At 56.0% G+C, this 55,579-nt stretch carries 57 protein-coding genes, 1 tRNA gene and 2 pseudogenes (1 of these 60 cut by a window edge); 30 read left to right on the top strand and 30 right to left on the bottom strand.

Going from position 1 to position 55,579, the window contains the following annotated elements:
* The 7 genes from hscB to trmJ all read right to left on the bottom strand — a co-directional run.
* Window positions 1-146, bottom strand: the 5' portion of a protein-coding gene (gene hscB / locus V8J63_RS22760) for a co-chaperone HscB (RefSeq protein WP_336464654.1). Its footprint begins 376 nt before the window's first position; the window shows 146 of its 522 coding nt (coding positions 1-146); its start codon is at window positions 144-146; the stop codon falls past the left edge of the window.
* An 8-nt stretch (window positions 147-154) separates the two neighbouring features.
* Entirely contained in the window at window positions 155-478 is a 324-nt protein-coding gene (gene iscA, locus V8J63_RS22755; RefSeq protein ID WP_003227904.1) for an iron-sulfur cluster assembly protein IscA, read from the bottom strand.
* Window positions 479-512: 34 nt separating this feature from the next.
* Window positions 513-899: a Fe-S cluster assembly scaffold IscU gene (iscU, locus tag V8J63_RS22750; protein ID WP_336464652.1), complete on the bottom strand. Its 387-nt coding sequence runs from the start codon at window positions 897-899 to the stop codon at window positions 513-515.
* Between the two features lie 100 nt (window positions 900-999).
* Window positions 1,000-2,214 carry an IscS subfamily cysteine desulfurase gene (locus tag V8J63_RS22745; RefSeq protein WP_016773324.1) on the bottom strand — a complete coding sequence of 405 codons (1,215 nt, stop codon included), beginning with the start codon at window positions 2,212-2,214 and terminating at the stop codon, window positions 1,000-1,002.
* A 50-nt stretch (window positions 2,215-2,264) separates the two neighbouring features.
* Window positions 2,265-2,756: a Fe-S cluster assembly transcriptional regulator IscR gene (gene iscR, locus V8J63_RS22740; RefSeq protein WP_016773323.1), complete on the bottom strand. Its 492-nt coding sequence runs from the start codon at window positions 2,754-2,756 to the stop codon at window positions 2,265-2,267.
* Between the two features lie 239 nt (window positions 2,757-2,995).
* Window positions 2,996-3,772: a serine O-acetyltransferase gene (gene cysE / locus V8J63_RS22735; RefSeq protein ID WP_024014221.1), complete on the bottom strand. Its 777-nt coding sequence runs from the start codon at window positions 3,770-3,772 to the stop codon at window positions 2,996-2,998.
* Window positions 3,773-3,775: 3 nt separating this feature from the next.
* Window positions 3,776-4,546: a tRNA (cytosine(32)/uridine(32)-2'-O)-methyltransferase TrmJ gene (gene trmJ, locus V8J63_RS22730; RefSeq protein ID WP_073473313.1), complete on the bottom strand. Its 771-nt coding sequence runs from the start codon at window positions 4,544-4,546 to the stop codon at window positions 3,776-3,778.
* A gap of 145 nt (window positions 4,547-4,691) precedes the next feature.
* Between trmJ and suhB the strand changes: the two genes are divergently transcribed.
* The gene (gene suhB / locus V8J63_RS22725; protein WP_016773320.1) at window positions 4,692-5,510 is read left to right on the top strand and encodes a type III secretion system regulator SuhB; all 819 of its coding nucleotides are present in this window, start codon (window positions 4,692-4,694) and stop codon (window positions 5,508-5,510) included.
* Window positions 5,511-5,753: 243 nt separating this feature from the next.
* Here the strand turns inward: suhB and V8J63_RS22720 are convergent, their stop codons facing one another.
* The 6 genes from V8J63_RS22720 to queA all read right to left on the bottom strand — a co-directional run bounded on the left by V8J63_RS22720 (window position 5,754) and on the right by queA (window position 11,858).
* Window positions 5,754-6,302 (bottom strand): glycine zipper 2TM domain-containing protein, encoded by a 549-nt coding sequence (locus tag V8J63_RS22720; RefSeq protein WP_007916907.1) that lies wholly within the window; start codon window positions 6,300-6,302, stop codon window positions 5,754-5,756.
* A gap of 121 nt (window positions 6,303-6,423) precedes the next feature.
* Entirely contained in the window at window positions 6,424-7,338 is a 915-nt protein-coding gene (gene secF, locus V8J63_RS22715; RefSeq protein WP_016773319.1) for a protein translocase subunit SecF, read from the bottom strand.
* A gap of 9 nt (window positions 7,339-7,347) precedes the next feature.
* Window positions 7,348-9,216: a protein translocase subunit SecD gene (gene secD, locus V8J63_RS22710; protein WP_016773318.1), complete on the bottom strand. Its 1,869-nt coding sequence runs from the start codon at window positions 9,214-9,216 to the stop codon at window positions 7,348-7,350.
* Window positions 9,217-9,281: 65 nt separating this feature from the next.
* Window positions 9,282-9,620 carry a preprotein translocase subunit YajC gene (yajC, locus tag V8J63_RS22705; RefSeq protein WP_016773317.1) on the bottom strand — a complete coding sequence of 113 codons (339 nt, stop codon included), beginning with the start codon at window positions 9,618-9,620 and terminating at the stop codon, window positions 9,282-9,284.
* 43 nt (window positions 9,621-9,663) lie between these two features.
* Window positions 9,664-10,779 carry a tRNA guanosine(34) transglycosylase Tgt gene (gene tgt, locus V8J63_RS22700; RefSeq protein WP_160768392.1) on the bottom strand — a complete coding sequence of 372 codons (1,116 nt, stop codon included), beginning with the start codon at window positions 10,777-10,779 and terminating at the stop codon, window positions 9,664-9,666.
* Between the two features lie 14 nt (window positions 10,780-10,793).
* Window positions 10,794-11,858: a tRNA preQ1(34) S-adenosylmethionine ribosyltransferase-isomerase QueA gene (gene queA, locus V8J63_RS22695; protein ID WP_336464650.1), complete on the bottom strand. Its 1,065-nt coding sequence runs from the start codon at window positions 11,856-11,858 to the stop codon at window positions 10,794-10,796.
* Between the two features lie 108 nt (window positions 11,859-11,966).
* Between queA and V8J63_RS22690 the strand changes: the two genes are divergently transcribed.
* The 13 genes from V8J63_RS22690 to V8J63_RS22630 all read left to right on the top strand — a co-directional run bounded on the left by V8J63_RS22690 (window position 11,967) and on the right by V8J63_RS22630 (window position 22,369).
* Window positions 11,967-12,051, top strand: a tRNA-Leu gene (locus tag V8J63_RS22690).
* 164 nt (window positions 12,052-12,215) lie between these two features.
* Window positions 12,216-13,457, top strand: coding sequence for a tyrosine-type recombinase/integrase (locus V8J63_RS22685; protein WP_236191908.1), 1,242 nt, complete (start codon window positions 12,216-12,218; stop codon window positions 13,455-13,457).
* A 268-nt stretch (window positions 13,458-13,725) separates the two neighbouring features.
* On the top strand, window positions 13,726-14,586 hold the full coding sequence (locus tag V8J63_RS22680) for a hypothetical protein (protein WP_336464649.1): 861 nt from the start codon (window positions 13,726-13,728) through the stop codon (window positions 14,584-14,586).
* An 87-nt stretch (window positions 14,587-14,673) separates the two neighbouring features.
* Window positions 14,674-15,747, top strand: coding sequence for a PIN domain-containing protein (locus tag V8J63_RS22675; RefSeq protein ID WP_236191906.1), 1,074 nt, complete (start codon window positions 14,674-14,676; stop codon window positions 15,745-15,747).
* Between the two features lie 284 nt (window positions 15,748-16,031).
* Window positions 16,032-16,280 (top strand): helix-turn-helix domain-containing protein, encoded by a 249-nt coding sequence (locus V8J63_RS22670; RefSeq protein ID WP_336464648.1) that lies wholly within the window; start codon window positions 16,032-16,034, stop codon window positions 16,278-16,280.
* A complete protein-coding gene (locus V8J63_RS22665) occupies window positions 16,277-16,546 on the top strand; it encodes a helix-turn-helix transcriptional regulator (RefSeq protein ID WP_236191904.1) in 270 nt (89 codons plus the stop codon). Before V8J63_RS22670 ends, V8J63_RS22665 begins: the two co-directional genes overlap by 4 nt.
* Entirely contained in the window at window positions 16,543-17,151 is a 609-nt protein-coding gene (locus tag V8J63_RS22660) for a hypothetical protein (RefSeq protein WP_236191903.1), read from the top strand. Before V8J63_RS22665 ends, V8J63_RS22660 begins: the two co-directional genes overlap by 4 nt.
* Window positions 17,148-17,453, top strand: coding sequence for a hypothetical protein (locus V8J63_RS22655; RefSeq protein ID WP_236191902.1), 306 nt, complete (start codon window positions 17,148-17,150; stop codon window positions 17,451-17,453). Before V8J63_RS22660 ends, V8J63_RS22655 begins: the two co-directional genes overlap by 4 nt.
* A gap of 376 nt (window positions 17,454-17,829) precedes the next feature.
* Window positions 17,830-17,988, top strand: a complete 159-nt coding sequence (locus V8J63_RS22650) for a hypothetical protein (protein WP_258699206.1) — start codon at window positions 17,830-17,832, stop codon at window positions 17,986-17,988.
* Window positions 17,985-18,266 (top strand): hypothetical protein, encoded by a 282-nt coding sequence (locus V8J63_RS22645; RefSeq protein WP_097086151.1) that lies wholly within the window; start codon window positions 17,985-17,987, stop codon window positions 18,264-18,266. The genes V8J63_RS22650 and V8J63_RS22645 overlap by 4 nt, the downstream gene beginning before the upstream one ends.
* Window positions 18,263-18,535 carry a DUF3077 domain-containing protein gene (locus V8J63_RS22640; protein ID WP_236191901.1) on the top strand — a complete coding sequence of 91 codons (273 nt, stop codon included), beginning with the start codon at window positions 18,263-18,265 and terminating at the stop codon, window positions 18,533-18,535. The genes V8J63_RS22645 and V8J63_RS22640 overlap by 4 nt, the downstream gene beginning before the upstream one ends.
* The gene (locus V8J63_RS22635; RefSeq protein ID WP_336464647.1) at window positions 18,532-21,417 is read left to right on the top strand and encodes a DUF927 domain-containing protein; all 2,886 of its coding nucleotides are present in this window, start codon (window positions 18,532-18,534) and stop codon (window positions 21,415-21,417) included. The genes V8J63_RS22640 and V8J63_RS22635 overlap by 4 nt, the downstream gene beginning before the upstream one ends.
* Window positions 21,418-21,514: 97 nt before the next feature.
* Window positions 21,515-22,369 (top strand): hypothetical protein, encoded by an 855-nt coding sequence (locus V8J63_RS22630; protein WP_236191899.1) that lies wholly within the window; start codon window positions 21,515-21,517, stop codon window positions 22,367-22,369.
* Between the two features lie 460 nt (window positions 22,370-22,829).
* On the opposite strand, the gene V8J63_RS22625 is transcribed toward V8J63_RS22630, so the two are convergent.
* The 5 genes and pseudogenes from V8J63_RS22625 to V8J63_RS22605 all read right to left on the bottom strand — a co-directional run bounded on the left by V8J63_RS22625 (window position 22,830) and on the right by V8J63_RS22605 (window position 31,276).
* Window positions 22,830-24,743 (bottom strand): hypothetical protein, encoded by a 1,914-nt coding sequence (locus V8J63_RS22625; protein ID WP_336464646.1) that lies wholly within the window; start codon window positions 24,741-24,743, stop codon window positions 22,830-22,832.
* A complete protein-coding gene (locus V8J63_RS22620) occupies window positions 24,733-28,737 on the bottom strand; it encodes an HTH domain-containing protein (protein ID WP_236191897.1) in 4,005 nt (1,334 codons plus the stop codon). The genes V8J63_RS22625 and V8J63_RS22620 overlap by 11 nt, the downstream gene beginning before the upstream one ends.
* Window positions 28,738-30,313: 1,576 nt before the next feature.
* Window positions 30,314-30,670 carry a DUF7079 family protein gene (locus V8J63_RS22615; protein ID WP_130902238.1) on the bottom strand — a complete coding sequence of 119 codons (357 nt, stop codon included), beginning with the start codon at window positions 30,668-30,670 and terminating at the stop codon, window positions 30,314-30,316.
* A 67-nt stretch (window positions 30,671-30,737) separates the two neighbouring features.
* A pseudogene (locus V8J63_RS22610) lies at window positions 30,738-30,857 on the bottom strand (PAAR domain-containing protein); the annotation flags it as partial.
* A gap of 200 nt (window positions 30,858-31,057) precedes the next feature.
* Window positions 31,058-31,276, bottom strand: coding sequence for a DUF6429 family protein (locus V8J63_RS22605; RefSeq protein ID WP_232245565.1), 219 nt, complete (start codon window positions 31,274-31,276; stop codon window positions 31,058-31,060).
* Window positions 31,277-31,497: 221 nt separating this feature from the next.
* Between V8J63_RS22605 and V8J63_RS22600 the strand changes: the two genes are divergently transcribed.
* A complete protein-coding gene (locus V8J63_RS22600; RefSeq protein WP_016773313.1) occupies window positions 31,498-31,827 on the top strand; it encodes a hypothetical protein in 330 nt (109 codons plus the stop codon).
* 35 nt (window positions 31,828-31,862) lie between these two features.
* Here the strand turns inward: V8J63_RS22600 and V8J63_RS22595 are convergent, their stop codons facing one another.
* A complete protein-coding gene (locus tag V8J63_RS22595) occupies window positions 31,863-32,612 on the bottom strand; it encodes a hypothetical protein (protein WP_056790170.1) in 750 nt (249 codons plus the stop codon).
* A gap of 115 nt (window positions 32,613-32,727) precedes the next feature.
* Between V8J63_RS22595 and V8J63_RS22590 the strand changes: the two genes are divergently transcribed.
* From V8J63_RS22590 to V8J63_RS22570, 5 genes are all read left to right on the top strand, one after another.
* Entirely contained in the window at window positions 32,728-33,093 is a 366-nt protein-coding gene (locus tag V8J63_RS22590) for a hypothetical protein (protein ID WP_016773311.1), read from the top strand.
* 100 nt (window positions 33,094-33,193) lie between these two features.
* Window positions 33,194-33,928, top strand: coding sequence for a hypothetical protein (locus V8J63_RS22585; protein ID WP_130902237.1), 735 nt, complete (start codon window positions 33,194-33,196; stop codon window positions 33,926-33,928).
* 71 nt (window positions 33,929-33,999) lie between these two features.
* On the top strand, window positions 34,000-35,919 hold the full coding sequence (locus tag V8J63_RS22580) for an alkaline phosphatase D family protein (protein ID WP_336464645.1): 1,920 nt from the start codon (window positions 34,000-34,002) through the stop codon (window positions 35,917-35,919).
* A 231-nt stretch (window positions 35,920-36,150) separates the two neighbouring features.
* Window positions 36,151-36,405: a type II toxin-antitoxin system prevent-host-death family antitoxin gene (locus V8J63_RS22575; protein WP_042608352.1), complete on the top strand. Its 255-nt coding sequence runs from the start codon at window positions 36,151-36,153 to the stop codon at window positions 36,403-36,405.
* A complete protein-coding gene (locus V8J63_RS22570; RefSeq protein ID WP_073473381.1) occupies window positions 36,402-36,656 on the top strand; it encodes a Txe/YoeB family addiction module toxin in 255 nt (84 codons plus the stop codon). Before V8J63_RS22575 ends, V8J63_RS22570 begins: the two co-directional genes overlap by 4 nt.
* Here the strand turns inward: V8J63_RS22570 and V8J63_RS22565 are convergent.
* Entirely contained in the window at window positions 36,650-37,837 is a 1,188-nt protein-coding gene (locus V8J63_RS22565) for an aspartate aminotransferase family protein (RefSeq protein WP_042608354.1), read from the bottom strand. The two genes, V8J63_RS22570 and V8J63_RS22565, sit on opposite strands and share 7 nt — an antisense overlap.
* A 102-nt stretch (window positions 37,838-37,939) precedes the next feature.
* On the opposite strand from V8J63_RS22565, the gene V8J63_RS22560 reads away from it, so the two are divergent.
* From V8J63_RS22560 to V8J63_RS22550, 3 genes are all read left to right on the top strand, one after another.
* Window positions 37,940-38,860 (top strand): LysR family transcriptional regulator, encoded by a 921-nt coding sequence (locus V8J63_RS22560; protein WP_122611838.1) that lies wholly within the window; start codon window positions 37,940-37,942, stop codon window positions 38,858-38,860.
* Window positions 38,861-38,898: 38 nt separating this feature from the next.
* The gene (locus V8J63_RS22555; RefSeq protein WP_336464644.1) at window positions 38,899-39,303 is read left to right on the top strand and encodes a GNAT family N-acetyltransferase; all 405 of its coding nucleotides are present in this window, start codon (window positions 38,899-38,901) and stop codon (window positions 39,301-39,303) included.
* Between the two features lie 133 nt (window positions 39,304-39,436).
* Entirely contained in the window at window positions 39,437-40,138 is a 702-nt protein-coding gene (locus tag V8J63_RS22550; protein ID WP_197892116.1) for a hypothetical protein, read from the top strand.
* A 70-nt stretch (window positions 40,139-40,208) separates the two neighbouring features.
* Here V8J63_RS22550 and V8J63_RS22545 read toward each other — a convergent pair whose 3' ends face one another.
* The gene (locus V8J63_RS22545) at window positions 40,209-40,700 is read right to left on the bottom strand and encodes a RidA family protein (protein ID WP_016773306.1); all 492 of its coding nucleotides are present in this window, start codon (window positions 40,698-40,700) and stop codon (window positions 40,209-40,211) included.
* 404 nt (window positions 40,701-41,104) lie between these two features.
* Between V8J63_RS22545 and V8J63_RS22540 the strand changes: the two are divergent.
* Window positions 41,105-42,226 (top strand): annotated as a pseudogene (locus V8J63_RS22540) (AAA family ATPase); the annotation flags it as partial.
* A gap of 145 nt (window positions 42,227-42,371) precedes the next feature.
* Here the strand turns inward: V8J63_RS22540 and cyoE are convergent.
* From cyoE to cyoA, 5 genes are read right to left on the bottom strand one after another with little or no spacing between them, the layout of a single operon-like run.
* On the bottom strand, window positions 42,372-43,259 hold the full coding sequence (gene cyoE / locus V8J63_RS22535; protein ID WP_016773305.1) for a heme o synthase: 888 nt from the start codon (window positions 43,257-43,259) through the stop codon (window positions 42,372-42,374).
* Window positions 43,260-43,269: 10 nt separating this feature from the next.
* Window positions 43,270-43,605 carry a cytochrome o ubiquinol oxidase subunit IV gene (cyoD, locus tag V8J63_RS22530; RefSeq protein ID WP_011335842.1) on the bottom strand — a complete coding sequence of 112 codons (336 nt, stop codon included), beginning with the start codon at window positions 43,603-43,605 and terminating at the stop codon, window positions 43,270-43,272.
* Window positions 43,605-44,228: a cytochrome o ubiquinol oxidase subunit III gene (gene cyoC / locus V8J63_RS22525; protein WP_024014230.1), complete on the bottom strand. Its 624-nt coding sequence runs from the start codon at window positions 44,226-44,228 to the stop codon at window positions 43,605-43,607. Before cyoC ends, cyoD begins: the two co-directional genes overlap by 1 nt.
* Before the next feature lie 3 nt (window positions 44,229-44,231).
* Window positions 44,232-46,262, bottom strand: coding sequence for a cytochrome o ubiquinol oxidase subunit I (cyoB, locus tag V8J63_RS22520; protein WP_016773302.1), 2,031 nt, complete (start codon window positions 46,260-46,262; stop codon window positions 44,232-44,234).
* Window positions 46,263-46,265: 3 nt separating this feature from the next.
* The gene (cyoA, locus tag V8J63_RS22515) at window positions 46,266-47,207 is read right to left on the bottom strand and encodes a ubiquinol oxidase subunit II (RefSeq protein WP_024014231.1); all 942 of its coding nucleotides are present in this window, start codon (window positions 47,205-47,207) and stop codon (window positions 46,266-46,268) included.
* A 350-nt stretch (window positions 47,208-47,557) separates the two neighbouring features.
* Here cyoA and V8J63_RS22510 point away from each other — a divergent pair, with 350 nt between their 5' ends.
* Complete coding sequence (locus tag V8J63_RS22510; RefSeq protein ID WP_197892114.1) at window positions 47,558-47,893, top strand: hypothetical protein; 336 nt, start codon at window positions 47,558-47,560, stop codon at window positions 47,891-47,893.
* A gap of 141 nt (window positions 47,894-48,034) precedes the next feature.
* Here V8J63_RS22510 and V8J63_RS22505 read toward each other — a convergent pair whose 3' ends face one another.
* Window positions 48,035-48,544 carry a disulfide bond formation protein B gene (locus V8J63_RS22505; protein WP_122507825.1) on the bottom strand — a complete coding sequence of 170 codons (510 nt, stop codon included), beginning with the start codon at window positions 48,542-48,544 and terminating at the stop codon, window positions 48,035-48,037.
* Between the two features lie 223 nt (window positions 48,545-48,767).
* Window positions 48,768-49,949: an NO-inducible flavohemoprotein gene (gene hmpA / locus V8J63_RS22500; RefSeq protein ID WP_130902233.1), complete on the bottom strand. Its 1,182-nt coding sequence runs from the start codon at window positions 49,947-49,949 to the stop codon at window positions 48,768-48,770.
* Window positions 49,950-50,112: 163 nt separating this feature from the next.
* Between hmpA and norR the strand changes: the two genes are divergently transcribed.
* From norR to V8J63_RS22475, 5 genes are all read left to right on the top strand, one after another.
* Entirely contained in the window at window positions 50,113-51,675 is a 1,563-nt protein-coding gene (gene norR, locus V8J63_RS22495) for a nitric oxide reductase transcriptional regulator NorR (RefSeq protein WP_197892110.1), read from the top strand.
* A 316-nt stretch (window positions 51,676-51,991) separates the two neighbouring features.
* Entirely contained in the window at window positions 51,992-52,894 is a 903-nt protein-coding gene (locus V8J63_RS22490; protein WP_016773296.1) for a chemotaxis protein CheV, read from the top strand.
* A gap of 3 nt (window positions 52,895-52,897) precedes the next feature.
* A complete protein-coding gene (locus V8J63_RS22485; protein WP_024014234.1) occupies window positions 52,898-53,380 on the top strand; it encodes a GNAT family N-acetyltransferase in 483 nt (160 codons plus the stop codon).
* 144 nt (window positions 53,381-53,524) lie between these two features.
* Window positions 53,525-53,851, top strand: coding sequence for a hypothetical protein (locus tag V8J63_RS22480; protein ID WP_016773294.1), 327 nt, complete (start codon window positions 53,525-53,527; stop codon window positions 53,849-53,851).
* Between the two features lie 83 nt (window positions 53,852-53,934).
* The gene (locus V8J63_RS22475; protein ID WP_336353716.1) at window positions 53,935-54,684 is read left to right on the top strand and encodes a YkgJ family cysteine cluster protein; all 750 of its coding nucleotides are present in this window, start codon (window positions 53,935-53,937) and stop codon (window positions 54,682-54,684) included.
* 134 nt (window positions 54,685-54,818) lie between these two features.
* On the opposite strand, the gene V8J63_RS22470 is transcribed toward V8J63_RS22475, so the two are convergent.
* Entirely contained in the window at window positions 54,819-55,058 is a 240-nt protein-coding gene (locus tag V8J63_RS22470) for a hypothetical protein (protein WP_016773292.1), read from the bottom strand.
* A gap of 139 nt (window positions 55,059-55,197) precedes the next feature.
* Window positions 55,198-55,579, bottom strand: a 382-nt coding sequence (locus V8J63_RS22465; protein WP_442963536.1) for a hypothetical protein, incomplete at its 5' end; no start/stop codon positions are given.

Genomic DNA, 55,579 nt, shown 5'->3' with positions numbered 1-55,579 from the left:
GAGCGCTGCTCGCGCTCGGATGCGTCGGCAAAACGGTCAGGATGGACGCCGCGCGCCAACTCACGGTAGCGCGTGGCCAACTGCTCGAGATCCAGGCGGAAGCTCGGTTGCAGCTCGAATAAAGCGAAATGACAAGGAATACCCACGACCAGCCTCAGATGTTGAAGCTTTCGCCGCAGCCACATTCACCGCGCACGTTGGGGTTGTTGAACTTGAAGCCTTCGTTCAACCCTTCCTTGACGAAGTCGAGCTCGGTGCCGTCCAGGTAGGCCAGGCTTTTCGGGTCGATGATCACTTTTTCGCCGTGACTCTCGAACACCTGATCTTCCGCCACTACCTCGTCGACAAACTCCAGCACGTAGGCAAGGCCGGAACAGCCTGTGGTGCGAACACCCAGACGAATCCCTTCACCTTTGCCGCGCCCGTCGAGGGAGCGCCGCACGTGTCGAGCAGCCGCTTCTGTCATGCTGATAGCCATCGTTGACTCCTTACTCGTCGCCGAATCTTGAAATTCAGATCAAGCCTTTCTTCTGCTTGTAGTCGCGAACTGCCGCTTTGATAGCGTCTTCTGCGAGCACGGAGCAGTGGATTTTCACTGGCGGCAGGGCCAGTTCTTCGGCCAGCTGAGTGTTCTTGATGGTTTCGGCTTCGTCCAGGGTCTTGCCCTTCATCCACTCGGTGGCGAGGGAGCTGGAGGCGATTGCCGAACCGCAACCGTAGGTCTTGAACTTGGCGTCTTCGATAACGCCCTGATCGTTGACCTTGATCTGCAGACGCATCACGTCGCCGCACGCCGGAGCGCCGACCATGCCGGTGCCGACATCAGGATCTTCCGCGTTCAACTTGCCGACGTTGCGCGGGTTTTCGTAGTGGTCGATGACCTTTTCGCTGTAAGCCATGATTCTCAATCCTCACTCATCAGGGCCGCTCTTGAGACCCTGCAACTGCGCTGCGTTAACGCCGCGTCGCTACAGGATCTGTATCCGGCGGCTTCTATAGTTAGTGTGCCGCCCACTCGATTTTCGAGATATCGACGCCGTCTTTGTACATGTCCCACAGCGGCGACAGAGCGCGCAGCTTGGTAACGGCCTCGCAGACTTTCTGCGCGGCGTAGTCGATTTCTTCTTCGGTGGTGAAACGGCCGAAGGTAAAGCGGATCGAGCTGTGTGCCAGTTCGTCGTTGCGGCCCAGGGCGCGCAGTACGTAGGAAGGCTCCAGCGACGCCGAGGTGCAGGCCGAACCAGACGATACTGCCAGATCCTTGAGCGCCATGATCAGCGACTCGCCTTCAACGTAGTTGAAGCTCAGGTTCAGGTTGTGCGGAACGCGGGCGGTCAGGCTGCCGTTGACGTACAGCTCTTCCAGATGCTCGACCTGCTTGTAGAAGCGATCGCTCAAGGCTTTGATGCGCACGTTTTCAGCGGCCATGTCTTCCTTGGCTACGCGGAACGCTTCGCCCATGCCGACGATCTGGTGAGTCGCCAGGGTGCCGGAACGCATGCCACGCTCGTGACCGCCGCCGTGCATGGTCGCTTCGATGCGCACACGCGGCTTGCGGCTGACGTACAGCGCGCCGATGCCTTTAGGGCCATAAGTCTTGTGGGCGGAGAACGACATCATGTCGACTTTCAGCTTCTGCAGATCGATTTCGACCTTGCCGGTGGACTGAGCCGCGTCGACATGGAACAGCACGCCTTTGGCGCGCAGCATCTCGCCGATGGCAGCGATGTCGTTGATGGTGCCGATTTCGTTGTTGACGTGCATCACCGACACCAGAATGGTGTCTTCGCGCAGTGCAGCATCGATCATTGCCGGGGTGATCAGACCGTCTTCGGTCGGCTCGAGGTAGGTCACTTCGAAGCCTTCACGCTCCAGCTGGCGCATGGTGTCGAGGACAGCCTTGTGCTCGATCTTGCTGGTGATCAGGTGCTTGCCCTTGGAGGCGTAGAAATGTGCCGCGCCCTTGATCGCCAGGTTGTCGGATTCGGTGGCACCGGAGGTCCAGACGATTTCGCGCGGGTCGGCATTGACCAGATCGGCCACCTGACGACGAGCGTTTTCGACGGACTCTTCAGCCTTCCAGCCGAACACGTGGGAGCGGGACGCCGGGTTACCGAAGTTTCCGTCGACCAGCAGGCATTCACTCATTTTCTGCGCAACGCGCGGATCAACCGGGGTGGTTGCAGAGTAATCAAGGTAAATCGGCAATTTCATGGACTATCTCCTAAATCAGGGCTGGCGTGCCGCGGGTAGCTCTTCGGCTGTCATTCGACGGCGGACGCTTCAATCTTGTCCAGGCGTGGCGCCTTGCTGCTGCAACGGCGCTGGTCCTGACGCTGGGCCACTTCTTGTACCTCACGGCGAGTCACAAGATCGGCCAAGCTGATACCGCTCAGAAATTCGTGAATCTGCAGGCTCAAGTCGCACCACAGATGGTGGGTCAGACAGGTATCGCCGGAATGGCAATCGCCCTGGCCCTGGCACTTGGTGGCATCGACCGATTCGTTCACCGCATCGATCACCTGGGCGACCTGGATGCCCTGCATGTCGCGGGACAACTGGTAGCCACCACCCGGACCGCGAACGCTGGAAACCAGGTTGCTGCGGCGCAGCTTGGCGAACAGCTGTTCGAGGTAGGACAGGGAGATGCCTTGGCGCTCGGAGATATCGGCCAGAGACACCGGCCCGTGCTGCGCGTGCAACGCCAGGTCAAGCATGGCGGTCACGGCGTATCGGCCTTTTGTAGTCAGTCGCATGGACAGTTACCACGGAGTTCGGAATGGGCGGGAGTATGCAATTCCCGAGCATTTAAGTCAACTATAAGACCTAGTGCTTTAGTCGGGTTTACCCGCAAAAGAGCGCGCGCACTATAGCAAAGACGGGGCGCGGACAGCCAGCGCAACCGCGTGATCGTTCTTCGCGAGCAGGCTCGCTCCCACATTGGAATGCATTGCTCTTGTGGGAGCGAGCTGCTCGCGAAAAGCAGCGCCGCGATTCAGCCGGCTTTCGATTCGTCCTTGCCCTTGACGCAAGCGAAGTCTTCTTCACGCAGCTCAGGCAGATCTTTCGCACAGTAATTGCTGCCCAGATCCTTCAGCGCGCCGCACATGCCTTCCAGGCGACCGTCCACTGCCTGCAGATGATCGAGCAACTGGCCAATGGCCCGGGCCACCGGGTCGGGCATGTCTTCGCTGACACCGTAGGCGTCGAAACCGATCTTCTCCGCCATGGCTTTGCGCTTGGCGTCCTGCTCTTCGTCGGTCTTGACGATGATCCGCCCCGGAATCCCCACCACCGTGGCGCCCGGCGGCACTTCCTTGGTGACCACAGCGTTGGAGCCGACTTTGGCGCCAGCACCCACCGTGAACGGGCCAAGCACCTTGGCGCCAGCACCAACCACCACGCCGTCACCCAGCGTAGGGTGACGCTTGCCTTTGTTCCAGCTGGTGCCGCCGAGGGTCACGCCTTGATAGATGGTGACGTCGTCGCCGATCTCGGCGGTTTCACCAATGACGATGCCCATGCCGTGGTCGATGAAGAACCGCCGACCGACCTTGGCGCCCGGATGAATCTCGATCCCGGTCAGCCAGCGACCGAAGTTCGACACCAGTCGCGCCAGCCACTTCAACTCGTTGCGCCAGAGCATGCCGGCCAGACGATGAATCCAGATCGCATGCATGCCGGGGTAGCAGGTCAGGACTTCAAAAGCGTTACGCGCCGCCGGGTCTCGATGGAATACGCTTTGGATATCTTCACGCAAACGCTCAAACATCATTCAATCCTTCCGCTTTAGAAGCTCGCCACGGGCCGCTTTCTGGGTTTCCGTGAGGATGCCACGCAAAATATTCATTTCCGCCCGGCTGACCGAGCTGCGTCCGTACAACCGGCGCAGGCGCGCCATCAAGTGGCGTGGCTTTTCCGGGTCGAGGAATTCGATGGCAACCAGCGTCTGCTCCAGGTGCTCATAGAATCGCTCCAGCTCATCCATGGTCGCCAGCTCGGCACTTTTCACCGAGGCCACTTCTTCTTTCTCGACCTTGCTCGGCTGACCCTGTGCAGCCAGCCAGGCCATGCGCACTTCATAGCTCAATACCTGCACCGCCGCCCCGAGATTCAGCGAACTGAACGTCGGGTCGGAAGGGATGTGCACGTGAAAATGACATCGCTGCAGCTCTTCGTTGGTCAGGCCGGAATCTTCACGGCCGAACACCAAAGCAATCTCGGCGCCCTGCCCGGCTTCCTCGACCACCTTGTTGCCGCATTCGCGCGGATCCAGCAGCGGCCATGGAATACGCCGGTCGCGGGCGCTGGTGCCGAGCACCAGATTGCAGCCGACCAGAGCATCTTCCAACGTTGCGACGACTTGCGCGTTTTCAAGGATGTCACCGGCACCAGAGGCGCGGGCATCGGCCTCGTGGTGCGGGAAGACCCGCGGTTCGACCAGCACCAGTCGCGACAGACCCATGTTTTTCATGGCGCGCGCGGCCCCGCCGATGTTGCCGGGGTGGCTGGTGTTGACCAGGACGACACGAATGTTCTGCAGCAAGGGAGGCGCTCTCGGACACAGGAAAGGGGGGCAAATCTTACAGAACAGCCTACCGTTAAGCTATGAAAGCGAACAGCGTCCTTCACCTGAAGAAAAGTTCTGATAGAATGCGCGGCTTTCTTTAACAACCTTAGGTGACACATCCATGCAGCCCATGCTGAATATCGCGCTGCGCGCCGCCCGCAGCGCCAGTGAACTGATCTTCCGCTCCATCGAGCGCCTGGATACCATCAAGGTCGACGAAAAAGACGCCAAGGATTACGTATCCGAGGTCGATCGCGCCGCTGAACAGAAAATCATCGATGCCCTGCGCAAGGCTTACCCGAATCACTCGATTCAGGGCGAAGAAACCGGCCTGCACGCTGGCACCGGCATCGAAGGCGAAGAGTACCTGTGGATCATCGATCCGCTGGACGGCACCACCAACTTCCTCCGTGGCATTCCGCACTTTGCAGTGAGCATTGCCTGCAAATATCGTGGTCGCCTGGAACACGCAGTGGTTCTGGACCCGGTCCGCCAGGAAGAATTCACCGCCAGCCGTGGTCGCGGCGCTCAACTGAACGGTCGTCGTCTGCGCGTAAGCGGTCGCACCAGCCTCGACGGCGCTCTGCTCGGCACTGGCTTCCCGTTCCGTGACGATCAGATGGACAACCTCGACAACTACCTGGGCATGTTCCGCGCTCTGGTTGGCCAGACTGCCGGCATCCGCCGCGCCGGTTCGGCGAGCCTGGACCTGGCTTACGTAGCTGCCGGTCGTTTCGATGCGTTCTGGGAATCGGGCCTGTCCGAGTGGGACATGGCTGCAGGCGCCCTGCTGATTCAAGAAGCCGGCGGCCTGGTGAGCGACTTCACCGGTGGTCACGACTTCCTTGAGAAAGGCCACATCGTTGCCGGCAACACCAAATGCTTCAAGGCAGTTCTGACGGCGATCCAGCCGCACCTGCCGGCCTCGCTGAAGCGCTAAGCTTTACGCGAAACCAGAAAGCACCCTTCGGGGTGCTTTTTTTATGCCTGCAATTCCAAACAGCACAATTTCCCTGTGGGAGCGAGCCTGCTCGCGAATAGGGCGTGCCAGCAAAGGAAATATCAACTGGTAGACCGTATTCGCGAGCAGGCTCGCTCCCACAGGTGAGAATCGCGCGCTGCCCTGAATCGCGGGTATAAAAAAAGCACCCCGCAGGGTGCTTCTTTTCACAAACGTAAATCCTTACTGAGCCGGCTCATTCTGCGACAGGATCAGCTTGCCTTCCTTGTCGACCGGAATCTGGTTGCCCGGATCGCGATCCATCCGCACTTTGCCTTCCTTGCCATCAAGCGAGTAACGCACGTCGTAACCGACGACCTTGTCGCTGATGTCATTGACCGTGTTGCAGCGAGTTTGCGTGGTGGTGTAGGTGTCACGCTCCTGCATGCCCTCCTGCACCTTGTTGCCCGCATAACCGCCACCGACCGCACCGGCCACCGTGGCAATCTTCTTGCCGGTACCGCCGCCAATCTGGTTGCCCAGCAAACCACCGGCCAGCGCGCCGACCACGGTACCGGCGATCTGGTGTTGATCTTTTACCGGTGCCTGACGGGTCACCGTTACATCCTTGCATACTTCACGTGGAGTCTTGATCTGTGTCTTGACCGGCTCAACGGCTAATACTTGCGCATACTCAGGGCCGCTTTTAACCAGGCTGTAGGTGGCAACAGCACCCCCGGCTGTGACACCGACAGCACCCAATACCGCACCAACCAGCAACGACTTGTTCACATGAACCTCCTGACCATCACATGCGGGACGCGCCCGCGCTTCTCCCAGCCTTGGAGCACAAAAAAAGGCGCGAGTTCAACTCGCGCCTTTTGTTGGCTGACAGCCGGGAAATCGCTGACCGTTATGGACGATCGTCGACTTCCTTGTCGGTGTTGGCCGGAGGAATCAGATCCTCGGTGGTCAGGTTCAGCCAGATCAGCACCACGTTGGCGATGTAGATCGACGAGTAGGTACCCGCCAGTACACCGATGAACAGTGCGATGGAGAAGCCGAACAGGTTGTCGCCACCGAAGAACAGCAGCGCCGCGATCGCCAGCAGAGTGGAGATCGAGGTCGCCATGGTGCGCAGCAGGGTCTGGGTGGTCGAGATGTTGATGTTCTCGATCAGCGTCGCCTTGCGCAGCACGCGGAAGTTCTCACGCACCCGGTCGAAGACCACGATGGTGTCGTTCAGCGAGTAACCGATGATCGCCAGCACTGCCGCCAGTACTGTCAGATCGAAGGTGATCTGGAAGTACGAGAGGATACCCACGGTCACGATCACGTCGTGGATCAGCGACACAATGGCGCCGACCGCAAACTTCCACTGAAAGCGGAACGCCAGGTAGATCAGGATGCCGCCGAGCGCCAGCAGCATGCCGAGGCCGCCCTGGTCGCGCAGTTCTTCACCGACCTGCGGGCCGACGAACTCGACACGCTTGACCGTCGCCGGGTTGTCACCGCCGACCTTTTGAAGCGCTTCCGCTACTTGATGGCCCAACTGCGGGTCTTCACCCGGCATGCGCACCAGCAGATCGGTGGTCGCACCGAAGTTCTGCACCACGGCTTCGTGATAACCGGAAGTCGCCAGTTGCTCGCGCACCTTGGTGACGTCGGCCGGACGCTCGTAGGTCAGCTCGATGAGCGTACCGCCGGTGAAGTCCAGGCCCCAGTTCATGCCCTTGGTGGCGACACTGAACAAGGCAATGACGGTAAGCAGCAATGTGACGCCGAACGCGAAGTTGCGAACGCCCATGAAGTTGATTGTACGTAACATGGCAGCCCCTTAAATCCACAACTTCTTGAAGTCACGTCCGCCAAAAATCAGGTTGACCATTGCGCGGGTCACCATGATGGCCGTGAACATCGAGGTAAAGATCCCGAGGGACATCGTCACTGCGAACCCCTTCACCGGGCCGGTGCCCATGGCGAAGAGAATGCCGCCGACCAGCAAGGTGGTCAGGTTGGCGTCGAGAATCGCGGTGAATGCCCGGCCGAAGCCTTCGTTGATTGCCCGCTGCACAGTCATGCCAGCGGCGATCTCTTCACGAATCCGCGAGAAGATCAGTACGTTGGCGTCGACCGCCATACCCATCGTCAGGACGATACCGGCGATACCCGGCAGGGTCAGCGTGGCGCCCAGCAAGGACATCAACGCCAGCAGCAGCACCATGTTCACCGCCAGAGCGACGGTGGCGATGACGCCGAAGAAGCGGTAGATGGCGATGATGAACAGCGATACGAACAGCATGCCCCACAGGGAAGCATCGATACCTTTGGTGATGTTGTCAGCACCCAGGCTCGGACCGATTGTGCGCTCTTCAGCGAAGTACATCGGTGCAGCCAGACCACCGGCACGCAGCAGCAGCGCCAGTTCGGACGACTCGCCCTGACCGTTCAGGCCAGTGATGCGGAATTGCGCACCCAGCGGCGACTGAATGGTCGCCAGGCTGATGATCTTCTTCTCTTCCTTGAACGTCTGCACCGCAACGTCTTTCTCGACGCCATCAACCACTTGCTTGGTGTAAGTGGTGACCGGACGCTGTTCGATGAAGATCACCGCCATGCTGCGACCGACGTTGGAACGGGTCGCGCGGCTCATCAGCTCGCCACCATGACCATCCAGACGGATGTTCACTTCAGGCGTGCCGTGCTCGCCGAAACCGGCCTTGGCGTCGGTGACCTGGTCACCGGTGATGATCAGGCCACGCTCGATCTGCGCTGGCGGACGGTTGCCTTCGCGGAATTCGAACGATTCGGAAGTGGCTTTCGAAGCGCCCGGCTCGGCGGCCAGACGGAACTCAAGGTTGGCCGTCTTGCCGAGAATACGCTTGGCTTCGGCAGTGTCCTGCACGCCCGGCAGCTCAACCACGATGCGGTTGGCGCCCTGACGCTGCACGATCGGTTCGGCAACACCCAGCTCGTTGACGCGGTTACGTACCGTGGTCAGGTTCTGCTTGATGGAGTATTCACGGATTTCCGCCAGCTTGGCCGGGGTCATCGCCAGACGCAGCACCGGTTGACCGTTGAGGTCGGCCGGAACAATGTCGAAATCGTTGAAGTTCTTGCGGATCAGCGCACGGGCCTGTTCGCGGGAGTCTTCATCGCTGAAGCCCAACTGAATGGCACCGCCCAGTTGCGGCAGGCTGCGATAGCGCAGCTTCTCTTTGCGCAGCAGGCTCTTGACGTCGCCTTCGTAGACTTTCAGGCGCGCATCGAGGGCTTTGTCCATGTCCACTTCGAGCAGGAAGTGCACACCACCGGACAAGTCCAGACCCAGCTTCATCGGGTGCGCACCGAGGTTGCGCAGCCATTGCGGGGTGGTCTGTGCCAGGTTCAGCGCGACGACGTAGTCATCACCCAATGCCTTGCGTACTACGTCCTTGGCCGGCAGCTGGTCTTCAGCCTTGCTCAGACGGATCAGACCGCCCTTGCCGCCAGCCGTCAGCGTGGCCGCCTTGACGTTGATGCCGGACTCTTTCAGCGCTGTGCTGACGCGAGCCAGATCGGCGTCATTGACCTGCAGAGCCGTGCTGGCGCCGCTGATCTGAATCGCCGGGTCATCAGGATAAAGATTGGGAGCGGAATAAATCAGACCGATCGCCAGCACCGCCAGGATCAGAATGTATTTCCACAGAGGGTATTTGTTCAGCATCACGCCGCCCGTTATGAACGCGGGGCGCCTTGCGCGCCCCGTCGATTGAGTAGAAGTTGTTGCTCTTAGATCGCTTTCAGCGTGCCTTTTGGCAGCGTGGCGGCGATGGCGCCTTTCTGGAACTTCATTTCCACGGTGTCGGACACTTCCAGAACCACGAAGTCATCGGCAACCTTGGTGATCTTGCCGGCGATGCCGCCAGTGGTCACGACTTCGTCGCCCTTCTGCAGGCTGCTCAGCAGGTTCTTCTGCTCTTTGGCGCGCTTGGCCTGTGGACGCCAGATCATCAGGTAGAAGATGACCAGGAAGCCGACCAGGAAAATCCACTCGAAGCCGCCGCCCATTGGGCTTGCAGCAGCCGGTGCAGCTGCGTCAGCCATGGCGTTAGAGATAAAAAAGCTCATTTAGCACTCCAGTTGCAAATGTTGAATCTTGGGGTCAGAAAACTCAGTCCAAAGGCGGAACGGGAAGTCCGCGTTTGGCGTAGAAGGCATCGACAAAGGCGGCCAATGTACCCTGTTGAATAGCCTCGCGCAAACCAGCCATCAGCACCTGATAATGGCGCAAGTTATGGATGGTATTGAGCATGCTGCCGAGCATTTCGCCGCACTTGTCCAGGTGATGCAGATAAGCGCGCGAGAAGTTCTGGCAGGTGTAGCAATCGCAGGTCGGATCCAGCGGCGATTCATCATGGCGATGGAACGCGTTACGGATCTTCAGCACACCGGTATCGATGAACAGATGCCCATTGCGGGCATTACGGGTTGGCATCACGCAATCGAACATGTCCACCCCGCGGCGCACACCCTCAACCAGATCTTCCGGTTTGCCAACGCCCATAAGGTAACGAGGTTTGTCAGCGGGCATCTGGCCCGGCAGATAATCCAGCACCTTGATCATTTCGTGCTTCGGTTCGCCCACCGACAGACCGCCGATGGCGAGGCCGTCGAAGCCGATCTTGTCGAGGCCTTCGAGCGAGCGCATGCGCAGGTTTTCATGCATGCCACCCTGGACGATGCCGAACAGCGCCGCGGTGTTGTCGCCGTGAGCATTCTTCGAACGCTGCGCCCAGCGCAGCGACAGCTCCATCGATACCCGCGCGACGTCTTCGTCAGCCGGATACGGCGTGCATTCGTCGAAGATCATCACGATGTCGGAACCCAGATCGCGCTGCACCTGCATCGACTCTTCCGGGCCCATGAACACTTTGGCGCCGTCGACCGGAGAAGCGAAGGTCACGCCCTCCTCCTTGATCTTGCGCATCGCGCCGAGGCTGAACACCTGGAAGCCGCCGGAGTCGGTGAGGATCGGGCCTTTCCACTGCATGAAATCGTGCAGGTCGCCATGTTCCTTGATCACTTGAGTGCCGGGACGCAACCACAGGTGAAAGGTGTTGCCCAGAATGATTTCCGCGCCCGTGGCGACGATGTCGCGCGGCAGCATGCCCTTGACCGTGCCGTAGGTGCCGACCGGCATGAACGCCGGGGTCTCGACGGTGCCACGGGGGAAGGTCAGGCGACCACGACGAGCCTTGCCATCGGTGGCCAGCAGCTCAAAGGACATTCGACATTCGCGACTCATTCTGTTTCCTCTGGGCCTGTCTGTTCAGGGGCAGTTGGAGCGGGATTGCGGGTGATGAACATCGCATCCCCGTAACTGAAAAAGCGGTAGCCGTTTTCCACGGCGGCCTTGTAGGCGGCCATGGTTTCGGGATAACCGGCAAACGCGGAAACCAGCATCAACAGCGTGGATTCCGGCAAATGGAAATTGGTCACCAGGGCATCGACCACATGAAACGGCCGGCCCGGATAAATAAAGATGTCGGTGTCGCCACTGAACGGCTTGAGCACACCATCGCGCGCCGCGCTTTCCAGCGAACGCACGCTGGTGGTGCCGACCGCAATCACCCGACCGCCACGCGCACGGCACGCAGCGACCGCATCGACCACATCCTGGCCGACTTCCAGCCACTCGCTGTGCATGTGGTGATCTTCGATCTTCTCGACACGCACCGGCTGAAACGTCCCCGCGCCCACATGCAACGTCACGAACGCAGTCTCGACGCCCTTGGCGGCAATCGCCTGCATCAGCGGCTCGTCGAAATGCAGCCCCGCCGTCGGCGCTGCGACCGCGCCCAGACGCTGGGCATACACGGTCTGATAACGCTCGCGATCCGAGCCTTCATCCGGGCGGTCTATATAAGGAGGCAACGGCATGTGCCCGACGCGGTCGAGCAACGGCAAGACTTCCTCGGCAAAACCCAGCTCGAACAGCGCATCATGACGCGCGAGCATCTCGGCTTCGCCACCGCCGTCGATAAGGATTTTCGAACCCGGCTTCGGCGACTTGCTGGAGCGCAAATGCGCCAGCACGCGGTGCGCATCGAGCACGCGCTCGATGAGAATTTCCAGCTTGCCGCCGGACGCTTTCTGCCCGAACAGCCGCGCCGGAATCACCCGGGTATTGTTGAACACCATCAAATCGCCCGGGCGCAAATGCTCAAGCAAATCAGTGAATTGACGGTGTGCCAGGGCGCCGCTCGGCCCATCAAGGGTCAGCAGGCGACTACCGCGACGCTCGGCCAACGGATGGCGGGCGATCAGCGAATCAGGAAGCTCGAAAGTAAAGTCAGCAACGCGCATGATGGGGTTCGTCTAGCAGGGCCGGAAAGTCTAGCGGAAATATCAAAAATTGACCATGAAACGTGATTGACCAACGGTAATCACCTCTCTATACTTCGCCGCCATTGAGCCCTGATGGCGGAATTGGTAGACGCGGCGGATTCAAAATCCGTTTTCGAAAGGAGTGGGAGTTCGAGTCTCCCTCGGGGCACCACATAGCAGTATCTGAGAGTCTCTACCAGTCTCTCAGACCCAAAGAAACCGGCCACTTGGCCGGTTTTTTTGTGCCTAACTGTTTCCCCCTGTCTCCCCCTATCCGTTGTATCCCTGTATCCCTCCTTGTATCCTGAGAAAATTACCTAACTTTGGGATACAAGGATGAAGCGCGCAGACATCAAGCGCCGCCCTCTCGCCGATACCACCCTTGCAGGACTTGAACCCGAAACAAAGGAATACCGGGAGCTGGATGGAAACGGCTTATATTTCCGGGTCAAACCGGACGGGGGCAAATCATGGCAACTCCGGTACAAGCGTCCTGCAGGCAATTGGGCATGGATGGGCCTTGGAGGCTATCCAGAAGTCAGCGGCGCACTTGCCCGCGAAAAAGCAGCTGAGCTACGAAAGGTCGTCAGCAGCGGTGCGGATCCTCTGGAACAAAAACGCTCGGCAAAAGCGGCAATCGATGCCGCTCGAACCCGAACCTTCAGAGCGGCTGCGGAAGCTTGGCTCAAGGCAAAGGAGGAAAAAGGTCTCGCCTCCTCCACTCTCAATAAAATCCGCACCTACCTCGACAAAGACATTCTTCCAGCGCTTGGTGATAAACCTCTGGACGAAATAACCCGAACCGACTGTGCAAATCTCCAGGCCTCACTCGAAGCTCGGGAGGCGCATAACGTTGCTGAAAAATGTCGGACATGGGTCAATCAGATTTTCGGCAGAGCAATCGGCTTAGGACTGACAGAAAACGATCCCGGTAGCCGTCTACGCGACATCGCAGCTCAAGCACCGAAGACTCAACAACACCCTCATTTGCTAGAGCCCGAACTTGGCGAGTTTCTGACCGCCTTAAAGAACACTCCCAGCAGACTGACCGCCCGAACGGCGGCATGGCTTTGCATATGGACAGCCTCAAGGCCGGGAATGGTTCGTCTAGCGGAGTGGAAAGAGTTTGATCTCGATAGAGCTCTTTGGACTACACCTGCATCGAAGATGAAGATGCGCCGAGACTTTGTGTGTCCCCTTCCGCGCCAAGCGCTGATCGCCCTTAGAGAGCTGCACACTTTAACCGGACGCAGCCGCTGGCTATTTCCTGGAGTAGGCGCGAAGAATCCTACGATCAGTGAAAACACGATAAATAAGGTATTCGCGACCATTGGCTATAAAGGACGTCTTGTTGGCCACGGCACACGCCATACAGCGAGCACCCTGCTCCGTGAACACGGATGGCCAAAGGAACATGTGGAGGCCCAATTGGCCCACAAAGAAGAGGGTATCTCGGGGGTCTACAACAAAGCTCAGTACCTCGAGCAACGGACAGCAATGATGCAGTGGTATGCCGATCATCTGGACAAACTACAGACCGGGAACGTTGTGCCAGGCCAGTTTGGAAAGGCGATTTGACCGTGCAAACTCCGAACCCTCAAAAAAACGGTGTTCCGCGTGTTCCATGTGTTCCGAAACTCCTGAAAGCCTCTAATTTCGTGGCTTTCAGCGGTGGAACACAAATGGCCTGCAGGTGGAACACATGGGAGACGGAACACATAAGGTGTTCCGGAATCAGCCACGGCCAGAGGCTTAAATGGCCTTCTTCTCTCTGTCGGCTTCCTAGCATCGGCGGGCGCAGGCGATCGCGTTTTTTCGGGTCCGTAAACGGGGCGAGGGGAAAATAATGAATAGCAGATTCAATTTAAGCGTCCCGATCGACGTCGAAGGCTGGGAGAACATCGAGGCGCTTGAGCATCTAGTGCTGTACGAAGAATTCGCAGAGCGCATCAATCGAGTCGTTGAACTCATCCGCGAGGGTCAACTGCATTGGGCAAATCATCTGAACGACGCTGGCGAATGGACAGTAGACGCAGTCCGCGTTCTACGAGAGGTTAGACGTCACTCCTACAATATTCATCAACGCATAGGATTGTTTCAGGATGACTTAGCTAGCACCATCCGATGGTTTATCGGCGAGTCCACGGAGTCAGCTTTTACAGATTGCCAATGCGTTGCGGCATTGGCACTAGATCGCGCTTGCCGCGCGATTGAAGTGCTGGGCCGATGGTTGAGGGAATTTCACGAGGATCTTTACAGCGGTGAGCGGGATATTCTGATTGCTTTAGCTGAAGAGTCCCCTGAAAGTTTCGACGTGCTTGTGAACGAAATCCGTCAAAAGCAGGCTTCCCTTGAAGCCGATGCTCGTGAACAAGCGGCAGACTTTATTGGTGCAGCCCAGCACTACATGATTCTAGCGAGGGTGTATGCCTCGCCAGTATTAAGCAGTAGAGAGAAAACCCGAATCAGCGTCACTGCTAGAAAAGCTGGAAATAACTCAGCGGGCATACGCCGTGAGGCCTCTGCAGATCGCAATCAGAGTATTTGCTCGCATGCTACGCGCCTCCTCAACGACGGACGATCAAAACGAGAGATCGTCGGCATTATTTTTGGTACTGACAGTGCGCTAAAAGCGCCAGGGAGTTCGGCCAAGCTATCTAAAAAACAAATACGCAACATTTTAACCTCTGCCGAAATACTTACTTAGACCCACATAGATACTAATCATCTCTAAAAGCACTCAACGCCCCCAGAGCAGCAAACTAAAAATCCAAATTTTCAAATCAGGGACCCCATGAAAATCTACGTCGACACAAACATTTTTTACAATGATTGGTTTATGAGGCAGTCCAACTTTAGATACTTCTTCCACTACATAGCAAATGAGAACGAAGAGCTTCTCATCTCCAAAGTAGTATGTGAGGAGGTGGAAAATATTCGTCGACGCGAAACACTTGAGGCCATACAAAAAATCAAAAACGAATTAAAATCCCTAGTCAAACTCTTGCCACAACCGCTAGCACCTGATCTATCGACAGCGGAAAGCTATGATTTTGATTTTATCGAACACCTAGAAGATCGTTGTGACAACCTTGAATTCCTCGAATACGAAGAAGTCAGCCACAGAGAGGTTGTAGCACGTGCACTGAGCAATAAAAAGCCGTTTTCCGACGGTGAAAAAGGATACAGAGACACACTCATCTGGCTTTCCCTAGTCCATCACCTGAAGAAAACCAAATATAAGGGTGACGTTGTTTTTTTAACAAACAACACTTCCGATTTTTTCGAAAAGAAAGGCTCCGAATTAACCTTACATAAAGACTTAGTAAATGATCTCAATACACATGATATAACTGCAAAAATTCGACCTTGCGATTCCCTATTCTCGTTTGTACGCGACCACGTTGAGAAAAATGAAAACCTTGTAAACAACGGCCTTATAAATGACATATTAATTGAAGAGGGCTGCAAATTTTTTCGCAACATATCAGCTAGTGAGTTGCTAAACGTACTTGATGGTACAAGCTGGGCTGGACTGCCACTGCAAAATCTGATTTTCTCTGATGTGGATGTTATGGAAGGATTAGAGGATGAGCATTTAGAAAGCGGCGAAGAATTAGGAAAGAGCGAAGTTTTCTTATCATACACCTTCAACATACGAATACTGGAGATTTGGCTGGAAGTCCCTAAGCTAGACTATTTCAGCCGACAAAGCGATTTCGATAGAGAGTTTTACGAAGTTACGCAGAAAGACAATAGCGTATTACTTCAAACTTTTATCAGACCTTATTTCGACATCAGCTTCATCTACAACACGCAAAACGATTCTTACAAAGATGTCAGTATTGCCTGCAGACGCCTTAGATAAAATGCTTGTGAGTTTTATTTTTTAACACGGATATCAGAAATTAACGATTAGATAGCCCTGGCACGACTCCTGCGATTGCTATCTGGCTGTGTCCAAGGGGATCATCAGACTAGGCTGCTACCTTCCAGGTCTCACTCGAGGGTTTGGTAACCGCGCGAATGGATGTCCAGTCCAGCCCACTCTACACGCCTGAAATCATTTAGAAGGGAAACGAACCACTGTTCGTTTCCCTTTCTGCACTTAGCGTTAGCCCTGTATCTCTTAACGACTACAGGAAACGCTAAATGACTGACACAACGCGCCAATCCATCTCCCCTCTTCCGCCCTTCGCCACCGACTTGCTCACGCCCGATCAGGTGGCCGCCACCCTGGGTCTATCGCACCGTACACTCGCCGCTTGGCGCAGTTCGCGTCGCAATCCGCTGCCGTATGTAAAAGTCGGAAGCCGTGTGCGTTATCGACCTAAGGATGTGTCGACGTGGCTCGAAAGCCGCACACACAGCTCTGCCGCAACCGCGAGGAACGAGAAATGAAAACCTCTCGCCTCCACTCCGCTGCAAACGACTCCACGCCAATCGACCCATCGCTGACCCTTATCCGAATTGGCGAGGTCATGAGTATCGTCGGTCTCGCCCGCCCGACTATCTACAAGCTGATGAATGAGCCTGAAAGTAACTTTCCAAAAACTGTAAAGCTCACAAACAGCAACGCTCGCGGCGCCCCGGTCGCCTGGGTTTTGTCCGAAGTCCAAGCGTGGGCACGTGGTCGCATTGAAGCCCGTGATGAGGTGGCCGCATGAAGCGTAATTACTGCCCATTCAAAGGCCCCTTCCACGACTCCTATAGCGTTGGCTTTCAGCTCTACACTCAAGGCGGCATCAATTGGCGGCATCGCACCATCGCCGGCGTGAGCTGGAACGGTGAAGAAAAAGAGGCGTTCTTTTTCAATCCTGACGGCCTCGTTATGCCGCTCACTCCCAATGCCTGGGAACTGCCAGACATTATCCGCAAACACGCTATTCGCCGCGAGTTTTCAAGCGTTCACGGCCACGGTCATTTCGCGATGAAAGAAGGCCGCCGCGCAGGGCTGAGTCAATCAGCACTGAACAACTGGGTCACCTACTGGCTGATCGATCAGAAGGACGGCTACTCGAATGATCCTCACGTCTGGAGCCATATCGTTGAGAAGGACATCGAGCAAGAAAAGATCATCAACGAACGGCTCTACGCAGACCTACGCATCACGTCCGATCTCACCCAATACATGGAAACGTGCCTGAACGAGCGGCGCAATGTGCTCGCCGAGCGGCACCGTCGTCGCTGCGCAGAAGACAGCAAGATCGCCGCGTGGCTCAAAGGTGAAACTCCGCCCCCATTGTTTGCCAACGTGCAGGAGGCAGCGTGAGCCGTTCGATTGCCAATCAAGCCTTGATGCATCCCTTTTCAGTGCTGCGCTGCATCGGTTTTTCATCCACCACAATGCAGCGTCTCGAGCGCTATCGCAGCCGCCAGGACAAACAGGGACGCGTGGTCAGCGTACTTAGCTGGGCCGACGGCACTTGGTGCGCCCTCGCACTCCACTGCGAAAACATCGGTGCGGTGATCGTCGACGAAGGCCAGCAAACGGAAGCCTACGAAGACGCCCGCTCAATGCTCAATGACGGCTTCCTGCCCCTGCTCAATCTGCGTTGGGAAGCCCACGCCTGAAACGAAAACGCCCCCGGCGGCAACCGGGGGCGTTTGAGGTCAATCTGTATGCCCGGTCAATTTATGTCGCATCAAAAAAATGCGCAAGGCTTCGTGCTGGTTGCGCGGATAAAAACTCGGGGTTATCCTGCCGCCATCACTGCAAAATCAGTGATCGGGTTTGGCGACCCGAGTACATACAGGCGCACAGGCGCCCCCATACCGATTGCTGGCGCTTTTTTTGTGCCCGCACTCCTGCTTTATGGTGGCTGTGCGTGGGAGACCTTCGGGTCTGCCGGGGTCCTGTATGCCCGGTTCGCCAACCCGCGCACAGCTGCCACCCTTACATCGTTTGGCGACGATCCGTGGCAGCTCCTCACATACAGGAGCTTCACTTATGCACGCCCTCAATCCGTCCAAAATTCGCGCCGCTGCACACCGTGCAATGGCTCTCGCCGCTCTACACGCCAACTCCAGTCTTGCTACACGTCTCGCCCGCTACAACGACCACATGGCCAAAGCTCGCGCTCTCGAAGCCGCAGGCGGTGCCCAATGAACAGCGCCCTGAGCTTTGCCCTGCCCGAAGACATTCTCAGCGTCAGCCAGCGTGTAGGGGCCGGTGTACCGATTGACGCCATCGCCTGCGCGATTGAGCGCGCCGACTCGGTGCTGACGTTACTCGAGGACCACTTTGAAGGTGAGTCGCGCCTCTCTAACCGTGTTATCGCCGCCGTCATTTGGGATGTTCGCGGCACTCTTGGCCTGATCAAAACCCTTGCCATGCACGGCGATAACACTTCTGTCCCAGCGGATCAGAAAGGCGGTTCGCTATGAGCGCATTGACCACGATTGGCCGTACGGATTTTTCATTCGCAAACGCCCGCGGTTTGAAGCTATTCCGGGTGAACCCGGGCATTCCGGTCGAAGACGCGCTAGAGATCGCTTCCCAACTCCAAGAGCACGTTAACCAGCTCAGTCGCGATGCAGCTATGAGCGATCAAGGCGAGCGCTTTAGTTGGCCTGCCTTGTACTTGGGTGAAATGGCAAAAGCACTGCTCGATGACGTGACTGACACGCTGTTCCTGTCGAGGGCCGACACATGAGCCAGCGCCAGAACAGTAAAGTGAAGCGTCCGAGCTTCGCCGACATAAAAGCCGCCTCGCTGAAGGACATTGAACGTGTCCTCGCGTACTGGTTGCCCAACGGAAAGCGTGTGGACGGTGGCAAGGAATACACCGCTCCCAATCCGACTCGCACTGACAAGCGCGCCGGCTCGCTCAAGATTAATTTGAAAAAAGGCACTTGGGCTGACTTCGCTACTGGAGACAAGGGTGGCGACCTGATTGATTTAGTCCGCTACTTGGACGGCGGCACCGATGTCGAGGCGTGCGCGAAGCTAACCGAACTGCTGAGCGTAAGTGTCGGTGCAGCGCAATCAGCTATCGCTCAAGGCAAAACCAAAGCGCCAACATGGACCGCTATACAGCCGATCCCGGCCGACGCTATGAAACGTTGCCCGGTCCGCCATCGAGAACACGGCGCCCCTTCGAAAGTCTGGATCTACCGTGACGCTACCGGTCAGCCACTCATGGCTCTTTACCGCTTTGATCTCGGTCCAGATGAAGACGGCAAGCCCAAAAAAGTCTTCGCACCACTGACTTGGTGCCAGCGCTCCAACAGCGAAACCACGCAATGGCGCTGGCAGGGATTGCCTGACCCGCGTCCGCTCCTGCGCCTAGAAGAATTGGCACTGCGCGATGCCGTACCTGTCGTGTTGTGCGAAGGCGAAAAAGCCGCCGACGCGGCGGGCGAACTGATGCCAGACTACGTGGCAACGTCCTGGCCGAACGGGTCCAACTCTTGGCACAAGGCCGATCTGACACCGCTCAAGGGGCGCTCGGTTGTGCTTTGGCCGGACAACGACAGCAGCGGCAAGTCGTGCATGGAAGAAGTCGCCAAAAAACTGCACGAGATCGGCGCCGAATCGGTCCGGTTTGTCGCGCTCAATGTGTTTAAACGCAAGCCCACTTTGAAGGATGATCGAGCAGCGTTTGCCAAAGGTGGCAAGTGGGACGACGGGGACGATGCCGCCGACGCGCTGGGTAAAGGTTGGACGGCAGCACACGTCGCCGAGCTAGAGCGCAGCGGTGAGTTTTTCGTCTCACTCGCCCACGAGCAATCCGACGAGCCTGCAGAGCCAAAAGCAGCAGTCAAACAACCGGCAAAATCGAAAACCGATTTGCTACCCGGTGGTTTTCGATTGGCCCCCGAAGGTGTGTTCTATACCGGCGATGATGGTGAGTCACGGCCTGTGTGCTCCTCCTTGGAGATCCTCGCCCGTACTCGGGACGACAAGGGCCACAACTGGGGTCTGCTGGTTGAGTTCGACGACCCGGACGGCGCTAAAAAACGTTGGAACATTCCTGCTCGCAACATGACCGGCGACTTCGGCAAAGACGTATTAGGGCCGCTGGTGGATATGGGATTGCGCTTGCCTGGAACGCGCTCCGGTCGCAATGCGCGCAACGATCTTCAAAGTTACCTGCAAGGGTTCGACAGCAACGAGCGGGCACGCTTGGTCACTCGCCTTGGATGGCATGGACCTGCATACCTGCTGCCTGATCAGCAGATCGGCAACAGCCATGAGCATCTGTTCTTTTGTGATTCCGGCGCGCAGCTTCCTCCCATAAGCGAGGCCGGCACATTGGAGCAATGGCAACAGCAGATCGGCGCGCTTTGCGTTGGGAATCACCGCTTGGCGTTTGTCGCCAGCGTGGCCTTTGCCGGACCGCTTTTGCATTTGCTGGGGCATGAATCAGGTGGCTTTCATCTATACGGAGACAGCTCCGGCGGTAAGACGACACACCTGCAAGTTGCCGCCTCGGTCTATGGCGGACCGCGACTGGTCCGGTCCTGGCGCTCGACGGATAACGCATTGGAGTCGATTGCCGCCGCGCATTCGGACGGCGTTCTGGTACTCGACGAAATCGGTATGTGCGATCCGCGCATTATCGGTGAAACGGTGTACATGCTCGGCAACGGCACGGGTAAAGCGCGCGCCAATGATCGAGGGCAAGCAGGCCGTCAGGTGCAAGAGTGGCGCTTGCTATTTCTCTCGACCGGCGAAAAGACACTGGCGCAGCACATGGCCGATGCGAACAAAGAGCTAAAGGCAGGGATGGAAATCCGCATGCTGGCGGTGCCTGCGGATGCGAGCAAAGGGCTGGGCATGTTCGACGTGCTGAACGGGTTCGAAGACGCCGCCGCCCTGTCGGACGCACTCAAAGCACGAGTGGGCAAATACTACGGTACACCGCTTACCGCGTTCCTGTCAGCGCTGTGCAAGCCCGGTGAAATGCTCGGCTGGACAGCCATGCTGGGGCGCACGGTGGAGCGCTTCATCGCCAAGGCTCTTCCTGCTTCCGCCAGCGGTCAAGCGCATCGTGCCGCTGCTCGCTTTGGTCTTGCCGCTGCCGCAGGTGAACTCGCGACGGCGCTCGGTGTAACAGGCTGGCCGGAGGGCACCGCGACCACAGCGGCGCAAGTTTGCCTGAATGCTTGGCTCGAGGAACGCGGTGGCGCCGGGAACATGGAAGGTGACGCCATCGTGAGTCGATTGCAGCAAGTCATCGAGCGATTCGGTGAAAGCCGCTTCACCCGCTGGGACGGTCTTGCCGCCAAAACCGACGATCACGCACCACGGACCACCGACCGACTCGGCTTCCGGCGCACAGTTGAACACGGTATGGGCGACGGCGTTTACACGCTAGTCACCTACTACTTCCTGCCCACCGCGTGGAGGGCCGAAGTGTTCAAAGGCATGAGCCTCACCTTGGTCAACCGGGAACTGATCGAGCGCGGGATTCTGGAAGCAAGTGCAGAAGGACGTGCTGCGCAATCGGTGCGACTCCCGGGGCTCGCCAAAACGAGAGCGTACGTGGTGCATGCCAACGCGCTCCTCTCCTCTGAAACCGAAGCCGCGTGAAGTATTGCTGGATCGAGGAGAGCTGCCGGCCGCTTCGGGTCTGGCCTGCCCGGAATCCAATCGAACGAATATCAAAATCTGAAATGGAAGACTTCTAATGAGCGACTACCAAAAGCAAATCAAGCAACACCAAATCGAGATGGAACAACTCGAAAAGCAGCTGCCGAAACTCACTACAGCGGCCAAGGAAGCAAAGAGCTTCTATGCACATACGCGCCACAATCGAGCGCCATACCCACATGACGTGATCAATGCTCTCAGCAACGCGAAATCCGAAATAGCTCGCCATGCTTCCGAGATCAGACGGCTGCAAACGTTGGTCGATTGGGAAGACGGAATTCGATCTGCCGGTAGCAACATTAAAAAGGCACAGAAAGAAATCAGCCAGGTGCAGAACGATCTGCGAAAGCAGCAAGACAAACGCGCCAAGCTTTCGAGCAAACTCGAAAGACTGGAAGAAGAGAAACGTACTGAAATTGAAAAGGCTCAATACATCGAAAAACAAGCGGCAGCGAGCTACTCCGTAGCGTTGAGCGATGGGGATGACGCGGAAGAACAACGAGCGGAAAAGGCGCTCAGACAAGCCTCAGAGGCGCTTGCTGAGGCAACCCGTGACAAGCGGGGCATTGCATCTGCAACGCAAGCTTTGAAAGATGAAGTGGAGAAGCTCGAAGCATCCATTGCAGAGAGTAACCAGACCTTGAAAGATCTGCGACACCAGCAGCTACGTGCAGCACGGTTCATGTGGGCCGACCGCCTAGACAAGGCAGCTCAGGACTTCGCCGCCATCGCAGCGCACCTGCACGCGACGGAAAAGGCGATGGGGCGTTCGAGCTCCCTGACTGACCTCTACGTGCCATTGCATGTACCGTTCGGACCGAGCTCAATCAATGTAGATACGGTCACTGAGAAGGCAGGTGCAATCTCCATTGAGCAACTGATCGCCGCCTGATTGCCCGCGTCGCGACTATCAGTCGTGACGCTCCTCCCCCTAAACCGGAACATCACTCGCGGAACACCAAACGTGTTCCGCGTAACTGGTGTTCCGGTTTATCGCATTTGGTGTTCCACCTCTGAAAGCCTTTATTTACTTGGCGTCTAGCGTTTCTGGAACACATGGAACACATGGAACACCGCGTTTTCGCTACCTATGGAGTAGCCCCTCGCCCCTTTTCACGGCGTGAACCTTCAGCGCGAACGGACGCGACAGATCGCTCCAGACCCGCCGATCTGATGTGTCCGACTCCTCTCAGGCGAAGGAGTCGTACGGTCAGATTTTACGGGTCCTCCCTAAGGGCCCCCCCCTATACGGGTTATCAGACTCGCAGATTCTCTCTAGCTGAAGTACAACGCTGGATGTCCGTCTTATTACTGCACATCCAAAATATTAGTTGACGATAATACCTCAGAAGTCAATGAGCACTCAGAACCAGCGAAGATTCAGCTTTAGAACACGCACTTAAAAGATCCGGCTCAAGTTCAACGATGGCTTTCAGACTATTTAATAAAAGCACGGATTGCTCGCCTGCCTCTACTTCATATGCAATCTCTGTTAACCAATCACCAAAAAAATCGGACCACTGCTGAAAGTCCTGAATCGATGCGGCAGAAATAAGAGCTATCCTAAGCTCATCCGTTCCCGATAGAGTTGTATCTTCCCGTCTTCTTGTCACACGACTCAATACCCTAACCTCATCGGCCAGCTCTTTACTTCTAGTCACAGCAGCAACAGTAGCCAAACCGCTTATCAACGCGAAGAAATTACTGCCCCCCTTAGACTGCTCAAGTTGATATTTTACTTTTCTAAGTGCGCTAGCAGCGAGACGTGCATGATCCATTGTAATATTAAAAATCAGCGAACTATTAACTAATGAATTGAAAGAATCTACGTTGACGCTGTCAGATGTCAGCTGGTTTTCCAAATTCCCCAAAACCTCCTCCGGCATGGGAAGTGAGGATGCAAGTCCGCCTTCAAGAGGACCTGGGAGAAAGGATTCAGGAAATTTCAGCAGTTTACTGGCCCCTCTAGCATCGACCTCTAACAAATCCGAAAACTCTGGTAACGTGAGATGCTCGTAACTTTTTTTCAACGCATTTGCGACCCTGCATAACATTTCAAATTTCAACTGCGCTGGCGACACAAATTCCGGCTGCCACCGTGGTTCCAATCTCATATCCAAAAGTGATCTCATAAAAAAATCCAAACCCCTATTTTCATACACCCAGGTTTTGAATTTCACTGGCATGCCACCGCTAGCCAAATAAACTCTTTCAATACTGGATGCATGGGCTATAGCGGCCAGACGCACCCAAAAGGGGGGTTTATCCTTAAAGATTTTAATCCTAGACAACTCACCTATCACCAAAACCACAAGAGACGAAATGAACGAAAATCTTCCGCCCTGCTCGAGCGGACTGTCATGAATTAAATCGGAGATTAGCGCCAATAAACAGGTCTGTATTTGCGGCCACTCTTTGACTTTCTCGAAACCTAACTCTAGTATCCCAACCTTTGAAAAGACATCCCCTTCGCTCCTAACATACTCCAACACAGAACAAAAATTCTCTGCACTGAACGTGCTCAAATCAATATCAGAAATGAGCTGTGAATGACTAGAAAGGAGCAGTGCACATTTCAATCCCTTCACATGATTCCAACCCATAAGCTGGGACACAAAAACGTTTGTCTCTTGAATGTAATTAGAAAGACTATCGACTTGCCCCAGCGGCCCCACTAACGCCTCATAATATTCAATCTCACGAGGAACAAGGTCCAAAATACTGCAATCTTCACTGCGCAACTTCACGGCTAAGGACTCCGCAAATCGCGTCGGAGTCAATGAAAGATCTTTCCATAGATCATCAATACTACTTGTGCTTAAAGGTGCAGCAGATAGCTTGTTTCTCCAACCCTCAAACACTGTGCCATTAAAATTATTTAACTCAGCTTCTTTGTCAAACTGAGAAACTCGAATATCAGCGCAAGGTGACAGTGGCCAAAAGTAAGGGAGCTTAGCCCTTCTTTCGCCACAAGCTAGCAAAGTAAACTTACCGCCACTATCAGATTCAACACTAAGTTCCCACTCGTCACCGTCCACGTCCTTCGCCGTCGACTTAGAACCAGGAGTCGACAAAATTATGGAAACAGCGTCAAACAAATTTTTACTATCAAATGAAACCGCAGAATCGCCAAACGTGATACGAGAGGTAGTTTCGACACCAAACCGCTGAATAAACGATGGATCGTCTAAAAGGGAATTACTGATAATCTCGGGAAACAGGCTCAACGCCACTTCAAGCATCAACGAGGCATTGTCAGTGTTCATCGCCCACCTCTTTATCAAGATGTTTGCTGAGTACATCCTCAATGACCTTAGTCGCCTGCTCTAATAAACTGCTAAAAATCGGAGAACCTTCCTCTCTTAGCCGTCCCAGTATAATTTTCTCCATCCAATCGGAGTAATTTTTACGAACGGTAGGAGACTCTTGATTTGGGAGAACCATAAGAGCCATTAGCTGCGCTTCAAATTGAGCATCTACATCCAGGCCCGCAGCCGAAAAACGATGAGCCCACTTCCTTATATCTAATAACCCAAAAAGCCAATTTGAGCGAGGTATGGATACATTCAAATCACAACCCTCAAACCAGAGTGACTTCATCACAGCATAACTTTCTTGGAAGATAGCGAATAACCACGGAAATTCTTTTGGCAGCTGTAAAGAATCCGACATTGCAATCCTGTGCACCGCTTCCCTGATAGCTATTAAGCCTGCATTCTCTACTATTCTGCCGTCGACTATTTTTGATTGGAGTAAATGATGATGAAGTTCGAATGAATCTACTGAAACTAGTGACATTCCCATCCTGCGCATCTGAGTCTTCAGCTCCGAAACTTGAACATCTGTCAGCAACGCTCGCAGTGAAAGAATGTGCAGTATATCGACTGTCGTTAAAACCTGACGTGAGTCGTCCCCCTCCCCAAATACAAGGAATTTATTAATATATCTATCATCAGATACGATCGCATCTGCGAGGCTCGTCAACTTCAGTGCATCCAGACAAGGATGATCACGCATGGAGTTATCACTTTCGTCTTCAGATCCACGAGTAAGCGGGCCAACCTGTATCTTCCCAGAGGAAATTCCATCCCTAAGTCTTAATCTGAGATTTTCAAGCACGGCACTCGAGGCCAACGACTGCTTTTCATAGCTAATAAGTTCGTCAGATTCTGAAACCTCACGCGACGAAACGAAAACGGTCAAGCCGGACCTGGAGAGTTTCGGCAGCAATTTCAGGTGTTGAAAGTAGGAAACTGCAAGATCATCCAGATACAAATGCGCAGCATCATCTATCTGAGGCGCCTGAGGCCATAACTGCTCTCGTGAAGAGAGAAACTCTTTTGAAACTTGAGCCTCTATAGATGTTAACACTCCACGCTCTACTAATTTGTCGATAACCGCTTGGCAGTTACATATGCAAGCAGAGTAAGTCGATAGGTCTGCGACTTCCAGCAAAAGACTGCCGATCCGATGTACAGGGCCGGGATGGATCACTACACGTTGTGGAGTTCCATTCTCTGTCGGTGCAATTGCAGCAGCTAACATAGTCGCTAAACCCTCTCCAACTTCAGATGAGATTGCAACAGCAGCTTTCATCGTAGTTTCAAAAGGTCTAAGGGAACCAGCAGCCATCAACTGTCTAAGTTCGTGTGCCTCTCGGACTTTACTTGGCTGATGAAACGACAAGCTATTTTTTTCATCGAATAGCCATTTTAGTGTCCCATGAACTATCACAATACAACTGAAAGAGTGAAAGACTAAATCCAGCACTCCAACTAACTCAAGAGTCAACAGAGCGGTTACATCTAAAGCGATCCGATCAGGACTCGCTTTCACTAAGGGTCTGAAGCCCGAAAATGAATATATTACGGTTCGTTTCCTTGCATCAATTTGCTGCAAGTTGTTAAGGGCGGGAGCAAGATAGAAATTCAGGAGATTTTTATTATGGAGCTTAGCAGCTACAAATATTGGCAAATCTCCTTCAACCATTTTCTTGTACGCTTGTCTAGTCTGCTCCTCCCAACCCGGTTGCCTGTCCATTATTTCCTGAAGCGACATTGTAAGCACCGGGCCTTCTGTACTCGATAACTCACTCGCAGCCTGCATCCATCCAAAAGCTGAATCTCCATCTTCCCAGCCACACTCAGTGGAAATCCCATAACAAGCAATTAGTATTTTTGGATCATTCTCGCCCTTTCGTGCAGCCTCGAACACCAGTTCTTTTAGCCGAGGTGAAGCTATCAATTGAGCAAGCTTTGCCGTACGGATCAAGTCCATAGCTGAGCGGGTTTCTCGCGCGCTCCACTCTTCTTCCACCGTAACCTGAAGTGACTCCCAATCACCCGAGGCTATTGCAATACTAATTGTGAGACCTCTTTGATCGTCGTTTTTAAAATTGCTTTTAAGCTGCTGAAGCGCTTCACGAGCTTCAATGAAGAGACCTTTCTCATAAAGTCCCAAACATCGTATTTTTTGCAGTTCTTCTGACAATTTTAGAAAAAAAGGATATTCAGTGAAAAACTCTAAAACCTCATCCACCTTTCCAGCGTTATAAAGAGTTCTCGCATAACACTGCGCATCTTTCGTATCTCGGGTAAGAGAGAATATTTCGCGAGCATAGCGCACCAACCTAATCCAGTCTCTTTGATCCTCTAGCTCTGACACCAGATTACGCAAGTCTGTAATAGAACTACTCGACTCATACATAGCAATTCGCTGCGAGATCACGTCAGAGTCTAACGTTTCGAAAACTATCCTTTCGATTCTTTTCTGTTCAAGATCTGTCAGTCCGACTTCTGTCAACTTTACAAGCCTTTCTTCCGCAGCGCTTTTTTTCCCAGATCGGACCAACATTTCAATTTCTAGAAAAGCAATTGTTTTATAGTTTATATGCTCTTCCAGTTGCGCCCTATGACGATCAATATAATGAACAACCGCCTTTGGACTACTCTGCCTGAGGGCTAATGCAAACCGTGCGACTGCGGCATCGGATGACTTCCCCCCACTTAAAGCCGTTCTTCGTTCAATTTCGCGCTCAACGGATACAACATCGATATTTATGCCAAACTGGATAGCGAGGGGAACTCGCCTCAGAGACACATCTCGATCACTCATACTTTTCTCAAGTTCTACGCGAGCTGCCTCAAACTCATCCTCATCTCTAAGTGCTAACCACAAGACACTATCAGTTGCGATTTCCGCAATAGATTGTAGATTCAAATTATCCGCATAGCGGGCAAGTTTTTCAAAAAAACTTTTTGACCGCTGTCTATATTTTATTGCCTGTTGGTCTGCCGCCAGTGGAAAGGTCCGAGCGTCAAAAGGGGGGCTTTGAAATACTAATGTTCTGAGTTCTATCGGAACTGCTTGTGCTAGGTAAACAAGAGCAGACAGATATGCGAGAGCAGGAGCGCACTCGTAATCAGCTTCGGAAAGCTCATCCACAACTTCTAAAGCCTTATCCCAACTGTCTATTTCAATAAAACTTTGAACTAAAAAAAATTTTCCATCGGCGTCTAGCTCGCTCAGATCAATCTCTGAGCTATCAAACCATTTCAATGCCTCAAATGCTCCTCTTGCGTTGCGCACAAGAATAAATGCAGCGGACCTTGCACTCTGAGTTTCCAGTTCATCCAATAGTGCTAAAGCGGACGGTAAATCCCCATCCTTCCCTTCAATAAAAGCTTGTGCAACTATCGTTTCACTTGACGCATCTGCGCAACCTATTTCCTTTAATAGTGAGCGTGCATATTGAATATCCGAGACAGATATAAAGCGGACACACCAGCTTAAGATCCGTGCTTTATTCGAGGCGGAGACGTCAACCAACTCCCCCGCCTGCAAACTTTCGACCAGTTTTTTCGAATGCGATTCTGATTTATACTCTGCAAACAGCCTACACTTCTTAACAACCTCGAATCTTTGATCGGCCTCACCATCGAGGACGGCAGACGTACCATTCACAACTGCCCGCTTCGAAAAAATCCGCTCTACAGAACTTACGACTTTATTCACATCTTCTATTGCTTTGGCATGACCATCAGCTTTATCAACCAGTATTTCGAGAATACCTTCCTGGGCCAGCAGACTCTTTTCGATTTCAGAATTTTTATGTTGGCGTTCAAAATCCCTACCGACAAACTCGCTAATATGAATATAAATTTCTGATGACCTGCTGGCAGGTTTCGATATTTGGATGTGGTCTGCATCGATGGGAACAGGTATAGCATTTACACCTGGATCAGAGCTATCCGGCAGCACTATATGGCCTAGAAACGCGGGCAATCTTACACCGAATATACTTATCGACCTAGTTTCGGTTAGAACTAGGTTTTCTAAGTTGCTTTCAACGCAAAATCTTCTATACCAGTTATTTAGATCTCTGAGATTCGGATCGTTGCGTTCAAGAGCTCGCGTTGATGAGGAGCGTCTAAAAATAGGGCCCAACAACTTCGATAGCTGCGACAAGCCCGCTCCAAAATGCGGAGTTCCCAGAAACACCACCCGCCTAACACGATGTAAAAAAGACTTAGCCTTGGGGTTGTTACTTTCATCCCTATCGGCACTTCTCAACAATTGTTTTATTACGAGCCCTCCGAGACTATGCCCTATGAGGACCAGATTACCGTCAAAGAGCCGGCGTTCGGACAGAATTAGAGGTAAAACATTTTCTGCCCGATCAGGTAGGTGCATACTTCCACCGCGCCAAGCAGTCGATGACGACTCGTAGCCTACACTCCAAATGCCGACGTTAGTTAAATCTTCGCCTAACCAGCGAGGCCATAGCTCAATCGGAGTGCCACCGGAGAGCCATGTCTTCTCTTTATCACCATCCAAACCATGAAAGAAAAGTACATGTGTAGTTACTCCTTCATAGCTATCCGACAACTCTAGTAACTCTGCCAGATCATCCTCCAGTGCTCAAACTGAACTAATAAGCAAGCTTTACGGCAGCCGATCTTGATTAGCTGCTGGTGACCTTTTGATAGGATTCGGGTACGTTTTCGGCGTTACTATCAATGATTTACTTTTTTCATAATCGTAGCAGGTCATCTGCCGCAGGCAGGCGAAAAAACGACTAATTTCTCACCTGGCACGGATTAGACAGCACCATTTGGTTACGCGCAGCTTTGCCAGCTAGACTAACCTGAAACTCTCCACCTCCGACAAGGTCGAGTTTTTTTTATTCAAGCATTCACTCGAATGCCGTCAACTGAGACGCTCCACACACTGCCTCTCGACTGCCTCCCTAAAAACATCGATTGTCGCGGCATCGGCATCGGCATTGACTTGATTGAGATCAAGTCCACACGACACACTCAGCACCCTACTATTCACACTTTTTTGAGAATCACTCTAGGAAGCGCTATAAGCTGGAAAAGCAAACGGCATACCTGCAAGCCGCAGGTAAAGATCCCATATGCGAAGCAGGTTTAAACTTGTATCCCTACCTGTATCCCTATTAAAATAATCTCGCTAAAGGCCCTATACGGTATAGGATGTTCGAGTCTCCCTCGGGCACCAACACAGAGAAAAAGGTCTTGCGAAAGCAAGGCCTTTTTTTTCGTCTGGAGGAAAGTGGAGGGTTGTTTTTGTCTTTTTTCCAAAACAATCAGGGCAACCAGCTTTTCACTCTTGCGGCGCCGGGGCCAACGCACCACCGGCTAGCCTAATGCCCAACCGTCTAGGGCAACAAGCCCATCAAAAAACCTCAATCGAACCTGCAGTAATTGCTCTGACTCCATGTCCTGACGCTGGGGAACTGGCCGGATCGGTTACGTGTCGCAGGTTTTGCCAAACGCCCTGTCATAATCGCCTGATCCCGGCTAGTTCGAGCTCAAAGCCTACTTTCGATTTCCTCCCAGATGTACGCGTAGTTGTACTTCAACCAACGAACCAGCACTTTATCGAACTGGCGACGAAACCAGTTTCGCTCTCTAGCTGCCAGCCTTTCCTCAATCGATTCTCCGAGTATGTCGGGGTCGAAACCCGTCCATATCGGAGGCACAGGTGCAACGAGATTGGTAAAGCACACCGGCGCGACCTCTGAATAAAGAATTGAGTAAAGGATTTCAGGGTCGACACCTCTCACCTTATTCGCCAAATAATCATATTCCACGGGAAAATCATTGAATGGCTCGGAAAGAGCGGCTCTAACTTTTGTCAGTTGTGGCTCGGTCAGAAGATGTCCCAATGTGTGAGCTCCTCTAACTCTTCATCCAATGAACTCGCTACCGCTTCGCCTGCAATACCACCGGCAGGCGAGCTGCGGGCAAACCATCGAAGAAAACGTCAGGCGAACCTGTCGCGATGGGGTTCGTTCCGTGCCCTGGAACAGGACAGCTGGAGGGATCGCTTTTACGAGCGGCTGGGTTAGCCATGGATGACTCCTGTCAAAAAAATCCTTTTCGAGAGGTAAACCTATCACGAAATTCAGCCTGGACGGCCGCATCCGATCATTCAAAAAAGTGCTTGTTCACCAGACCGCGCTACCTGTTTCTCCGGTTAACGCGGTTGGTACTTCGCTGGCGTTTTCTACCTTACCATCAACTCACGTTTCAGAATGGGACGCGGCTCCTCCCTACTCCTTGACTGCAAACATCCGCTCAGCAATCTCCCGCCCCCGCTCCAACCCTTCCTCCGTCAACCATATCGATTTGTTCCGGTTCACCGGATTACTGATCAAACCCTGCTCGTGCAAGCGGTTCATGATTTCGAAGTCATAGCCCTTCCACGCATTGCCGTCGTCGGAGCTATAGGCAGCCAGGAGAGCAAGGACGGCGTCGTCGATCAGTTTCATGTCGTATTCCATGATGGTCGCTCCGCTGATGTTCAGTGTTTGTAATCAAAGCGTCGTATCAAAGTGGATGTCAATGCTGCGCGAGCTTGTAGGTTTTAGATGCCCGATTGCTGGTTGCCTCGACTGCGATCCCCGCCCGTATAATCACGCCCGCACGGCAAACCTCCTCTGGCGTTTTGCGCATTGGTTTCAAGCCTTCCACTTCACTGACAGACATCCCCATGGAAACCTCACTGGAAACCGTCGCCCTCTTCTCCCTCAAACTTGCCTACGAAGAAGAGGGCCTGAGCCCGATCCTGCGCGATGACATGGTCATGGGCGATTATCAGAAAGATGTTTTCGAGTTACTGGTGAAGCGCGGCGATGTCGAGGCCATTCAGTTCAAGATGAACGAATGCCTTAACCTGGCGCTGGATGCTTTGGGCGGGGTCGAGAAGCCGTTGGGGCGGGAGTTGCGCAAGTTGTCGGCGGAGTTGGCTCAGGCGCGGTCGGTGGAGCAGCTGGGTCAGCCGCTGCTCGCGCTGAAGGGGTATCTGCGCGACATTCTTTGAATGCCGCGCTACAGCCATGCCGGTATCTCTCCTGATCAGCGACGTGCTTTAAGCACCCGAATATCTGTTGGGAAGCCGTCAGCGCCCACCAGCTTTTTCCAGCCCATGTACTGAAATTCGCCGTTGGGATCAATGTAGTCCCCCTTCTCTGGTTGCCCTCCGCCAACTATCGCAACACGCTTCACTTCGCCACAGCCGCCATCCGACGGTCGCACGGTGTAGATCACATAGGGCTTCACGTATTGCGTGGCGCGGAAGTATTGGCCGCAGATTTCGTCGACGGTGATGAGCATGGTTTTCAGGCGGGCTTCGCCGTCGGTGTCTTCGTGCAGTTTCAGGAAGGAGATATCGCCGACGTCGCTGTAGCCGAGGGAACGGGCGCGTTGGTAGGCGGGGGAGTTCTGGTGTGCAATACGGCCCTCCTCCACACCGCGTTGCATTTGCGCGGCGAACTCGGCTTTGCCTTGGGCCAGGGTTGCCTCGGCGTGGGCGGCGACGTTTTCGCAGTGGGCGTACTCGCTGGAGTCGAGGTGTTGCGGGAGCAGGTTAAGGCGGCGCTCGTTCATGGAGGCGAGGCTGTCTTGCAGGCCGGACGTTAGTGCATAGGCAGCGGAGACGCGACCGCTCTGGACGTCGGCGATTGTCTCCTGCATCCGCTGGCAATTGGCGAGGTAGTAATCCCAGCTGGCTTGCGGGTGTTCTTTTGCGAAGCAGAAGGCTGGGGTAATAGAGACGGCAAGGGTGAGAGCGCCGAGTAGTTGCAGCAAACGGGTTGTGGAAAACATGGGTAGTCCATTACAGAGAAGGCATGGCGCGACGCTACTATTTTGCTATCGTGCCGTCCACTCTCAACAGGCGAACAAGTTGTCGCCTCTGTCTCGTGGCAAGGAAAGAAATCCGATGGATGCTGTGTTGTGTTTAGTGGTCATGGCGGCAATGTGGTTCTGGGTGGTGCGACAGCGCGGGCACTGGAATCTGTTGTTGGCAAACCTTGCCGGAGCGGGCAGCGCTGTGGTCGCGGGCATTGTCTTTACGCTGCTTTATGACGGGCTGTTCGGCACCACCATGGCAGCGCCGGGACTGCATAACAGCCTGGTGGTGTTCATGACCAGCGCGGGCGTTCTGGCGGGTGTGTGGTTGTGGATCGCCAAGCGTCGACAGCCGGCGCATCCGGTTGCACGTCAACTGCTCGCGGGCGCCTGTGGCGTTGCCGCAGGCATGGTCACGTTGATTTTTCTGGCGGCGAATTATTTTCCGCAACCGTAGCCGGACGGCGCGTCTATTTTGCTATCTTGCCGCGCATCGTCGGGGCTTGCTGATCGTCTCGCGCCGCGCTTGGATTGTTGAAAGGTAAGGAAAGGATCAAATGGAGTTTTTGCGTTTTCTGGCGTTCGTCGCTGTTTGGGGTTTCATGTGGCGCTGGGTGGTGAAGAACCGCGGCAGCTGGAATATTTTCTACGGCAACATCGTTGGCGCGGCGGGTGGGTTCATTGTCGGGCTGGTGATGTTGTCGATCACCTTTTCGCTGTTTCCTTCGTCGTTCGATCACGAGGCGCAGGCGCAAAACACGCCAGTCGTCGAGTCGACCTCTGTGTTGCCTGAAGCCGAGGCAGTCACGCCCGTCACCGAGCTGAAAGATGCGCCGGTTTTTGCTGCCATTGAGGCGGACGACAAGCCTTCCCCCCCGGACTCCGCACTGTTGCCGAATAACGTCAGCCGAGCGCCGAAATCAATGGCGGTACAAACGGTGCTGAATCAGAGCGACTACGAGGGTCGCATGGCCCTGGCCGCGCTGAACAAGAAGTTGCGCGGCGACGCACAGGCCGACAAGTCGATGATCGCGTATGTCATGTGCAGCCCGTTTGTCACCAGCGCCCTGCGTTATCCCGCTTCGGCGCGTTTTGCTGACAGCAAAGCGCTGGTCAGTCATCGCTACAAGGATCAGGTCTACAGCTTCAGCAACAGCGTCACTGCGCGCAACATGAATGGCGACGATGTCACCTACCGTTTCGATTGCTCCGTGCAGGAATTGCCACGGGTTGATGCGACGGCTGGGGAGTGGCGTTTGCTGGCGCTGAAACTGCAAAAAGCCGACTCTTAAGACTCATTTAAGGGATCAAGGCGCCGGCTGCGCTATCATCGCCGGCCCGTGCGCCTTGAACCTTGCCCTCAATGTTTTCAACACCTGATGACCTGATCTCGCTGCCTCCTGTCCTGGCCGGCCCGCTGCTGCGGCGGCTGGAGCCGACGCGCGTGGTGCTGTGGCTGGTGGGCTCGCGTGAACTGACGCTGACCTTGCGCCTGCAGGGTGTAGGAGATATTCCGCTCGACTCAGAGAAATGCACGGTCATTGCCGTAGGCCGTCATGCGTTCGTGCATCTGATCGACGTTCAACTTGAAAGCGCCCTGCCCTGCGACACGTTTATCGCTTACGACCTGCTGATCGATGACGCCATCGGTATGGCTGAGTGGGCGCCTCATCTGCTTTACCCCGGCGCTACCTGCGCGAACCTCGTCGTGCGTTCGCGGATCGAGCAATTGCTCCACGGCTCCTGCCGCAAGCCGCATCATCCGGCAACCGATGGCTTGCTCTGCGTCGATCAATTGCTGGCCGACGAAACCGATGCGCAACGACGTCCGGCGTTGCTGATGATGAGCGGTGATCAGGTCTATGCCGACGACGTCGCCGGGCCGATGCTGCGGGCGATTCATGCCTTGATCGAGCGTCTCGGTCTGTTCGATGAGCACCTCGACGGTGCCGTGGTCAGCGACAGCGCCAAGCTCTATCAACACCCGGCAAGCTACTACCACCGTGCGGATTTGTTACCGGCGCTAGAGAGCAACGAGACCTTGCGCGAGCGATTTTTCGGTGGCGCGCGTAAGCCGATTTTCACCAGCAGCAGTGCCGACAATCACTTGGTGACGTTCGCCGAAGTCATGGCCATGTATATGCTGGTGTGGTCGCCGACGCCGTGGTCGTTGATCAATCCGAGCGCGCCGACGCTGACGCCTGAACGCCGCAAGCGCTACAACCTCGAGCAGACGCGCATCGATGCTTTCAAGGCGGGCCTGGGCAATGTCGCGCGGGCGCTGGCGCATCTGCCGAGCCTGATGATTTTCGATGATCACGACATCACCGACGACTGGAATCTTTCTGCGCAGTGGGAGGAAACGGCCTACGGCCATCCGTTCTCCAAGCGCATCATCGGCAACGCGCTGATTGCTTATCTGTTGTGTCAGGGCTGGGGCAACAATCCGGACGCTTTCAAAGGAATGCTGGAGCAGACCGCGCAACTGAGCGCCAGTGGCGACGACGGCTATCTGGACATGCCGGTGCAGGACGATCTGATTGATCAGTTGCTGCGTTTTCAGCAGTGGCATTTCGTGCTGCCGAGCACTCCGGCACTGGTGGTGATCGACACGCGCACCCGGCGCTGGCGCAGCGAGATGGCGCTCAAGCAACCATCGGGCCTGCTCGACTGGGAAGCCTTGAGCGAACTGCAACAGGAACTGCTCGATCACCCGTCGGCAATCATCGTGTCGCCGGCACCGATCTTCGGCGTGAAGCTGATTGAAACCGTGCAGAAAGTGTTCAGCTGGTGCGGTTATCCGCTGCTGGTCGACGCGGAAAACTGGATGGCCCATCGCGGCGCGGCACAGGTGATCCTGAACATTTTCCGACACTCGCGCACACCGGGGAACTACGTGGTGCTGTCCGGCGATGTGCATTATTCCTTCGTCTACGAAGTCCTGATCCGCCACCGCAAGGCCGGCCCACGGATCTGGCAGATCACCAGCAGCGGCATCAAGAACGAATTCCCACCGACCCTGCTGGAATGGTTCGACCGCCTCAACCGCTGGCTCTACTCACCGCGCTCACCGTTGAACTGGTTCACCAAACGCCGCTTGATGCGCATCGTCCCGTATACGCCGGAACATGCCGAGGCCGGGGAACGGCTGTGGAATTCGGCGGGGATCGGACAGGTGTTTTTCAATGAACAGGGGCAGCCGAGCGAGATTGTTCAGCACAACTCGAATGGGGCGATGAAGACGAGGATGCTGGCGCCTGAGTCTAAAGATGTGCCGGATTGAAGCAGTAATCAATTCCTACATCGGCTAGGTCATGGGATGACGAGAAAAGGGCTCCGCGACACTGAACAGGAGGGAAGAGGATTACAACCCTCTCAGAAACGTCTCGAATATTACTGAGCGATACTGATTGAAGTCGCAGTCAGCCCTGCTGCGACACAACCACTGGTAGGTGTCGACTTGTCATCCTGTACTCATTTCTGTACGTTCTCTGCATCCAGCGAGGACTTCAATATGCAAACCATCAACTACACCACCGCCCGTGCGCATTTGGCCGAGACGATGGACCGTGTCAATGAAGATCGTGCGCCGCTATTGGTCACTCGGCAGAAAGGTGAACCCGTAGTGATGATGTCTTTGGCCGAATACAACGCGTTGGAAGAAACAGCCTACTTGCTTCGCTCCCCTGCCAACGCCGAAAGGCTGATGAAATCCATCGGTGAGTTGCGCGCCGGCAAAGCCAAAGTCAGGCAATTGATCGAAGAATGAAAATCGAGTTCACGCCCACAGGCTGGGAAGACTATTTGTGGTTTCAGCAAAACGACAAGGCTGGGCTCAAGCGTATCAATCTTCTGATCAAAGCAATCAAGCGCGAACCGTTTGAGGGTGTCGGTAAACCAGAGGCGCTCAAACATAATATGAGCGGCCTCTGGTCACGCCGAATAACGGCCGAACATCGTCTGGTGTACAGGGTTGAGGACGGCGAAATCTGCGTCATCAGTTGCCGGTATCACTATTGAACCTGAGCTGAATCAGTCATCAGAGCGCGCCCAACCCCTCTGACAATCATCCCCACCTCGCGCTCATCAATCGTCAGCGGCGGCAGCAACCTGATGGTCTTGCCACGAGTCACGTTGATCAACAAGCCGTGATCCCGTGCGGCGATCAGCGTCAGGTCGCGCACCGGTTGTTTCAGCTCGATGCCGATCATCAGTCCCTGCCCCCGGATTGCCAGCACGTTCGGGTTGTCTGCCAATTCGGCGCGCAAGCGTTCCAGCAGCCGTGCGCCCTGCACCCGCGCATTCTCCAGCAGGCCTTGCTCTTCGATGATGTCCAGCACCGTGCAGCCAACCCGACAGGCCAGCGGATTGCCGCCGAAAGTGCTGCCGTGGCTGCCCGGGGTGAACAGGTCGGCCGCGCGGCCACGGGCCAGGCAGGCGCCGATCGGCACGCCATTGCCGAGGCCTTTGGCCAGGGTCATGACATCGGGCACGATGCCTTCGTGCTGAAAGGCGAACCACTGCCCGGTGCGGCCGATGCCGGTCTGGATTTCATCGAGCATCAGCAGCCACGCGTGGCGATTGCACAGGTCGCGCAGGGCCTTGAGATAACCCGGCGGTGCGACTTGTACGCCGCTTTCGCCCTGGATCGGTTCGACCAGAATCGCCACGATGCGCGCGCCGTGTTTGCGCTGTATTTGCTCCAGCGCGGCGAGATCGCCGAACGGCACTTTGACGAAATCCCCCGGCAGTTCGTTGAATCCCAGGCGCACTGCCGGGCCATCGCTGGCAGACAGCGTGCCAAGGGTGCGGCCATGAAACGCGTTGGCCATGACCACCACCAGCGGCTGCTCGATGCCTTTGCGCCAGCCGTACAGACGCGCCAGTTTCAGTGCCGTCTCGTTCGCTTCGGCGCCGGAGTTGTTGAAGAACGCGCGCTCCATCCCCGACAACGCCGTCAGCCGTTTGGCCAGTTGCTGTTGCCAGTCGATGCTGTACAGGTTGGAAGTATGCAACAGCAATCCCGCCTGCTCGCTGATCGCCGAGACAATGCGCGGATGCGAGTGGCCGACATTGGTCACTGCCACACCGGCAACGGCATCCAGATATTCGCGCCCCGCCTGATCCCACAGACGCGTGCCCAGGCCCTTGGTGAAACTCAGGGCCAGTGGTTGGTAGGTGTTCATCAGGGCGGCGGTCATGACGTGAAACTCCATTGCAGGTCGGTGTTTTTGCAGTATGGTTAGCCACCTGAGCTGGATAAACTCGGAAAAACTTCAATCATTTAAAAGCCGGGCTTGATAATGGATTTGTTTCAGTCGATGGGCGTCTACGTCAAAGTGGTCGAAACCGGGAGCATGACGGCCGCCGCTGCGAAGTGTGAAATGTCGACGACGATGGTGGGCAATCATCTGCGCGCGCTGGAGCAACGGCTCGGCGTGCAACTGCTGCAACGCACTACGCGCCGCCAGCGCCTGACCGAATTCGGCAGCGTCTATTATCAGCGCTGCCTGGAAGTGCTCGGCCTGGTGGCCGACTCCGAACGCCTTGCTGAACAAGCGTCGGACGAGCCGCGCGGCTTGCTGCGTATCACCGCGCCGCTGACCTTCGGCGTCGAACGACTGACCCCGGCTCTCAGCGAATACTCCTTGCTCTATCCGCAAGTGAAGCTCGACGTGGTGCTGACCAACAGCCGTCCGGATCTGCTGGAGAACGGCCTCGATGTCGCATTCCGCCTGGGCAATTTCGACCAATCCAACCTGATCGCCCGGCCCTTGATCGACTACACCCTGACCGTCTGCGCTTCCCCTGATTACATCGCGCGGCGCGGCATGCCGCATACGCCACAGGATTTGCAGCAACACGATTGCCTGTCCTTCGCCTACCCGGCTGGGGATGACTGGCAATCGGTGGAAAAACGCTGGCGTCTGAGCGGTCCGGAAGGCGAAGTCCTCGTCGACGTCAGCGGACCGATGCTGATCAACAGCTCCGCCGGTTTGCACCAGGCAGCGCGCAACGGCATGGGCATCATGATGCTGCCCGACGCGCTGGTGGAACAGGATCTGCGCGACGGCAAACTGGTCAGGGTAATGACGGACTACCAACCGCCAAGCAGGCCGATGCATCTGTTGTATGCGCAGGATCGCTATCGATTGCCGAAGCTGAGACGGTTTGTTGAGTTTGCGATGCGTACTTGGGGGAAACCTGACGTCGGCCGGCCGTAATCGATCACGATGGAAATTGATAAGGACTTGAATATCCCATGAACGACAGCCTTACCGTGCGCGACTTGCATCCCGGCGAAACAGAATCGGCGAGGCTGTTTCTTGGCCAGCATGGCTGGGGCCATCGCATTGGCGATGCCGAATCTTTTGCCCGCTTGATTCACAATTCGCAGCGCACAGCTGTTGCGCTCTTAGGCGAGCAAATTGTCGGTTTCGCTCGAGCAATTACCGATGAGGTCTCCAACGGCTATCTGTCTATGGTGGTGGTCGATGACCAGCATCGGCGCAAAGGAATCGGGCGGGCACTGGTGGAGTACGTCATGGGTGACAACCCGGACATCACCTGGGTGCTGCGCGCTGGACGCGAAGGCGCTGAAGCTTTTTTCGCCGGCCTGGGCTTCGAGAAGTCCGTGATTGCCATGGAACGTCAGCGCCGCAAATAGCGCACGGTGGAAAAATCCCGACCACCAGACCGTTGCTCCGTGACAACGCCGCCCCGCTCCCCTAAATTAGTCGGCCTGAAAAAGACCTCGTGCTTTCTCGCCTCAACTCAAGTTAAAAAGTAGTGAAATTTCAATGTCCGATTTCAACACCGCTGAATCCGTAGTCACCCAGTCGTCCAAAGCGGAATACGAAAACTCCATCAATCTTTCACAACACCTGCCTCAAGCCAAAATCATCAGCGAGATGGTCCTGGACGCGTTCCAGTCGACCCGCGAGAGCGACCAGATCCGCGAATTGCGTGCGGCGATCCGTCAGGCGCATGACAGTTTTGATGACGACAAGGCGTACGAGCTGATGGGCGAACTCAAGCGCCTGAAAGACGCCGAGGCAGCCGACATCGCCGCGCTGGAAGACCTGAGCAGCAAGTTCTCGATCGGGCGCATTCTGTCCAGCTTCAAGGACGATCCGGCGTTTCAGGAAATCGTTTATGGTCTGGCGCTGAAAGTGCTGAATCAGACCCATCAGGCGATCAGCAATCCGAGCGGCGGCAAGAGCAAAGCTGCGAAGAAGAAAGAAGTGGAAATCTTCACCATCAGCAAGGACGGCGCCAGCGTGACTCTGCCAATGCGCACGCCGCGTTCGCGCCTGAATGTTGATCGTGAGGCACTGGAATTCCTCGGTTTCACCTTCGTCGGTGAAGGCGAGGAAGCCGAGCTGGAGAGCGAAACCTTCGTCGATAACGCCGGCACGGAACAGGCGGTGAACCGCAAGAACATCATCACCGCGCTGCAGCAGCAGACGGCGTTTGACGGGTATAGCATCGCGGCGCAGTAATCTGCAAAGCGCTTGCGAAAAAGCCCCGCGCTGATTGATCAGGCGGGGCTTTTTGTTTGAGGCGGGAACCTCAAGCCGAAGGATGCAAAGCCGCAATCATGTCTACTTCAATCGCCGCATTCTTCGGCAACTGATACACGCCGATGGTCGTGCGCGTATGCCGTCCGGCATCGCCCAGCACATGGCTGAACACATCCGAAGCGCCGTTGGCCACTTCGCTCAGGTCGACAAAATCAGCGGTCGACTTCACATACACCGTGACCCGCAACAACGCGCGAATCTTGTCCAGCGAACCCACCGCATCGACGATCAGCGCCAGGCAACGCATGGCGCTGATGCTCGCCGCTGCTTGCGCATCCTTGAGGTTCAATTCCAGCCCCACGCGACCGGGATACAGGATCTTGCCATTGACCCGCGGCACCATGCCGCTGATGTAGAGCTCGTCGTGATGACGGATCAGCGGCGCGTAATTGCCACCAGCGGTGTTCTCGCCATAGATGTCGTAGTTGAGTTCTTCAGCCAGGGCGATAAAGCGCTCATCGCAGGTCATCCGTTCGGTCATTGCGCCCAGCCTTTTTGAGTTAAGCCAATTATCTAGCGAGTTGAAGGCCGCAACAGGATCGCGGACAAACCGCTGACATATTTGGATCCAAATCTAGGTCTTTTACCTGCTCTGCGCAACCACCCTTTACAGCGGCCGATTTCACAGTACTTCAGCTTTCAACCACACCAAAAATCAGTAGGACGGGCACTTCGCTACGATTGTCTCGTTCCGGCAGCGAACCTAAAGTTTGAGGGAACCGAATCAAGCAATTCAGCCCTCTGCCGGGCAACTTTAGCTACTTATCTGCAGTTATATAAAAATCTCACTATAACTATGAATAATTTCGTATGAGAGCGAGCTGTGGATAAGAATACTAACCCCTCAATCCCGGAGCAGGAGTTTCCCCACCGGAACTAGCAGGGCGATCAGAAGTACTGGAAACGGCAGACACCGCATTGGCGCGCACGAAGCGCGGCAAGCACGCCAAATCCCTGATGATATTGGGCCTGCGCGGTGTCGGAAAAACAGTGCTTCTGAATCAGATCAAAGATCGAGCTTTGGCATTGGGTTATTTCGCCGAAATGCAGGAGGCCCATGACGGTGCGGAGTTGAAACAGCTCCTGATTCCGGTGTTACGCCGAGTGCTGTTGCGTTTGGACCGAGTGCAGAACACGGTCGAGACGGTCAAAAGAGGGATACGCATACTTCGTAGCTTTATCGGCAATATCACTATCGCGGCGGGTGGGGCCGAAGTTACGCTGGGCGGAGACTCCGAAGCTGGCTATGCCGACAGTGGCAATCTGGAAGATGATCTTCGTGACGTTCTGATAGCAACAGCGGAGGCCGCGAGGGACGCAGGCATACCAGTCGCCATTCTGATTGACGAATTACAGTATCTTTCAAAAGATGAGCTTGGCGCGCTTATTCGCGGCATCCACGCAGTCAATCAGGCAGCTCTCCCTCTGATTCTTTTTGGCGCGGGTCTTCCGCAGCTGGCGGGGCAAGCAGGCGATGCCAAAAGCTATGCGGAGCGACTATTCGAATTTCCTCGTCTGGGCGCTCTCTTGGAGATAGATGCCTGGAAAGCCTTACGTGATCCTGTTGAAGAAGAAGGCGCCAGTATCTCTGACGATGCATTGCGTGAGATTTTTGAAAAAACCCACGGCTATCCCTATTTTTTGCAGGAGTGGGGCTATACCGCTTGGAACATTGCCAAAGCACAGACCATAACCGAGGCCGATGCGCAGGCAGCGACAGAGGAAAGCATCCGTAAACTTGACGAGTCTTTTTTCAGGGTCCGCTTTGATCGGACCACGCCGGCTGAAAGGGACTACATGCGTTGCCTTGCCGAGCTGGGAGAAGGACCGCAACGCTCTGCTGAGGTTGCTAAAGCGCTGGGGCGAAACGCTACGAGCCTGGGCCCCGTGCGCGATAGCCTGATCAAAAAGGGCATGATCTACAGTCCGGAATACGCACTGATAGCATTTACCGTTCCGCTGTTCGATGAATTCATGAGGCGTGTGACTGCCTCACCACTTGCTTAAACGTCGCATTAGCTCACACACCCATCAAGCCGCCGCCACAAGCTGTCGGGCCAAGGGAGCAGGCAAATCGACACACTCCAGGCCAACCAACAAAAAACCCCGCACATCTCTCAACGTGCGGGTTTTTTTCTGAAGCTTGCAAACCTTACGGCGCGTACGTCAGCAACAGCTCTGTCGGCACCTTGAAGTCCAGGGACATCATGACGCTCAACGCAGTGATGGTGAAGATCGAGAACACGAACAGCTTGCGTGCCCAGACGGTGTCATCGACTGCCTTGTAGCCGGTCCAGGCCATGTACAGCCAGTACATGCCCATGGCGGCGGCGACGGCGAGGTAGCTCATGCCGGCGTAGCCGCTGAAGGTCAGCATCAAGGTCGCCACGAGGAACGCCAGGATGTAGAGCAGGATGTGCTTCTTGGCCACTTGAATGCCGCGTTTCACTGGCAGCACCGGAATCGATGCGGCCAGGTAATCATTGAAACGGAAAATCGCGATGGCGTAGGAATGCGGCATCTGCCACAGGCTGAACATCACCAGCAGGGTCAGTGCGGCCATGTCGAAGCTGTTGGTCACGGCAACGTAACCGATCACTGGCGGCATGGCGCCCGACAGACTGCCCACCAGCGTGCCGTGAACCGACTTGCGCTTGAGGTACAGGCTGTAGAAGCCGACGTAGATGATGAAGCCGATTACTGCGAACAAGGCAGCCAACGGGTTGGCCACCTTGTACAACAAGGCAACGCCGAGAACACCCAGAATGGTCGCGTAAACCAGGGCCAGTTTCAGGGAGATGAGGCCCTGGACCAGCACACGGTTCTTGGTGCGTTCCATCTTCAGGTCGATGTCGCGGTCGATGCAGTTGTTGAACACGCAACCGGAGGCCACGACCAGGGAAGTACCGATCATGGCGGCCAGAAACACCGCCAGATCGACATGCCCTTTCGAGGCCAGGAAGAACCCGCCTGCCACAGAAAGCACGTTACCGAAAATGATCCCCGGTTTGGTGATTTGGATAAAGTGCTTGAGCGACATCGGGTCTACCTCACTTCGCCATCATGTACGTGTGGATGCTGAACATGATCCACAGCGACAGGCCAACCAGCAGCACGATCACGATCGCCGTAAAGACGAATGCGATCACGTTGTTACGCTGTGCAATGGAACGGTCCAGATGCAGGAAGTAATACAGGTGAACGATCACCTGGATCACTGCGAACAGCAGAACGATTGCCAGCGTCGTCGACTTCGGCAGGGTCGGGTACATCACCAGACCGAACGGAATGACGGTCAGGATTACCGAGAGGATGAAGCCGATGGCGTACGACTTGACGCTGCCGTGGCCAGCATCGTGGCTGTCATGGGAGTGTGCATTAGCCATTACAGAGTCCCCATCAGGTAAACAACGGTGAAGACGCAGATCCAGACCACGTCCAGGAAGTGCCAGAACAGGCTCAGGCAGCTCAGACGGGTCTTGTTGGTCGACGTCAGGCCATGCTTGTTGACCTGATACATCATGATGCCCATCCAGATCAGACCGGCCGAAACGTGCAGACCGTGGGTACCGACCAGGGTGAAGAACGCCGACAGGAAGCCCGAACGGCTAGGACCGAAGCCCTCGGAGATCAGCAGGTGGAACTCGTTGATCTCCATGGCGATGAAGCCCGCGCCGAGCAGGAAGGTCATGAACAACCAGCCCAGAACCGCCTGCTTCTTGCCCTTGTACAACGCCAGCATGGCGAAGCCGTAGGTGATCGAACTGAACAACAGCAGAGCGGTTTCGCCCAGCACGTAAGGCAGTTCGAAGATCTCGTGGCCCGACGGGCCACCGGCAACGTTGTTTACCAGTACTGCGTACACCGCGAAGATCGACGCAAACAGAATGCAGTCGGTCATCAGGTAGAGCCAGAAACCGTATACGGTCATCTCGCCCGAGTCGTGGTGATGGTCATCGTGCCCATGGTCACCATGGGCGTGTCCAACATTGGTCACTAAGTTCGACATGGTTTAAGCCTGTTCCAACGAGGTTTCAACACGGGTGGCATTGGCCGGGATTTTCCCTGCCGCGACCAGACGCTTGTGCTGCTCGGCTTCGATACGCTCGATAGTTTCAACCGGAACCATATAGCCCTGGTCGTCACGTGCAGCGTGGATCACGAAGTAAACGACGGTGCCCACCAGGCTCGCGATCGCCAGCCACCAGATGTGCCAGATCATCGCGAAACCGAAGACGGTCAACAGCGCGCCCATCACCACACCAGTAGCGGTGTTGTTCGGCATGTGGATCGGCTCGTACTTGGCCGGACGCTGGTACGCAGTACCGTTTTCCTTGGCTTCGGTGAACGGGTCGATGCAGTCAGCCTTAGGCAGCACAGCGAAGTTGTAGAACGGTGGTGGCGACGAGGTCGACCATTCCAGGGTGTGTGCATTCCACGGGTCACCGTGATCGCAAACGTTCTCTGGCTTGTTGCGGTCACGCACACTGACGTACAGCTGGATCAGTTGGCAGGCGATACCGACAGCGATCATCACCGCACCGAACATGGCAACGTACAGGTACGGTACCCACTCAGGGTTGGTGGTGGCGTTCAGACGACGGGTCATGCCCATGAAGCCCAGTGCATAGAGCGGCATGAACGCGACGAAGAAGCCCGAGATCCAGAACCAGAACGCTGCTTTACCCCAGCCTTCGTGCAGCTTGAAGCCGAACGCTTTAGGGAAGTAGAACGCGAAGCCAGCGATGTAACCGAATACCGCACCGCCGATGATCACGTTGTGGAAGTGCGCGATCACGAACAGGCTGTTGTGCAGCACGAAGTCAGCACCCGGGATGGCCAGCAGTACGCCGGTCATGCCGCCGATGGCGAAGGTCACCATGAAGCCCAGAGTCCACATTACCTGGCTGGTGAAGCGCAGACGGCCCTGGTAGATGGTGAACAGCCAGTTGAACAGCTTCACACCCGTCGGGATGGAAATCAGCATCGTCGCCAGACCGAAGAAGGCGTTGACGCTTGCACCCGAACCCATGGTGAAGAAGTGGTGCAGCCAGACCATGAAACCCAGTACCGAGATCGCGCCCGAGGCGTAGATCATCGAGTGGTGGCCGAACAGTTTCTTGCCGGTGAAGGCCGAGATCACTTCCGAGAAGATGCCGAAGGCCGGCAGGATCAGGATGTAAACCTCAGGGTGGCCCCACGCCCAGAACAGGTTGACGTACATCATCGGATTGCCACCAAGTTCATTGGTGAAAATGTGGAAATCCATGTAACGGTCAAGGGTCAGCAGTGCCAGGGTAGCGGTCAGGATCGGGAACGAAGCCACGATCAGAACGTTTGCCCAGGTGCAGGTCCAGGTGAAGATCGGCATGTCCATCAGTTTCATGCCAGGGGTACGCATTTTCAGTACGGTCGCGAGGAAGTTGACCCCGGTTAACGTCGTACCCAATCCGGATAGCTGTAGCGCCCAGATGTAGTAATCCATACCCACGCCAGGGCTGTATTGCAGACCCGACAGCGGCGGATACGCAACCCAACCGGTCTTGGCGAATTCACCGATACCCAGCGACAGGTTGATCAGCACAACGCCGGACACCAGCAGCCAGAAGCTCAGGGAGTTCAGGAACGGGAACGCAACGTCACGCGCGCCGATCTGCAGCGGCACTGCAAGGTTCATCAGGCCGGTGAAGAATGGCATCGCCATGAAGATGATCATGATCACACCGTGAGCGGTGAAGATCTGGTCATAGTGTTCAGGTGGCAGGTAGCCAGGCGAACCCTCGGTGGCCATGGCCAGCTGGGTACGCATCATGATCGCGTCGGCAAAGCCGCGCAGCAGCATGACCATGGCGACGATGATGTACATCACGCCGATTTTCTTGTGGTCGACCGAAGTCAGCCACTCGGTCCACAGGTACGTCCACTTCTTGAAGTAAGTGATCGCAGCGAACAGCGCCAGACCACCGAGGGCGATCATGGCGATGGTCACCATCACGATCGGCTCGTGGAATGGGACTGCTTCCCAACTTAATTTACCAAACATCGTTTACTCCTCTGCCCCGGCAGCTGAATGCGAACCCGCGTCAATATCCGTGGCCGCCACTTCTTTCTCTTTCTTCTCGTGCTTCAGCGGCTTGCCCGGCTTCATACCTTCGTACTTGTCGACGATGATCTGGAACTGGTTCGGCGTGACCGACGAGTAGAGTTCGACTGGGTTGTTCTGGCTCGGTTTGGCCAGGGCCGCGTATTCAGCCTGATCAAGCTGTTTAGGCGACTTCTTGACTTCACTTACCCAGGCGTCGAAATCTTCCTGAGTGGTGGAGATAGCCTTGAATTTCATACCGGTGAAACCGGCACCGCTGTAGTTGGCGGAGATACCGTCCATTTCAGCGTTGCGGTCAGCGATCAGGTGCAGCTTGGTCTGCATGCCCGCCATCGCGTAGATCTGGCCGCCCAGGCCCGGGATGAAGAACGAGTTCATCACGGCGTCGGAGGTGATCTTGAAGTTGATTGGCGTGTGCGCCGGGAACACGATCTTGTTGACCGTGGCAATGCCTTGTTCCGGGTAGATGAACAGCCACTTCCAGTCCAGCGCGACGACTTCGATGGTCACCGGCTTGACGTCAGACTCGATCGGACGATACGGGTCCAGCTCGTGAGTCGAGATGTACGTGATGTAGCCCAGGGCGATGATGATCAGCACCGGGATGGTCCATACGGCCACTTCGATCTTGGTCGAGTGCGACCACTTCGGCGTGTAGACGGCGTTCTTGTTCGAAGCGCGGTACTTCCAGGCAAACAGGAAGGTCATGACGATGACCGGCACGACGACCAACAGCATCAGCAGCGTGGCGGTGATGATCAGGTTGCGCTGTTCCAGGCCGACCTGGCCCGTTGGATTGAGCAAGGTCATGTTGCAGCCTCCCAGCAACAACGTGCCGAGCAGCGGCACTAGGCCTAGTAATCTGGGGTACCTGTTTTTACTCATCTCACGACCTCTAAAGCAGCTTGCGCAATGCAGTTGGGTTTTGATCGCCAACACTTCACCCTGCCAAGGGTTGGCATTTTCTTTGGATTGAATAAGGGCCGCCCGTCGCGCGTCTCACGCTCGACAAAACCTTGGGACAGCGTTCAGTTCTTATTCGAATTCGTGGTCAAAGGCCTTGTTACAGACCAATTCCATTTGGTGCGGAAAATTGGAAAGGCACCGACACCAGGGTGTCTCGAAAACCTCGCGGCTCGCTCGACACCCGACCTCCTGATCAGTTCCTTGATAAAGGCTGAACAGCGTCGGGAATTCAGTGCGGGCGATTGTAGATAGGTAGCGCCCTATACACCATGTCTTATCCCGAAATAATTTTTATCACTCAGAGCAACAATCCATCGCCATTTTTGCAAAAGTTGCGCAAGTTATCGAAAGCGTTTCTCAATAAAAGCGGCAAAATCTGCCAGCGTAACCGCCTCAAATCAGACAGCTCTGCACCCGATCTACAAACGCTGGAGCGGCGCAAAGCCCGATGTTCCAAGGGCTTCGCCCATCTGCCGGCGCCTGTTAAAACTGCCTGCTCTGGTACGTCCGTGCTCAAGCCCGAAAACACTAAAACTGGCCAATGTTTTTATGTAACAGGCGGCCAATCCGCCGCATCCCGAGTCCCTGCGACAGCCCGTGTGTGACAACATGTCGCACATTTGCCGCACGCTTCATTGCCGTTCGTCACGGTGTTTTCACAAACGCTCTGAAATGCAAAACGCCCCGATTTTCATCAGCGAAAATCGGGGCGTTTTGTTTATCGGCAGCTGTGCCGAGAAGTTGACTCAGTGCAGCGCTTTTCGATTACGCGAAGTCAGCAGAGGCACCAGAATGACCACCAGCACGAAGGCCACCAGCGCCCATTGCGCCAGCGACAGACCGAGGATCGGCGGATACGGCGTCGAGCAGAAACCGTCGACCTGGAAGCCCAGCGGGAAGATCTTCGCCAGCGGCAGATCATCGACAATCGGCTGCAGCACATCGACGCCACAGCTCACCGCCGGATAGAACTGCGTATAGACGTGATGCCCGGCCACACCGGCCCCGGCGATCGCACAGATCACCACCAGCGTCTCGAACACGGTGATGCTGCGACGGCTGCGCATGCCCGCACCGATAAAGGCGAACAGTGCAATCAGCAACAATGCATAGCGCTGCAGAATGCACAGTGGGCAAGGTGCTTCGCCGAGCACGACCTGCATGTAAAGTGCGCCGCCGATCAACGCCAGGCAGATGATCCCCAGCAACACCAGATAGCGCCGCTCACGCCCCAACCGCATCGTTTCCTCGCTCATTGCCTTTCCTTTGTAAGTCCATGGTCCAGCCGGCCGGCGGCTGAAATTGTCGCAAGTCTACACCGGGGCAATAAACGATAGAGCGGTTAAGGAATGATTAACCAACATGGCTTTTGCGGCGCGCAGAAGATTCGCGAGCAGGCTCGCTCCCACAATGGAACTGCGTCGAACGCAAATCCGGTGGGAGCGAGCCTGCTCGCGAACGAGACAACTCGGTCTCGGATCACTCCAGAGCAGCAGCCGGGCCGAAGAACTCGTAACGGCTCTGTTTCTCCGGCACGCCCAACGCTTTCAGATGCCGCTTGATCGCGCCCATGAACCCTTTCGGTCCGAGGAAGTACGCATCGACATCACGCTGCGCCGGCAGCCACTGGCCGAGCAGTTCTTCGCTGAGCAGGCCAAACTTGTCCGCTGCCGGGCTGACGCCATCTTCTTCGGCGTAGCAATAGAAGCGCTTGAGTTGCGGATGACGCGCCGCCAGCCCATCGACCCAGTCACGGAATGCGTGGACGCTGCCATTGCGCGCGCAGTGGATAAAGTGCACCGGACGTTCGGTGGCCAGCGCTGCTTCCAGCATCGCCAGCGTCGGAGTGATGCCGACGCCGCCGCTGATCAGCACCAGCGGCTTGTCGCTGGCCGCTAGGGTGAATTCGCCCGACGGCGGGAACAGTTGGATGCTCGCGCCGACGTGCAGTTGATCATGCAGGTAGTTGGACGCGCGACCATTCGGTTCACGCTTGACGCTGATGCGGTACTGACCGTTATTGGCCAGTGCCGACAGCGAATAGTTGCGACGGATTTCTTCGCCGTCGAGGATCAGCTTCATGCCGATGTACTGACCCGGTTCGGCCGCAAGAATCGGCCCTTTGTCCGCCGGTTCGAAGTAGAACGAGGTGATTTCGGCGCTCTCTTGCACCTTCGCCGCAACAATGAATTCCCGCCCACCGCGCCAGCCGCCGACGGCTTGTTCCTTCAGGTCATAGATCGCGGCTTCCGCGCCGATCAGGATGTCGGCCAGTTGCCCGTACGCAGCGCCCCAGGCACTCATCACCTCTGGTGTGGCGATCTCTTCGCCGAGCACTTCGGAAATGGCGCGCAGCAGGCAGGTGCCGACGATCGGGTAATGCTCTGGCAGAATCTGCAGGGCGACGTGTTTGTTGATGATCTTCGCCACCAGATCGCCCAACTGGTCGAGCTGATCGATGTGCCGGGCGTACATCAGCACGCCGTTGGCCAAGGCACGCGGCTGATCGCCACTGGCCTGATGCGCTTGGTTGAACAGCGGGCGCACTTGCGGGTATTCGGAGAGCATCATGCGGTAGAAATGCGTGATCAACGCCTCGCCGCCGCTTTCCAGCAGAGGCACGGTGGATTTGATGATGGCACGATCCTGGACGCTAAGCATAAGGTGACTCCTGCGCTTTCTTGAAAGATTGCATTAGGGATATCAGCTTTCGTGCCAACTAATTAATCCTTTGAATTCAACAGCTTGAAACCTACTTAGTCATTTAGACACAAATGAACGTATAGTCATCGCGACTACACCTTGTCTCTTTGACTACATAACCATGACCGCTAAATCCCTGCTTACCGCCCTGCTGCCTCTGGTCGCCGACCTCTCCCGCGAACTGCCCGAAGGTGAGCGCTATCGGCGTTTGCTCGAGGCCATGCGCGCCTTGTTGCCCTGCGATGCCGCCGCGTTGTTGCGTCTGGATGGCGAGTCCCTGGTGCCGCTGGCGGTAGATGGCTTGAGTACCGATACCCTCGGCCGGCGCTTCAAGGTCAGCGAGCATCCGCGTTTCGAGATTCTGCTCGCAGGCATCGGGCCGACGCGCTTCGCCGCCGACAGCGACCTGCCCGATCCTTATGACGGATTGGTCGATGGCCTCGACGATCACCTCGAAGTTCACGACTGCCTCGGCTGTCCTTTATTCGTCGATGAAAAACTCTGGGGCCTGATCACCCTCGACGCACTGGACCCGGAGCGTTTCGAGCCGATCGAACTCGACGCCCTGCAAGCCTTCGCCAGCCTCGCCTCGGCCACGGTCAATGCGGCCGAACGCATCGAACGTCTGGCCACCCGCGCCGAAGACGAGCATCAGCGCGCCGAGGTTTACCGTCAGGCCAGCGGTCAGCAGAACCGCGAAATGATCGGCCAGAGCAAGGCGCACAAACGCTTGGTGGAAGAAATCAATCTGGTCGGCGGCAGTGATCTGACTGTTCTGATCACCGGCGAAACCGGGGTCGGCAAAGAGCTGGTAGCCCAAGCGATTCACGCCGCCTCCGCGCGCGCCGACAAACCGATCATCAGCCTCAATTGCGCCGCCCTCCCCGACACGCTGGTGGAAAGCGAACTGTTCGGCCACGTGCGCGGCGCCTTCACCGGCGCCACCAGCGACCGGCGTGGCAAGTTCGAACTGGCCAATGGCGGCACGCTGTTTCTTGATGAAGTCGGCGAGCTGTCGCTGACAGTCCAGGCCAAGTTGCTGCGCGTATTGCAGAGCGGTCAATTGCAGCGCTTGGGCTCGGACAAGGAGCACCAGGTCGACGTGCGTCTGATTGCCGCGACCAATCGTGATCTGGCCGAAGAAGTGCGCAGCGGTCGCTACCGTGCCGACTTCTATCACCGCTTGAGCGTGTACCCGCTGCGGGTGCCGGCCCTGCGCGATCGCGGGCGCGACGTGTTGCTGCTCAGTGGCTTCTTTCTCGAGCAGAACCGCTCGCGCATGGGCCTCAACAGCCTGCGTTTGAACAGTGATGCTCAGGAAGCGCTGCTCGCCTATACCTGGCCGGGCAATGTCCGGGAGCTGGAGCATTTGATCGGACGCAGTGCGCTGAAGGCGCTGGGTAACTGCAAAGTGCGGCCGAAGATTCTGAGTCTGAGCGCGGCGGATCTGGATTTGCCCCGAGAGGTTGTGGATAACGTGGTTGCGCCTGCCAGTGCTGACTTGGTCGACGTGATGCCGATAATCAGCGGGGATCTGCGCAGTGCCACCGATGAGTTTCAGCGGCGCCTGATCAGTGCAGCGCTGGAGCGTCACCAGGATAACTGGGCAAGTGCGGCGCGGGAGTTGGGGGTGGATCGGGCGAATCTGGGGCGGATGGCCAAACGACTAGGCATGAAGAGCTAAAAGCACACCCTCACCCTAGCCCTCTCCCAGAGGGAGAGGGGACTGATTGGGGGATATTGAAGAATTCCACTGACGTGAAAGATTTCTTCCGAATCCATAATCGACTCGGTCGTTCAGGTCGGTGTAAAACGCCAGACACCTCCGTCGGCCCCCTCTACCTCTGGGAGAGGGCTGGGGTGAGGGGCAGTGATAGAGAGAACAGCGATCAACTCAAGCCGACTACCCGACAACTAACCTAAAGCCCATCCCTTTAACGCCGATAACACGGCATCAAAGGTTTCTGGCGATTCCCACTCTCGCCCCACAGAAGGTTCTTATGTCCTCCACCAAAGCCCGCGCAGATTCACTTTCGCTTCTGCTGTTTACCTTGCGCAGCGGCAAGCTGATGGCGATCAACCTGCTGAAAGTCAGTGAAATCATCCCCTGCCCGCCGCTGACCAAGCTGCCGGAGTCGCACCCGCACGTTAAAGGCATCGCCTCGCTGCGCGGTGCATCGCTGTCGGTGATCGATCTCAGCCGCGCGATCGGCGAGCGGCCTCTGGAAGATCCCAACGGTGGCTGCCTGATCGTCACCGATGTCAGCCGTTCCAAGCAGGGTCTGCATGTGCAGGCGGTCAGCAAGATCGTCCATTGCCTGACCACCGACATCAAGCCGCCACCGTTCGGCTCTGGCGGCTCGCGCGCCTACATCACCGGCGTGACCTCGGTGGACGGTACGCTGGTGCAGGTGTTGGATATCGAAAAAGTCATCCACAGCATCGCCCCGGCGCAGATCGAAATGGCGCCGACCGACCTGACCATGGAAGACGCTGAAGTGCTCGGCAACGCGCGCATTCTGGTGGTCGATGACAGCCAGGTGGCCCTGCAGCAATCGGTGCACACCCTGCGCAACCTCGGCCTGCAATGCCACACCGCGCGCAGTGCCAAGGAAGCCATCGACTGCCTGCTCGACCTGCAAGGCACCGCGCAGCAGATCAATCTGATCGTCTCCGACATCGAAATGTCGGAAATGGACGGCTACGCCTTCACCCGAACCCTGCGCGAGACCCCGGACTTTGCGCACTTGTACGTCTTGCTGCACACCTCCCTCGACAGCGCGATGAACAGTGAAAAGGCCCGACTGGCCGGTGCCAATGCGGTGCTGACCAAGTTCTCCTCGCCGGAGCTGACCCAACGCCTGATCGAAGCCGCCAAGCACGTCGCGGCCAATGGGCACTGAGTCTTGGCCGAGACGTTTTGCTTTCTGCTGCGGCGCGACTTGAGTGGGGTTCTGCCGGATGCGCAGTGGCCGGACGGGGTTGAGCTGTCCGTCTACTGCGAGGAGCTGGCGCCGGCGGTGCATCAGTTGATGCAGCTCGGACAGCTGGAAGGTGGCGGTCGAGTGCCGTCACTGGACGACTGGCGTCAGCGCTTTGCCAGCGACCCTGAATACGATCCAGCTTTGTGTTTCGTGGCCTGCGATGCCGAGGGCGTGGTGGGCGTAGCGCAGTGCTGGACCAGTGCCTATATCAAGAATCTGGTGGTGCACCCGCGAATGCAGGGCCGGGGGCTTGGGCGGGCGTTGTTGCTGCATGCCTTCAGCGTCTTTCAACAGCGGCGCGAGGGGTTTGTCGATTTGCGGGTTCTGGAGGACAACCTGCGGGCGCGGCGGTTGTATGAGAGTGTCGGGATGGTTGTGGTTCGGCGCGAGCTTGTGCCCGACTGATCTACCGCTTTCGCGAGCAGGCTCGCTCCCACAGATGGATTGCATTTCAAACTGTGGGAGCGAGCCTGCTCGCGAAGGGCAGCACTGGCAACTTCCGCTATCCGACAGACTCCAACCTTGGCCATAACCAAGGATGCCCCAACCATGAAAGCCATCACCCTGGCGCTGCTCAGCCTCACCGCCCTCGCCTCCCAGGCCCACGCCTCCAGCCCCGACGCCTGGGCTGCCTATGACAAGACCGTGCTCGCCAGTTGCACCAAGGCCAGCGGTCTGAAAAACGTCAAACCGGTCGGCACACCTGCGCAATTCGACGACCGCGTCGGTTACACCGCCGTTCTGCTGCAAGGCCAATACCCGCAAAAACACATGAAAGGCCAGCAAGGCAGCGAGCTGTGCCTGTACAACAAACAGTCGAAAACCGCGTTCGTCACCGAGTGGGATTCGATTCGCCCGGCCACGAACACCCACTGAGTGGCGCAGTCCTTGCTTCGATCCGGTTCTGTGCGATGGTTTTCCGCCGTCGTTTCACACCCTGATTGAAGACAGATCGCTCAATGAATACGACGTTTTCCTGCGTAGGTTGCGGCAAATGCTGCACCGACCACCATGTCCCGCTGACGCTCGCCGAAGCCCGCATGTGGGCGGCCGATGGCGGTCAGGTGATCGTGCTGGTCGAGGCATTTCTCGGCAATGGCCTGGGCCTGCCGGCGCAGCAGCGCGAACATGCCGAGCGCCGTTCGGCGGTGGTCCGCAGTGGCACTACTGATGCTCATGTGGCGATCACCTTTGCCGCCTACAACGTCGGCCCCTGCCGGAATCTTGACGACGACAAGCGCTGCCGGATCTACGAGCGGCGCCCGCTGGTGTGCCGGATTTACCCGGCGGAAATCAATCCGCACATCCTGCTCAATCCAGCTGCCAAGGATTGCCCGCCAGAGTCCTGGGAACAGGGGCCGGAGCTGATTGTAGGAGGCGAGCTGGTTGATCGGGCACTGGTTGAGCTGATCCAGCGTTCGCGTCAGGCGGATCGGGATGACATCAGACTCAAGGATGCAATCTGCGCAACGCTAGGGATTCGCACCACGGCGCTCAAGGGTGACGGGTTCACCGCGTACTTGCCGAACATGGATGCGTTTGCTGCAGTGATCGACCAAGTGAGCGCGCAACCGCTGGCGGCGCGAACCAGTGAATGGCTGTTTCATTTGTCCGGCGATGACGTGGCCGGACAGGTACTGGCTGCGGGCGGGCAAGTGGTGACGGAACCGGCGCAGACTTATGCGTTTATTTCATTGCGCGCGGCTTGATCTGATATTTGTGCTGTAGCGGATATCGCTTTCGCGAGCAGGCTCGCTCCCACAGGTTTGGGTTCTACACAGATCCAATGTGGGAGCGAGCCTGCTCGCGAAGAGGCCAGCACAAGCTCCATTACTTTCCGATGTCAGCGCTTGCCCATCGACCGACGCGTGCCCGGCGGCGCCATGCCCGGGGTTTTGGTGTGGCCATTCTTCGCGCCATTCTTGTACCAAGGCTGATTCGAGCCTTTCGCCGAAGCCAGCTCGCCCGGCTTGAACGGGAACTTGAACGCCGGGATCTCGGCCTTGGTTTCGCTGGCGTCAGCCACTTCAGCCGGGACGTCGCTCACAGCGTCGTCAACCGGCGGTTGGGTCGGGGAAGTCATAAAAGCTCCGGAAACAAAAAGTCGGCCCGATCAGTGAGCCGCAAAGGCGCGCAGTATACCTGTGCGCTCTGGCTCGGCATCTGAAGATTTGCACCGTGCGCTGAATGGCTGCCTGGCACTGACACTGCGTGATGATATTTCAGTTCATGCGTTGTTGAACGTCACCCAACAATTGCGACGTGCTCTCCAGCAATTGCTCAAGAAGCGCGTCATCTTCATCCATATAGCCTTCGTATTCGGCGAGATTGCGCCGCTCATGGCACAGCGCAAACAATCGCACCTGAACCTTGCTGCTTTGCGTGGTATGGATCAGGCACTGGAATACCAGATAGCGCTTGTCCGATCGATAGCCACTCAGGCGAAGAGCTGTCAGCGCCAGCGCGTGAGCGGCGTTGTAGGCCAAATCGAACCGGCTGGAAAACGACAGTGTGCAAGTGTGCGCATCCTTGAGCCTGTCCAAAGCCGAGCGCATCAGACCTTCACACTCCTTGCGGTCAGGTGGCTCCGCTTTCAGTACACCG

The sequence above is a fragment of the Pseudomonas sp. CCNWLW23 genome (assembly GCF_037095675.1).
In the GTDB taxonomy this organism is placed as follows: domain Bacteria; phylum Pseudomonadota; class Gammaproteobacteria; order Pseudomonadales; family Pseudomonadaceae; genus Aquipseudomonas; species Aquipseudomonas atacamensis.
The sequence above is the reverse complement of the archived record's forward strand: the minus strand, read 5'-3'. Positions and strand labels throughout refer to the sequence as shown.

What these genes read in the sequence shown, in the direction of transcription:
- iscA (WP_003227904.1), bottom strand. Translation starts at nt 478, where the DNA reads ATGGCTATCAGCATGACAGAAGCGGCTGCTCGACACGTGCGGCGCTCC.
- iscU (WP_336464652.1), bottom strand. Translation starts at nt 899, where the DNA reads ATGGCTTACAGCGAAAAGGTCATCGACCACTACGAAAACCCGCGCAAC.
- V8J63_RS22745 (WP_016773324.1), bottom strand. Translation starts at nt 2,214, where the DNA reads ATGAAATTGCCGATTTACCTTGATTACTCTGCAACCACCCCGGTTGAT.
- iscR (WP_016773323.1), bottom strand. Translation starts at nt 2,756, where the DNA reads ATGCGACTGACTACAAAAGGCCGATACGCCGTGACCGCCATGCTTGAC.
- cysE (WP_024014221.1), bottom strand. Translation starts at nt 3,772, where the DNA reads ATGTTTGAGCGTTTGCGTGAAGATATCCAAAGCGTATTCCATCGAGAC.
- suhB (WP_016773320.1), top strand. Translation starts at nt 4,692, where the DNA reads ATGCAGCCCATGCTGAATATCGCGCTGCGCGCCGCCCGCAGCGCCAGT.
- secF (WP_016773319.1), bottom strand. Translation starts at nt 7,338, where the DNA reads ATGTTACGTACAATCAACTTCATGGGCGTTCGCAACTTCGCGTTCGGC.
- secD (WP_016773318.1), bottom strand. Translation starts at nt 9,216, where the DNA reads ATGCTGAACAAATACCCTCTGTGGAAATACATTCTGATCCTGGCGGTG.
- yajC (WP_016773317.1), bottom strand. Translation starts at nt 9,620, where the DNA reads ATGAGCTTTTTTATCTCTAACGCCATGGCTGACGCAGCTGCACCGGCT.
- tgt (WP_160768392.1), bottom strand. Translation starts at nt 10,779, where the DNA reads ATGTCCTTTGAGCTGCTGGCCACCGATGGCAAGGCTCGTCGTGGTCGC.
- queA (WP_336464650.1), bottom strand. Translation starts at nt 11,858, where the DNA reads ATGCGCGTTGCTGACTTTACTTTCGAGCTTCCTGATTCGCTGATCGCC.
- V8J63_RS22685 (WP_236191908.1), top strand. Translation starts at nt 12,216, where the DNA reads ATGAAGCGCGCAGACATCAAGCGCCGCCCTCTCGCCGATACCACCCTT.
- V8J63_RS22680 (WP_336464649.1), top strand. Translation starts at nt 13,726, where the DNA reads ATGAATAGCAGATTCAATTTAAGCGTCCCGATCGACGTCGAAGGCTGG.
- V8J63_RS22675 (WP_236191906.1), top strand. Translation starts at nt 14,674, where the DNA reads ATGAAAATCTACGTCGACACAAACATTTTTTACAATGATTGGTTTATG.
- V8J63_RS22670 (WP_336464648.1), top strand. Translation starts at nt 16,032, where the DNA reads ATGACTGACACAACGCGCCAATCCATCTCCCCTCTTCCGCCCTTCGCC.
- V8J63_RS22665 (WP_236191904.1), top strand. Translation starts at nt 16,277, where the DNA reads ATGAAAACCTCTCGCCTCCACTCCGCTGCAAACGACTCCACGCCAATC.
- V8J63_RS22660 (WP_236191903.1), top strand. Translation starts at nt 16,543, where the DNA reads ATGAAGCGTAATTACTGCCCATTCAAAGGCCCCTTCCACGACTCCTAT.
- V8J63_RS22650 (WP_258699206.1), top strand. Translation starts at nt 17,830, where the DNA reads ATGCACGCCCTCAATCCGTCCAAAATTCGCGCCGCTGCACACCGTGCA.
- V8J63_RS22645 (WP_097086151.1), top strand. Translation starts at nt 17,985, where the DNA reads ATGAACAGCGCCCTGAGCTTTGCCCTGCCCGAAGACATTCTCAGCGTC.
- V8J63_RS22640 (WP_236191901.1), top strand. Translation starts at nt 18,263, where the DNA reads ATGAGCGCATTGACCACGATTGGCCGTACGGATTTTTCATTCGCAAAC.
- V8J63_RS22635 (WP_336464647.1), top strand. Translation starts at nt 18,532, where the DNA reads ATGAGCCAGCGCCAGAACAGTAAAGTGAAGCGTCCGAGCTTCGCCGAC.
- V8J63_RS22630 (WP_236191899.1), top strand. Translation starts at nt 21,515, where the DNA reads ATGAGCGACTACCAAAAGCAAATCAAGCAACACCAAATCGAGATGGAA.
- V8J63_RS22625 (WP_336464646.1), bottom strand. Translation starts at nt 24,743, where the DNA reads ATGAACACTGACAATGCCTCGTTGATGCTTGAAGTGGCGTTGAGCCTG.
- V8J63_RS22605 (WP_232245565.1), bottom strand. Translation starts at nt 31,276, where the DNA reads ATGAAACTGATCGACGACGCCGTCCTTGCTCTCCTGGCTGCCTATAGC.
- V8J63_RS22600 (WP_016773313.1), top strand. Translation starts at nt 31,498, where the DNA reads ATGGAAACCTCACTGGAAACCGTCGCCCTCTTCTCCCTCAAACTTGCC.
- V8J63_RS22595 (WP_056790170.1), bottom strand. Translation starts at nt 32,612, where the DNA reads ATGTTTTCCACAACCCGTTTGCTGCAACTACTCGGCGCTCTCACCCTT.
- V8J63_RS22590 (WP_016773311.1), top strand. Translation starts at nt 32,728, where the DNA reads ATGGATGCTGTGTTGTGTTTAGTGGTCATGGCGGCAATGTGGTTCTGG.
- V8J63_RS22585 (WP_130902237.1), top strand. Translation starts at nt 33,194, where the DNA reads ATGGAGTTTTTGCGTTTTCTGGCGTTCGTCGCTGTTTGGGGTTTCATG.
- V8J63_RS22580 (WP_336464645.1), top strand. Translation starts at nt 34,000, where the DNA reads ATGTTTTCAACACCTGATGACCTGATCTCGCTGCCTCCTGTCCTGGCC.
- V8J63_RS22575 (WP_042608352.1), top strand. Translation starts at nt 36,151, where the DNA reads ATGCAAACCATCAACTACACCACCGCCCGTGCGCATTTGGCCGAGACG.
- V8J63_RS22570 (WP_073473381.1), top strand. Translation starts at nt 36,402, where the DNA reads ATGAAAATCGAGTTCACGCCCACAGGCTGGGAAGACTATTTGTGGTTT.
- V8J63_RS22565 (WP_042608354.1), bottom strand. Translation starts at nt 37,837, where the DNA reads ATGACCGCCGCCCTGATGAACACCTACCAACCACTGGCCCTGAGTTTC.
- V8J63_RS22560 (WP_122611838.1), top strand. Translation starts at nt 37,940, where the DNA reads ATGGATTTGTTTCAGTCGATGGGCGTCTACGTCAAAGTGGTCGAAACC.
- V8J63_RS22555 (WP_336464644.1), top strand. Translation starts at nt 38,899, where the DNA reads ATGAACGACAGCCTTACCGTGCGCGACTTGCATCCCGGCGAAACAGAA.
- V8J63_RS22550 (WP_197892116.1), top strand. Translation starts at nt 39,437, where the DNA reads ATGTCCGATTTCAACACCGCTGAATCCGTAGTCACCCAGTCGTCCAAA.
- V8J63_RS22545 (WP_016773306.1), bottom strand. Translation starts at nt 40,700, where the DNA reads ATGACCGAACGGATGACCTGCGATGAGCGCTTTATCGCCCTGGCTGAA.
- cyoE (WP_016773305.1), bottom strand. Translation starts at nt 43,259, where the DNA reads ATGTCGCTCAAGCACTTTATCCAAATCACCAAACCGGGGATCATTTTC.
- cyoD (WP_011335842.1), bottom strand. Translation starts at nt 43,605, where the DNA reads ATGGCTAATGCACACTCCCATGACAGCCACGATGCTGGCCACGGCAGC.
- cyoC (WP_024014230.1), bottom strand. Translation starts at nt 44,228, where the DNA reads ATGTCGAACTTAGTGACCAATGTTGGACACGCCCATGGTGACCATGGG.
- cyoB (WP_016773302.1), bottom strand. Translation starts at nt 46,262, where the DNA reads ATGTTTGGTAAATTAAGTTGGGAAGCAGTCCCATTCCACGAGCCGATC.
- cyoA (WP_024014231.1), bottom strand. Translation starts at nt 47,207, where the DNA reads ATGAGTAAAAACAGGTACCCCAGATTACTAGGCCTAGTGCCGCTGCTC.
- V8J63_RS22510 (WP_197892114.1), top strand. Translation starts at nt 47,558, where the DNA reads ATGTCTTATCCCGAAATAATTTTTATCACTCAGAGCAACAATCCATCG.
- V8J63_RS22505 (WP_122507825.1), bottom strand. Translation starts at nt 48,544, where the DNA reads ATGAGCGAGGAAACGATGCGGTTGGGGCGTGAGCGGCGCTATCTGGTG.
- hmpA (WP_130902233.1), bottom strand. Translation starts at nt 49,949, where the DNA reads ATGCTTAGCGTCCAGGATCGTGCCATCATCAAATCCACCGTGCCTCTG.
- norR (WP_197892110.1), top strand. Translation starts at nt 50,113, where the DNA reads ATGACCGCTAAATCCCTGCTTACCGCCCTGCTGCCTCTGGTCGCCGAC.
- V8J63_RS22490 (WP_016773296.1), top strand. Translation starts at nt 51,992, where the DNA reads ATGTCCTCCACCAAAGCCCGCGCAGATTCACTTTCGCTTCTGCTGTTT.
- V8J63_RS22480 (WP_016773294.1), top strand. Translation starts at nt 53,525, where the DNA reads ATGAAAGCCATCACCCTGGCGCTGCTCAGCCTCACCGCCCTCGCCTCC.
- V8J63_RS22475 (WP_336353716.1), top strand. Translation starts at nt 53,935, where the DNA reads ATGAATACGACGTTTTCCTGCGTAGGTTGCGGCAAATGCTGCACCGAC.
- V8J63_RS22470 (WP_016773292.1), bottom strand. Translation starts at nt 55,058, where the DNA reads ATGACTTCCCCGACCCAACCGCCGGTTGACGACGCTGTGAGCGACGTC.